This is a genomic window from Bittarella sp. HCP28S3_D9 (assembly GCF_052065655.1).
Lineage (GTDB): Bacteria > Bacillota > Clostridia > Oscillospirales > Ruminococcaceae > Bittarella > Bittarella massiliensis.
On the sequence record NZ_JBQHTP010000016.1, the window covers coordinates 1 to 55,866 of the forward strand.

51 protein-coding genes, 1 rRNA gene and 1 riboswitch are annotated in these 55,866 nt (G+C 62.8%); of the genes, 19 read left to right on the plus strand and 33 right to left on the minus strand.

The genetic code is table 11. The annotated features are described in order from the left end of the window. Positions 1-42 precede the first annotated feature (42 nt). The 6 genes from hemW to gpr all read right to left on the minus strand — a co-directional run bounded on the left by hemW (position 43) and on the right by gpr (position 5,963). Complete coding sequence (hemW, locus tag ACTNAU_RS09175) at positions 43-1,140, minus strand: radical SAM family heme chaperone HemW (RefSeq protein WP_441098231.1); 1,098 nt, start codon at positions 1,138-1,140, stop codon at positions 43-45. Between the two features lie 23 nt (positions 1,141-1,163). Then, positions 1,164-1,574 carry a DUF3795 domain-containing protein gene (locus tag ACTNAU_RS09180; protein WP_441098232.1) on the minus strand — a complete coding sequence of 137 codons (411 nt, stop codon included), beginning with the start codon at positions 1,572-1,574 and terminating at the stop codon, positions 1,164-1,166. 13 nt (positions 1,575-1,587) lie between these two features. Then, a complete protein-coding gene (lepA, locus tag ACTNAU_RS09185; protein ID WP_441098233.1) occupies positions 1,588-3,459 on the minus strand; it encodes a translation elongation factor 4 in 1,872 nt (623 codons plus the stop codon). A 196-nt stretch (positions 3,460-3,655) separates the two neighbouring features. Next, positions 3,656-3,883 carry a hypothetical protein gene (locus ACTNAU_RS09190; RefSeq protein WP_441098234.1) on the minus strand — a complete coding sequence of 76 codons (228 nt, stop codon included), beginning with the start codon at positions 3,881-3,883 and terminating at the stop codon, positions 3,656-3,658. A gap of 38 nt (positions 3,884-3,921) precedes the next feature. Further along, the gene (spoIIP, locus tag ACTNAU_RS09195) at positions 3,922-5,025 is read right to left on the minus strand and encodes a stage II sporulation protein P (protein ID WP_441098235.1); all 1,104 of its coding nucleotides are present in this window, start codon (positions 5,023-5,025) and stop codon (positions 3,922-3,924) included. Positions 5,026-5,108: 83 nt separating this feature from the next. After that, positions 5,109-5,963, minus strand: a complete 855-nt coding sequence (gene gpr / locus ACTNAU_RS09200) for a GPR endopeptidase (protein ID WP_059004525.1) — start codon at positions 5,961-5,963, stop codon at positions 5,109-5,111. A 134-nt stretch (positions 5,964-6,097) separates the two neighbouring features. Between gpr and rpsT the strand changes: the two genes are divergently transcribed. Further along, positions 6,098-6,358: a 30S ribosomal protein S20 gene (rpsT, locus tag ACTNAU_RS09205; RefSeq protein WP_021659505.1), complete on the plus strand. Its 261-nt coding sequence runs from the start codon at positions 6,098-6,100 to the stop codon at positions 6,356-6,358. A gap of 165 nt (positions 6,359-6,523) precedes the next feature. Here rpsT and spoVAE read toward each other — a convergent pair whose 3' ends face one another. The 3 genes from spoVAE to spoVAC are packed head-to-tail and all read right to left on the minus strand — an operon-like array spanning position 6,524 to position 8,409. Beyond that, complete coding sequence (spoVAE, locus tag ACTNAU_RS09210; protein ID WP_185915968.1) at positions 6,524-6,880, minus strand: stage V sporulation protein AE; 357 nt, start codon at positions 6,878-6,880, stop codon at positions 6,524-6,526. 1 nt (position 6,881) lies between these two features. Then, complete coding sequence (spoVAD, locus tag ACTNAU_RS09215) at positions 6,882-7,943, minus strand: stage V sporulation protein AD (protein WP_256136158.1); 1,062 nt, start codon at positions 7,941-7,943, stop codon at positions 6,882-6,884. 19 nt (positions 7,944-7,962) lie between these two features. Beyond that, positions 7,963-8,409, minus strand: a complete 447-nt coding sequence (spoVAC, locus tag ACTNAU_RS09220) for a stage V sporulation protein AC (protein WP_185915970.1) — start codon at positions 8,407-8,409, stop codon at positions 7,963-7,965. Between the two features lie 166 nt (positions 8,410-8,575). Here spoVAC and ACTNAU_RS09225 point away from each other — a divergent pair, with 166 nt between their 5' ends. Together ACTNAU_RS09225 and ACTNAU_RS09230 are read left to right on the plus strand one after the other, a co-directional pair. Continuing rightward, positions 8,576-9,166 (plus strand): hypothetical protein, encoded by a 591-nt coding sequence (locus ACTNAU_RS09225; RefSeq protein WP_441098236.1) that lies wholly within the window; start codon positions 8,576-8,578, stop codon positions 9,164-9,166. Positions 9,167-9,312: 146 nt separating this feature from the next. After that, positions 9,313-10,068: a M23 family metallopeptidase gene (locus tag ACTNAU_RS09230; RefSeq protein ID WP_185915972.1), complete on the plus strand. Its 756-nt coding sequence runs from the start codon at positions 9,313-9,315 to the stop codon at positions 10,066-10,068. A gap of 123 nt (positions 10,069-10,191) precedes the next feature. On the opposite strand, the gene spoIIID is transcribed toward ACTNAU_RS09230, so the two are convergent. Then, the gene (gene spoIIID / locus ACTNAU_RS09235) at positions 10,192-10,455 is read right to left on the minus strand and encodes a sporulation transcriptional regulator SpoIIID (protein WP_185915973.1); all 264 of its coding nucleotides are present in this window, start codon (positions 10,453-10,455) and stop codon (positions 10,192-10,194) included. 416 nt (positions 10,456-10,871) lie between these two features. Between spoIIID and ACTNAU_RS09240 the strand changes: the two genes are divergently transcribed. The 5 genes from ACTNAU_RS09240 (at position 10,872) to ACTNAU_RS09260 (ending at position 15,999) form a co-directional block, all read left to right on the plus strand. After that, on the plus strand, positions 10,872-11,519 hold the full coding sequence (locus ACTNAU_RS09240; RefSeq protein WP_441098238.1) for a sugar transferase: 648 nt from the start codon (positions 10,872-10,874) through the stop codon (positions 11,517-11,519). A gap of 280 nt (positions 11,520-11,799) precedes the next feature. Continuing rightward, positions 11,800-12,687: an extracellular solute-binding protein gene (locus tag ACTNAU_RS09245; RefSeq protein ID WP_441098239.1), complete on the plus strand. Its 888-nt coding sequence runs from the start codon at positions 11,800-11,802 to the stop codon at positions 12,685-12,687. A 27-nt stretch (positions 12,688-12,714) separates the two neighbouring features. After that, entirely contained in the window at positions 12,715-13,473 is a 759-nt protein-coding gene (locus ACTNAU_RS09250; RefSeq protein WP_185915976.1) for an ABC transporter ATP-binding protein, read from the plus strand. 4 nt (positions 13,474-13,477) lie between these two features. Next, positions 13,478-15,070 carry an ABC transporter permease subunit gene (locus ACTNAU_RS09255; RefSeq protein WP_185915977.1) on the plus strand — a complete coding sequence of 531 codons (1,593 nt, stop codon included), beginning with the start codon at positions 13,478-13,480 and terminating at the stop codon, positions 15,068-15,070. 20 nt (positions 15,071-15,090) lie between these two features. Next, complete coding sequence (locus ACTNAU_RS09260; RefSeq protein ID WP_185915978.1) at positions 15,091-15,999, plus strand: NTP transferase domain-containing protein; 909 nt, start codon at positions 15,091-15,093, stop codon at positions 15,997-15,999. Between the two features lie 58 nt (positions 16,000-16,057). Here ACTNAU_RS09260 and ACTNAU_RS09265 read toward each other — a convergent pair whose 3' ends face one another. The 6 genes from ACTNAU_RS09265 to fabD form a co-directional block, all read right to left on the minus strand. Beyond that, positions 16,058-17,560 (minus strand): DUF1846 domain-containing protein, encoded by a 1,503-nt coding sequence (locus tag ACTNAU_RS09265; RefSeq protein WP_185915979.1) that lies wholly within the window; start codon positions 17,558-17,560, stop codon positions 16,058-16,060. Positions 17,561-17,662: 102 nt separating this feature from the next. Beyond that, positions 17,663-18,619: an ROK family protein gene (locus ACTNAU_RS09270; protein ID WP_441098240.1), complete on the minus strand. Its 957-nt coding sequence runs from the start codon at positions 18,617-18,619 to the stop codon at positions 17,663-17,665. A 186-nt stretch (positions 18,620-18,805) separates the two neighbouring features. Continuing rightward, positions 18,806-19,522: an ATP-binding cassette domain-containing protein gene (locus ACTNAU_RS09275; protein WP_441098242.1), complete on the minus strand. Its 717-nt coding sequence runs from the start codon at positions 19,520-19,522 to the stop codon at positions 18,806-18,808. Continuing rightward, positions 19,522-19,935 (minus strand): hypothetical protein, encoded by a 414-nt coding sequence (locus tag ACTNAU_RS09280; protein ID WP_441098244.1) that lies wholly within the window; start codon positions 19,933-19,935, stop codon positions 19,522-19,524. The genes ACTNAU_RS09275 and ACTNAU_RS09280 overlap by 1 nt, the downstream gene beginning before the upstream one ends. Positions 19,936-20,326: 391 nt before the next feature. Then, positions 20,327-20,791: a MarR family winged helix-turn-helix transcriptional regulator gene (locus ACTNAU_RS09285; protein WP_185915982.1), complete on the minus strand. Its 465-nt coding sequence runs from the start codon at positions 20,789-20,791 to the stop codon at positions 20,327-20,329. A gap of 35 nt (positions 20,792-20,826) precedes the next feature. Continuing rightward, the gene (gene fabD / locus ACTNAU_RS09290) at positions 20,827-21,753 is read right to left on the minus strand and encodes an ACP S-malonyltransferase (RefSeq protein ID WP_441098245.1); all 927 of its coding nucleotides are present in this window, start codon (positions 21,751-21,753) and stop codon (positions 20,827-20,829) included. A gap of 379 nt (positions 21,754-22,132) precedes the next feature. Between fabD and fabG the strand changes: the two genes are divergently transcribed. The 8 genes from fabG to ACTNAU_RS09330 all read left to right on the plus strand — a co-directional run bounded on the left by fabG (position 22,133) and on the right by ACTNAU_RS09330 (position 31,089). Then, positions 22,133-22,894, plus strand: coding sequence for a 3-oxoacyl-[acyl-carrier-protein] reductase (gene fabG, locus ACTNAU_RS09295; protein ID WP_021658349.1), 762 nt, complete (start codon positions 22,133-22,135; stop codon positions 22,892-22,894). A gap of 33 nt (positions 22,895-22,927) precedes the next feature. Beyond that, a complete protein-coding gene (fabF, locus tag ACTNAU_RS09300) occupies positions 22,928-24,160 on the plus strand; it encodes a beta-ketoacyl-ACP synthase II (RefSeq protein ID WP_185915984.1) in 1,233 nt (410 codons plus the stop codon). A 103-nt stretch (positions 24,161-24,263) separates the two neighbouring features. Continuing rightward, positions 24,264-24,716, plus strand: coding sequence for an acetyl-CoA carboxylase biotin carboxyl carrier protein (gene accB, locus ACTNAU_RS09305; RefSeq protein WP_185915985.1), 453 nt, complete (start codon positions 24,264-24,266; stop codon positions 24,714-24,716). Between the two features lie 63 nt (positions 24,717-24,779). After that, the gene (fabZ, locus tag ACTNAU_RS09310) at positions 24,780-25,214 is read left to right on the plus strand and encodes a 3-hydroxyacyl-ACP dehydratase FabZ (protein ID WP_021658226.1); all 435 of its coding nucleotides are present in this window, start codon (positions 24,780-24,782) and stop codon (positions 25,212-25,214) included. A 53-nt stretch (positions 25,215-25,267) separates the two neighbouring features. Next, positions 25,268-26,641 (plus strand): acetyl-CoA carboxylase biotin carboxylase subunit, encoded by a 1,374-nt coding sequence (gene accC, locus ACTNAU_RS09315; RefSeq protein WP_441098247.1) that lies wholly within the window; start codon positions 25,268-25,270, stop codon positions 26,639-26,641. A gap of 3 nt (positions 26,642-26,644) precedes the next feature. After that, on the plus strand, positions 26,645-27,487 hold the full coding sequence (accD, locus tag ACTNAU_RS09320) for an acetyl-CoA carboxylase, carboxyltransferase subunit beta (RefSeq protein WP_256136168.1): 843 nt from the start codon (positions 26,645-26,647) through the stop codon (positions 27,485-27,487). A 12-nt stretch (positions 27,488-27,499) separates the two neighbouring features. Continuing rightward, complete coding sequence (locus ACTNAU_RS09325; RefSeq protein WP_216400932.1) at positions 27,500-28,303, plus strand: acetyl-CoA carboxylase carboxyltransferase subunit alpha; 804 nt, start codon at positions 27,500-27,502, stop codon at positions 28,301-28,303. Between the two features lie 145 nt (positions 28,304-28,448). Further along, positions 28,449-28,536: riboswitch (cyclic di-GMP riboswitch) on the plus strand. 63 nt (positions 28,537-28,599) lie between these two features. Then, positions 28,600-31,089 (plus strand): diguanylate cyclase domain-containing protein, encoded by a 2,490-nt coding sequence (locus ACTNAU_RS09330; protein ID WP_441098248.1) that lies wholly within the window; start codon positions 28,600-28,602, stop codon positions 31,087-31,089. Positions 31,090-31,164: 75 nt separating this feature from the next. On the opposite strand, the gene ACTNAU_RS09335 is transcribed toward ACTNAU_RS09330, so the two are convergent. The 6 genes from ACTNAU_RS09335 to ACTNAU_RS09360 form a co-directional block, all read right to left on the minus strand. Then, complete coding sequence (locus tag ACTNAU_RS09335; protein WP_216400930.1) at positions 31,165-31,896, minus strand: GntR family transcriptional regulator; 732 nt, start codon at positions 31,894-31,896, stop codon at positions 31,165-31,167. Between the two features lie 240 nt (positions 31,897-32,136). After that, complete coding sequence (locus tag ACTNAU_RS09340) at positions 32,137-32,547, minus strand: CD225/dispanin family protein (RefSeq protein ID WP_441098250.1); 411 nt, start codon at positions 32,545-32,547, stop codon at positions 32,137-32,139. A 172-nt stretch (positions 32,548-32,719) separates the two neighbouring features. Further along, positions 32,720-33,454: an amino acid ABC transporter ATP-binding protein gene (locus tag ACTNAU_RS09345; RefSeq protein ID WP_185915991.1), complete on the minus strand. Its 735-nt coding sequence runs from the start codon at positions 33,452-33,454 to the stop codon at positions 32,720-32,722. After that, on the minus strand, positions 33,447-34,127 hold the full coding sequence (locus ACTNAU_RS09350; RefSeq protein ID WP_185915992.1) for an amino acid ABC transporter permease: 681 nt from the start codon (positions 34,125-34,127) through the stop codon (positions 33,447-33,449). The genes ACTNAU_RS09345 and ACTNAU_RS09350 overlap by 8 nt, the downstream gene beginning before the upstream one ends. Positions 34,128-34,271: 144 nt before the next feature. Next, positions 34,272-35,072, minus strand: a complete 801-nt coding sequence (locus ACTNAU_RS09355) for a transporter substrate-binding domain-containing protein (RefSeq protein ID WP_441098251.1) — start codon at positions 35,070-35,072, stop codon at positions 34,272-34,274. A 70-nt stretch (positions 35,073-35,142) separates the two neighbouring features. Continuing rightward, positions 35,143-36,036, minus strand: coding sequence for an MBL fold metallo-hydrolase (locus tag ACTNAU_RS09360; RefSeq protein ID WP_185915994.1), 894 nt, complete (start codon positions 36,034-36,036; stop codon positions 35,143-35,145). Positions 36,037-36,350: 314 nt separating this feature from the next. On the opposite strand from ACTNAU_RS09360, the gene ACTNAU_RS09365 reads away from it, so the two are divergent. Next, positions 36,351-37,565, plus strand: coding sequence for a patatin-like phospholipase family protein (locus ACTNAU_RS09365; protein WP_441098252.1), 1,215 nt, complete (start codon positions 36,351-36,353; stop codon positions 37,563-37,565). Between the two features lie 52 nt (positions 37,566-37,617). On the opposite strand, the gene ACTNAU_RS09370 is transcribed toward ACTNAU_RS09365, so the two are convergent. From ACTNAU_RS09370 to rrf, 5 genes are all read right to left on the minus strand, one after another. Beyond that, positions 37,618-38,508, minus strand: coding sequence for a hypothetical protein (locus ACTNAU_RS09370; RefSeq protein ID WP_441098254.1), 891 nt, complete (start codon positions 38,506-38,508; stop codon positions 37,618-37,620). Next, positions 38,495-39,061 carry a hypothetical protein gene (locus ACTNAU_RS09375; protein WP_185915997.1) on the minus strand — a complete coding sequence of 189 codons (567 nt, stop codon included), beginning with the start codon at positions 39,059-39,061 and terminating at the stop codon, positions 38,495-38,497. Before ACTNAU_RS09375 ends, ACTNAU_RS09370 begins: the two co-directional genes overlap by 14 nt. Further along, positions 39,048-39,497, minus strand: coding sequence for a zf-HC2 domain-containing protein (locus ACTNAU_RS09380; protein ID WP_441098255.1), 450 nt, complete (start codon positions 39,495-39,497; stop codon positions 39,048-39,050). Before ACTNAU_RS09380 ends, ACTNAU_RS09375 begins: the two co-directional genes overlap by 14 nt. Then, positions 39,484-40,005: an RNA polymerase sigma factor gene (locus ACTNAU_RS09385; RefSeq protein WP_185915999.1), complete on the minus strand. Its 522-nt coding sequence runs from the start codon at positions 40,003-40,005 to the stop codon at positions 39,484-39,486. Before ACTNAU_RS09385 ends, ACTNAU_RS09380 begins: the two co-directional genes overlap by 14 nt. Before the next feature lie 1,142 nt (positions 40,006-41,147). After that, positions 41,148-41,264: ribosomal RNA gene (gene rrf / locus ACTNAU_RS09390) — 5S ribosomal RNA — on the minus strand. Positions 41,265-41,552: 288 nt separating this feature from the next. On the opposite strand from rrf, the gene malQ reads away from it, so the two are divergent. Together malQ and ACTNAU_RS09400 are read left to right on the plus strand one after the other, a co-directional pair. After that, on the plus strand, positions 41,553-43,049 hold the full coding sequence (gene malQ, locus ACTNAU_RS09395; protein ID WP_441098256.1) for a 4-alpha-glucanotransferase: 1,497 nt from the start codon (positions 41,553-41,555) through the stop codon (positions 43,047-43,049). A 43-nt stretch (positions 43,050-43,092) separates the two neighbouring features. Further along, a complete protein-coding gene (locus tag ACTNAU_RS09400; RefSeq protein ID WP_441098257.1) occupies positions 43,093-44,820 on the plus strand; it encodes a phospho-sugar mutase in 1,728 nt (575 codons plus the stop codon). Between the two features lie 420 nt (positions 44,821-45,240). On the opposite strand, the gene ACTNAU_RS09405 is transcribed toward ACTNAU_RS09400, so the two are convergent. From ACTNAU_RS09405 to glgB, 6 genes are all read right to left on the minus strand, one after another. After that, entirely contained in the window at positions 45,241-47,259 is a 2,019-nt protein-coding gene (locus ACTNAU_RS09405) for an alpha-amylase family glycosyl hydrolase (protein WP_441098258.1), read from the minus strand. 13 nt (positions 47,260-47,272) lie between these two features. After that, positions 47,273-49,714 carry a glycogen/starch/alpha-glucan phosphorylase gene (locus tag ACTNAU_RS09410; RefSeq protein WP_441098260.1) on the minus strand — a complete coding sequence of 814 codons (2,442 nt, stop codon included), beginning with the start codon at positions 49,712-49,714 and terminating at the stop codon, positions 47,273-47,275. A gap of 156 nt (positions 49,715-49,870) precedes the next feature. Next, entirely contained in the window at positions 49,871-51,316 is a 1,446-nt protein-coding gene (gene glgA / locus ACTNAU_RS09415) for a glycogen synthase GlgA (protein ID WP_256136179.1), read from the minus strand. Further along, on the minus strand, positions 51,317-52,444 hold the full coding sequence (gene glgD, locus ACTNAU_RS09420) for a glucose-1-phosphate adenylyltransferase subunit GlgD (protein WP_185916005.1): 1,128 nt from the start codon (positions 52,442-52,444) through the stop codon (positions 51,317-51,319). Between the two features lie 14 nt (positions 52,445-52,458). Beyond that, complete coding sequence (locus tag ACTNAU_RS09425; protein WP_185916006.1) at positions 52,459-53,649, minus strand: glucose-1-phosphate adenylyltransferase; 1,191 nt, start codon at positions 53,647-53,649, stop codon at positions 52,459-52,461. Between the two features lie 13 nt (positions 53,650-53,662). After that, the gene (glgB, locus tag ACTNAU_RS09430) at positions 53,663-55,582 is read right to left on the minus strand and encodes a 1,4-alpha-glucan branching protein GlgB (protein WP_441098261.1); all 1,920 of its coding nucleotides are present in this window, start codon (positions 55,580-55,582) and stop codon (positions 53,663-53,665) included. Positions 55,583-55,866 lie beyond the last annotated feature (284 nt).

The following is a 55,866-nucleotide window of genomic DNA, read 5'->3' on the forward strand; positions in this document are numbered from 1 at the left end:
CCCCCAAAGCGGGGCCCGGGCCTGTGGCCCGGCCCGCTCTTTTCAGCCGTACAAAATTTCAGCGATAAGGGGGGTGGAGACCAGAAACCCCTTGGGGGTCAGCCGGATGACCGGGCCGTCGATGTGCAACAGTCCTGGCTTTTCAAAGGGGCGGGCCCGCTCCAACAGCCCGTCCGGCAGCCCCGCGCGACCGGTGTCCAGCCCGGCGGCGGTGCGCAGCCGCAGCATGGCGTACTCCTCCCAGTCGGGCGTTCCCTCCCGCTGGAGCTGCTCCAGCCCCCCGCCCACAAAGGCCGCCCGGTCGGCCGGGTAGAAAAAGCGGGCGCCCCCCAACAGGGAGTGGGCCGCCGGGCCGATGCCAAGGTACTCCTCCAGGCTCCAGTACTTCTCGTTGTGGCGGCAAGCAAAGCCGGGCAGGGCAAAATTCGACACCTCGTACTGGCCGTAGCCCAGGGTGGAGAGGCGGGCCACACAGCTCTCGTACAGGTCGGCGGCGGTGTCGTCGTCGGGCAGCCGCAGCGCCTCCCCCATCTCCCCAAAGGGGGTGCCGGCCTCCACCTTTAAGATGTAGGCCGAGAGGTGCTGGGGCGCCGCCCGGCGGACAAAGTCCCCCATCCTTTCCAGGCTCTCCTCGCTCTGGCCGGGCAGGCCCAGCATAAAATCCAGCGAGAGGTTGGCAAACCCCACTTCCCGGGCGGCCTCTACACAGGCCATGGCCTCGGCGGCGGTGTGCAGCCGCCCCAGGGCCCGTAGCTCCCCCTCCACCGCCGACTGCACCCCCAGGGAGAGGCGGTTGAACCCCGCTTGGCGCAGGGCTCGCAGCTCCTCCCGCCCCACCGTGCCGGGGTTTACCTCCAGGGAGATCTCCGCCCCGGCGTCCAGCTGGAAACAGCGCCCCAGCTCTGCCAACACCCGCGGCAACTGCTGCCAGAGCAGGCTGGGGGTGCCGCCGCCGAAGTAGACGGTGTCCACCGCCCGCCGGCCCAGCCTCTCCCCCCAGAGGGAGATGTGGCGGCAGAGGGCGTCGGTGTACTCCTCCCATGCGGCCTCCCCGGCAGGGGCCGAGTAGAAGGCGCAGTAGTTGCACTTTCGCCTGCAAAAGGGGATGTGCAGGTACACCCCCAGCGGCCGGTCCTCCATCCTCGCTCCCCCTCTCGCCTCTCTCATCTCTTCTCCGCCCCGCAGTCGCTGCAGACCCTGTCGTGCAGGGAGACGACCCCGCCGCACCCGGGGCACCGCCAGCGGCGCGCCTCCTCTTGCAGCAGGGCGGCCGCCCCCTCCTCTGCCGCCGTCCGGCTGTTTTCAATCAAAGAGACCCGGTAGCGGGCGCGATAACTCCGATCCAGCCGCTTCACCTGCCGGCAGGGAAATAGGGGACAGGCCGCGCAGAGGCGCAGCCCCCGCCCTTCGGCGCAGGCCCGGATGGTGCAGCGGCGGCAGTGGGCGGGCATCCCTTCCCCGCCCTCCCGGCAGCCCCCGCAGGGCTGGGGGGAGAGGCAGTGCTTATAGCAGATCAGGCAGTTTGCCCCACAGGGTGCCAGCATCCCCTCGGGGATGGCAGTGGGCATCTTCATCTCGTTTCTCCCCTTACTGCCTGGGGCCCGCCCAACCAACCAGTGCGGGGCCCCGGGCAGACCACACGGCGCCTTTGGAGTCGCTGTCGAGCTTGAGCACCGCCATAAAGGCCTCCTGCGGGACCTCGACACTGCCCAGCTGGCGCATCCTCTTCTTACCCTCTTTCTGCTTTTCCAGCAGCTTTTTCTTGCGGGTGATGTCGCCGCCGTAGCACTTGGCGAGCACGTCCTTGCGCAGGGCCCGCACTGTCTCCCGGGCGATGATCTTCCCCCCCACCGCCGCCTGGATGGGCACCTCGAACATCTGGCGGGGGATGTGCTCCTTGAGTTTCTCGGTCATCCGCCGGGCGCGGGCATAGGCCTTGTCGGTGTGGACGATAAAGGAGAGGGCGTCCACCACCTCGCCGTTTAAGAGGATGTCCAACTTGACCAGCTTGGAGGGCTGGTAGCCCGACAGCTCGTAGTCCAGCGACGCGTAGCCCCGGGTGCGGGACTTGAGGGTGTCGAAAAAGTCGTAGATGATCTCGTTGAGGGGGAGCTCATAGCGGATGTCCACCCGGTTTTCGTCCACGTACTCCATGTTCTTAAAGACGCCCCGCTTCTCCTGGCACAGCTCCATGATGTTGCCCACGTACTCCGAGGGGGAGAAGATGCTGGCGTTGACAAAGGGCTCGTAGGCCTGGGCGATGGTGGCCGGGTCAGGGTAGTCCATGGGGTTGTCGATGACTTTGGCGGTGCCGTCGGTCAGCTCCACCTTGTAGACCACGCTGGGGGCGGTGGTGACCAGGTCCATATTGAACTCCCGCTCCAGCCGCTCCTGAATGACCTCCATGTGCAAAAGGCCCAAAAAGCCACAGCGAAAGCCAAAGCCCAGGGCGGCCGAGGTCTCCGCCTCAAAGGAGAGGGAGGCGTCGTTGAGCTTGAGCTTTTCCAGTGCGTCGCGCAGGTCGTTGTACTTGGCCCCATCGGCCGGGTAGAGGCCGGAAAAGACCATCGGCTGCACCTGTCGGTAGCCGTGCAGGGGTTCGGCTGCCCCGTTCTCGGCGGTGGTGACGGTGTCGCCCACCTGGGTGTCCTGCACATTTTTGATGCTGGCGGTGAGATAGCCCACCTCCCCGGCGCGCAGCCGGTCGCACTTCTCCATCTGGGTGGCCCGCAGGTAGCCCACCTCCACCACGTCGAACTCGGCGCCGGTGGCCATCATCCGGATGCGCTGGCCGGGGCGCACCTCCCCCTCCTTGACCCGGATGTAGACGATGACCCCCTTGTAGCTGTCGTAGAAGGAGTCGAAGATCAGCGCCTGCAGGGGGGCGCCCTCGTCCCCCTGGGGCGGGGGGATCAGCTTGACGATCTGGCGGAGCACCGCCTCGATGTTGGTCCCCATCTTGGCCGAGACCGCCGGCGCCTCGCTGGCATCGATGCCGATGAAGTTCTCGATCTCCTTCCCCACCCGCTCCACGTCGGCGGAGGGCAGGTCGATCTTGTTGATGACCGGCAGGATCTCCAGGTCGTGCTCCAGGGCCAGGTAGGTGTTGGCCAGGGTCTGGGCCTCGATGCCCTGGGTGGCGTCCACCACCAAAATGGCCCCCTCGCAGGCCGCCAGAGAGCGGGAGACCTCGTAGGTGAAGTCCACGTGCCCCGGAGTGTCGATGAGGTTGAGGGTGTAGACCTGCCCGTCCTCGGCCCGGTAGTCCAGCTTGACCGCCCGGGCCTTGATGGTGATGCCCCGCTCCCGCTCCAAATCCATGTTGTCCAGCAGCTGCTGGCTCATCTCCCGCTGGGCCACCGACTCGGTGGCTTCCAGCAGCCGGTCGGCAAGGGTGGACTTGCCGTGGTCGATGTGGGCGATGATGGAGAAGTTGCGGATGTTGTCGCGATAGCTCATGGATGTCCCCCTGTCCGTCGGCCGACCCCGGCCGACGCGTCAATGTCACTCAAATGACCGCCGCCCCACTTTTGGGTCAAAGGGCGAAGGCGGTGGTCGCAATGCGGTTATTATACCACGGCCGGGGGAGCCCAGGCAACGCCGCGCGGCCTTTTTTGCCAAAAAGGCGCCCCCCGGCAGAGCGGGGGGCGCGCACTCACAGCTGAAAGAGGGCGGCGACGAGCAGCCGCAGCCCCGAGGGGGCGACCTTCCAGAGGAGGGCCGCCCCTTCCTTTATATATGGGACCACGTCGATTTGGGGGATGGACACCGACCCGTGCACCATGCGGTAGGTGTTGAGATAGGCCACCCCCATGGCCAGGGTCACCATCAGCGCCGCCAGGGTGAGAACAAAGGCGGCCGCGTACTTTCTGGTTGCGCTCACAGCAGATGCTCCTTTTTCTTTTTCGTCCGCCCCGGCGCTCACGCCAAGGTCTTGAGGTATTCGGCCATCCCCTTGCCGATGAGCTGGCCCGAGTAGACCGCCTCCCCCAGGCTGTTGCCGTGCCCCCCCACCTCGATGAGGATACAGGCCGGGGCCAGGTCCTGGTTGTAAAAGCGGTAGTCAAAGAGGATGGGGCGCATGAAGTCGTTGTAGCTCTGGGCGAGGCTGGACTGCAAGTTGGCGGCAAAGCGCAGATTTTTTTCATAGTTGGGGATGGGGGTCTTGTCGCTGTTGCAGCCCACGATGAACATCACCTGGGCGGCCTTCTTCCCGTCGACGACAGTGGTGGGCTTGGCCCGGGTGCCGTCGGAATACTGAATGGCGTCCCGGTGCACGTCCAGCACCACCTGGATGCTGGGGTACTTTTTGAGGTAGCTCTGTATGGTCTCCCGGGAGCGGTCGTAGGCCCCGGTGTACTGGGGGTAGTCGTGCTGGGTTTTGTCCTGCACCGTCTTGATGCCGGCGGCGTTGAGCTGGCGGGCGATCTCCTCCCCCACCCGGGTGACGTTCTGGGCGTTGTCGGTGTTGCGGGAGCTGGCGTCCGGGTCGTAGTAGCCCAGGTCGTAGGGCTCGTAGCTCTCGGTGGCGTGGGTGTGGACGATCAGCACCTGGGGCTGGTCGCTGCCCAGCTGGATCTTGGCCCCGGGCCCGGTGCCCAGCAGCTCGGCGATCTGCCCGTCCGAGAGGCTGGTCTTGTTTTTGATGTAGGCCGACTGGTAGTTGACGCCGCTCTGGACCGCCAGGTCCACCGCCTCGGTGGGCATGGCCCCCTCGGGCTTTTGGGCGCCCTCCGGCGGGGTGTCCGCGGGGGCGGTGGTCTGGGGCAGCAGGGCGGAAAAGTCGGTCCAGCTCTCCCCCTTTTCCAGCACCGCGCCGCCCTCGCCGCTCTCCTCCGAGGGGACACCCCCCTCCAGCGACTGGACGATGGCCCGATTTTGGGCGGTCAGCCCCTGCCAGAGGGAGAGGATCTTGCCCAAATTGGCATAGCAGACGGCCAGCACCACCGTGCAGGCCGCCAGCACCATCTTCCACTTTTTCGGTCCCCGCCTTTTGGGAGGAGTTCTTGTCCTACTGCGCGCCATGCTGCACCTCCTACACGTCTGTTGGTACAGTATATGGCGCCCCCTTCACCAGTATGACCGGCCGGGAAACCGCCTATTCGCCCCTAGTCGGTGAGCAGGGCGATGTCCTCGGCCGAGAGGTGGGGTTGCAGCGCCCGGTTGACCGCCAGGGCCAGCACCTTGGAGATGCGGGCGATGATCTGGTCGATCTCCTTGCTGGTGACCATCATCCGGGAGCGCTCCTCCTCGATGTTCTCCTGGGTGTACTCCCGCACCAGGGTGCCCACGTCCACCACCGTCGGCACCCCCATGGCGACGACCGGGATGCCCAGGGTGTTCTGGGAGAGCTCGCTGCGGGCGTTGCCCACCCCCGAGCCGGGCACGATCCCCGCATCCGAGAGCTGTACGGTCCGCCCCAGCCGCTGGGTCGCCTTGGCCGCCAGGGCGTCGATCACCACCAGGGCCGCCGGGGCGGTGTCCCGCACCAGGGCGCGGGCGATCTCCTGCACCTCGACCCCGGTCTGCCCCAACACCCCCGGCGCCAGGGCGGACACCGGCCGAAAGGAGATGCCCATGGCCTTTTCCAGGGCCGGGCCGATGTGCCGCGTCGCCATCACCCCCTCCACCGCGCGGGGACCCACCGCGTCGGGGGTGATGGACGGGTTTCCCAGCCCCAGGACCAGCACGCCCCCCTTCTCGGGCAGGAGGCGCTTCAGGTGCTCCCCCAGCAGCTCTGCCAGGGCGGTGTTCTGCGCGGCGTCGTGGAGGAGGTTTGAAAAGCTGGCGGTGAGGTACTGCCCCACCGGCTTGCCGATGCGCTCGGCCGCCGCCTGGGTGCGGATGCGGGTGGTGGAGAGGGTGATCCCCCCCTCGACGGTCTCCTCCTGCTGCCAGTCGTCGGGGCCGAGGCCGGCGGCCATGTCCAGCCACTCGATGGCCAGGTCGGTGCGAATATCCATCTGCTGATCACTCCTTTTTGGCGGGGACTTGCCCCATACGGCGCGAAATCGAGATTTTTTCAAAAAAATCCTTGCAATCCCGCGGCAAAAATGCTAAGATAACTTGTACGATTCCATGCGAAGGAGGTGCGATTATGCCTAACATCAAGTCAGCTAAGAAGAGAGTCAAAGTCAACGAGGCCAAGAACCTGCGCAACAAGATGATCAAGTCCGCTCTGCGTTCCAGCATCAAGTCTGCCGAGATTGCCTTGGAGAAGAACAGCGAGAACAAAGCGGAGGTCGTTGGCAACGCCATCAAGAAGATCGATATGGCCGTGACCAAGGGCATTCTTCACAAGAACTGCGCTGCCAGGAAAAAATCCAGCCTCGCTCGCAAACTGAACGCCAGCGCGTAATGGTCTCTTTTTAGTGTGTGACGCAAAAGCAGTCCTCTTGGGGGGTCTGCTTTTTTATTGCCCTTTTTTCAAAGCGCCCCGCCCTCGCCCTCTCAAAGAGCGCCGGTCCCCCTCTCCCCCTGTGCAAGGGCGGAGGAAAGGGGGGCCGGCGCTCTCGGCGCAAAATCAGGCCTTGTCCTTGGGCTTGAAGATGAGGGCCACCAACAGGCCGAAGAACATGGCGGCAGTGATCCCCGCCGCCCCGGCCGTCAAGGGGCCGGTGAGCGCTCCCAGCAGGCCCTGGCTGTCCACGGCCTCTTTGGTGCCCTTGACCAGCAGGTTGCCAAAGCCCGACAGGGGGACAGTGGCCCCGGCCCCGGCGAAATCGGCCAGGGGCTGGTAGAGGCCCAGGGCCCCCAGCACCACGCCGGCGACCACAAACCCCACCAGGATGCGGGCGGGAGTCAATTTGGTCTTGTCCACCAAAATCTGGCCGATGACGCAGAGCAGACCGCCGACCACAAAGGCTTTCAGGTACTCCATCCTACTTCCCCCCTTTCCGGGCAGCGGGTTTGCCGGTGGGCTGGTCCCTGTCCGCCGAGATGTGCACCAGGTGGGCGATGCCGGGGACGCTCTCCCCCTGGGCGGAGCTGGTGGTGGAGAGGAGGGCGCCGGTGGCGATGAAGAGGATGTTGTCCAGCTCTCCCCGGGCAAACTTGCCCAGGATGAGGGAGCAGAGGACCGAGGCCGAACAGCCGCAGCCCGAGCCGCCGGCCTTGACGTCCTGGCTCTGCCGGTCGTAGATCAGCAGCCCGCAGTCGTTGTGCACCGGGGCGATGTCGATCTGGTCCAGCGCCAGCAGGTCGTAGAGGATGGAGCTGCCCACCTGCCCCAGGTCGCCGGTCAAAATCAGCTGGTAGTCGGTGGGGGCGGTGCCGGTGTCCTCCAAATAGGTCTTGATGGTGTCGGCCGCCGCGGGGGCCATGGCGGCGCCCATGTTGTTGGCGTCGGTGACCCCCAGGTCGACGATCTTGCCGATGGTCACGTGCCGGACCCGGGGGCCGCTGCCCTGGCCCGGGGCCGCCACCACCACGCAGCCGCCGGCGGTGGCGGTCCACTGGGCAGTGGGGGTGCGCTGGCCGCCGTATTCCAGCGGCAGGCGAAACTGCCGCTCGGCGGTGCAGAAGTGGGACGAGGCCACGGCCGCACAGCGGTCGGCGCAGCCGCTGGCGGCAAAGATGCTGGCCAGCGACAGGCTCTCGGCCATGGTGGAACAGGCCCCGTAGAGGCCAATGAGGGGGATGCCGAACTCCCGCAGACCGAAGCTGGAGGCAATGCACTGGTTGAGCAGGTCCCCGGCAAAGACGTAGTCGATGTCGCTGTTTTGCAGCCCCGCCTTTTCCAGCGCCAGGGCGACCGCCTTTTTCTGGATGGCGCTCTCCGCCTTCTCCCAGGTCTTTTCGCCGAAGCTGGTGTCCCCGGTCACAAAGTCGAACTCCTGTGAGAGGGGGCCCTCCATTTCCCGTTTGCCCGCCACCGACGCCCACTGGATCAGGGCTGGGGCGGATTCCAAGGCCAGGGTCCTCTGGCCGATTTTTTTGATCATCTTATCTCCTCCAAACGCATCAGGCAACCAGGCCCATCAGGTAGTAGATCACTCCGTAGATCACCGCCGCCGAGACCCCGTAGACGATGACCGGCCCCGAGATGACAAAGAGCTTGGCCCCCAGGCCCAGCACCATCCCCTCGCTCTTGAACTCCAGGGCGGGGCTGACCACGGCGTTGGCAAAGCCGGTGATGGGCACCAGGGTGCCGGCGCCGGCGCGGTTGGCGATCTTGTCGTAGAGGCTAAGGCCGGTGAGCAGGGCACTCAAAAAGACCAGGCTCACCGAGGTGAGGGTGGCGGCGGTGAGCTTGTCCGCCCCCCAGTACCCGTAGAGGCCGATGAGCGCCTGGCCCAGGGTGCAGATGGCCCCGCCCACCACAAACGCCCAGACGCAGTCTTTGAAGAGGCTGCTGTTGGGCGAATATTTTTTGACCATTTTATCGTATTCCATATTGGACAGTTGCATTTGGCATTCCTCCCTTTGCGATAGTGTTTCTTGCCGCTTGGAGATTTATGCCGCTTGTTTTTGTGGCAAAATATGCTACAATGTAACAATAGCAGCGGGCAAGCAAGCCCGCCGTGCCGCCGGCAAGGCGGCTCTCTGGATGTCTTACAAGGGGGAAACGGGTTCCATGAAAAAATACCTTCGCGCCCGCCTGGGCCGATTCGCCGCCATCGCGGCGGTTGCACTCTGCGCCCTGGGGCTGCTCACCGGCTGCGGCGACACCTATTACGACTACGACGGCAGCGGCTACTTCACCAGCGCCGACGGCTATATGCGCGTGGCCTATCAGGAGCACTTTCAGCAGCTCTCCAGCGTGGACAAAAACGCCATCGGCCTGGACTGGGTCGACGAAAAGGTCAATCTGCAGATCGTCCGCTACCGCAAGGACGACGAGATGTTCACCGAGCGCAGCGTCAAGACTCTGGACCAGTTCATCGAGCTGTACTACGCCAACGGGCTGGAATACCTGCACAAGTATTCGACCTTCGGCGACCTGCAGGAGTTCACCTTTGAACATTTTGACGCCGCCAAAGGCTATGACGTCGACACCGAAAAGGACGGCAAAAAGGTGGCCAGCCGCATCTACTATTTAGAGGATGCAAAAAACTTCTACGTCCTCTACCTCAATGGCGACCCCGAGCACTACAGGGCGCACTTCGAGGTGCTCGACGCCATCTGCCACACCCTGGAAGTGGTTCCCCGCGACCAGGTGAAATAGCGAACCGGCGCCCATTCCGCCCCTCTTCTCTGCAAGAGGGGCGGTTTTTTGCGCGCATTTTTGAGCGGGCGGCGGGCGCGAAACAACCCGCGGCGGGCGCATATCTCACCAGTTGGCTGTCAAGACTACTGTCGGAGGTGAAAAACATGCAAAACCCACGCTACAACCAGCCCCGCCTGAAAAAATGGCTTCGGGGCAAGGGGTTCTACGTCGCTCTGGCGGTCTGTCTGCTGGGGGCCGGGCTGGCCTCCTGGGCGCTGATTCAAAACGCCGTTCAGAGCGGCGACCCCCAAAGTCAAATCAACCAGGAGGTGCCCTCATGGGACTCATCCGATACAGAGGTGGTGGAAAAGCCGGTGACCTCTCAACCCAAGTCGTCCTCCGCCGCGTCGAACTCGCAAAGTACCTCGTCCTCGCAGGGGCAGGGATCCTCTTCTTCGCCCGCTTCTGCCGGGCAGCAAAGCGAACCCGCGTCGCAGCAGACTGCGTCCAGTGGGGTCTTTGTCTCGCCCATCTCTGGCGAGACCGTTAACCCCTTTTCTGACGGCAAGGTGATCAAGGACCAGACCCTGGGCGACTGGCGCACCCACAACGGCATCGACATCAAGGCCGAGGCCGGGGCCCAGGTCAAAGCCTGCCAAAACGGCAAGGTGACCTCGGTGCGGGACGACGACATCTGGGGCACCGTGGTGGAGATCCAGTTTGAGGGCGGCGCCACCGGCATCTACAAGTCCCTGTCCCAAAAGGTCACCGTCAAAGAGGGGCAGACCCTCAAGAGCGGCGACGTCATCGGCACGGTGGCCCAGTCCATCCCCGGGGAGAGCAAGCTCGGCACCCACCTGCACTTTGAGCTCAAAAAAGACGGCGCTTACGTGGACCCCGCAGCTTATTTCTCCAAATAACTCCGGCTGTCCCCCCGCTATTTTTTGTGCACAGAAAACAGCGAATCATACTGCCCTTTTTAAAAAGAGAGGCCTGTCAGCTGACAGGCCTCTCTTTTTTGTCGCAGTGTGGAGGGAGGGGGGTCACTCCTCCTCTTCCTTTAGCACCTGGTATTTGTGTCGGGTGGCAAGGCCCCCCCGGATATGCCGCTCCTGCTTGTTGATCTCCAACACCTTTTTGACCTCTCGACAGAGGGCGGGGTTGAGCTTTTTCAACCGGTCGGACACATCCTTGTGCACCGTGGACTTGCTCACCCCAAAGGCCTTGGCCGCATGCCGCACCGTCGTCTTGTTCTCCACAATAAAGTTGCCCAGCGAGATGGCCCGCTCTTCCACATTCCCCTTCACGCACTCACCCTCTCACGGCTCTCGTTGGCCGTCGCGTCAATATTGGTACATCTCTATGCCCAGAGGGATACAATCATTCCCGAAGCCGCCGGATTCTCCCATTTGACGAAAAAAAGCCTTTACGGTATAATATTAAAAGAAAAGATCGTATGCGTTTTCGTTCAAAAAAAAGCACCCTTTAATCGGCACAAAAAAAGCCAGTTTGGCCAAAAACCGAGTGGCTTTTTGTGCCTTTTTTACAGAACTTTTTTGCGAACGAAAAACCATAATTTGTAAATCAGTTTAGCTTTTATTTTGTTGGGGGTTTTCATATGGACAACACTGAAAATCTCGCGCAGGGGACCGATTCGCAGAGGCTCTCGCCCGCGCCTGCGTTTTCGGCTGCACGATCCCCTCGCCTCACCCCCACTCAGCGCGTGTATGCGGCATTCAAGCGCCTGTTGGACATCCTCCTCTCAGCTGTGGCCCTGATCCTCCTTTGTCCGCTGCTGCTTCTCACCGCACTGGCGGTCAGGCTCGACTCCAGGGGACCCGCCATCTTCCGCCAGAAGCGGGTGGGAAAGGACGGGAAGGTCTTTTGCGTCTACAAATTCCGCTCCATGAGCACCGAAGCGCCCAAAAATGTGGCCACGGCAGAGCTGAAAAATGCCACCGAGTACATCACCCGGGTGGGCAAGGTGCTGCGGCGCACCAGTCTTGACGAGCTGCCCCAGCTGTGGAACGTGCTGCGGGGCGACATGAGTTTGGTCGGCCCCCGCCCCCTGGTGGTGACCGAGTCCTACACCCATCAACTGCGCCACAGCTTCGGGGTCTACCAGCTGCGCCCGGGGATCACCGGCCTTGCCCAGACCAACGGCCGCGACCTGGTGGACGACGACAAAAAGGTGGCCATGGACTGTGAGTACCTGCGCCACTTCTCCCTCTGGCAGGACTTAAAGATCCTCTTTATGACCGTCTATGTGGTTTTCACCCGCAAAAACTACGCCGAGGGGGACGAGGTATCCGCCCCCACCACCGCTGTCCCCGCACAGGAGGAGTCTGTCTCCCAGAAACGGGTCTCTTGATTCGTTTGCCGCTTTGGCGAAAAATGTCGAATGAGCTTTCATTGACTTGTCCAATTTGTCACATGTTTTATAAAAAATTGAACAAATTTGCAAATCCCCTTGAATCGTTCATATCTGCGTAGTATTATGTAGAAACTGAACGATTTAGGGGGATTTTATTTTGCGTTTGCTTAAACGAGTGGGTATTTTGTGCTGTGCGCTCTCCCTCTGTCTACTTCCGCTGACAGGGTGTGGGCGTTCAAATACATCTCCAAAATCAGGTGTTGTCATCTACTCCTCTATGGAGGATTACCGCAACATCGAGTTGGAAAAACAGCTCAAAGAGAAGTTCCCCGACTTAAAGGTCACTGTGCAGCAGATCGCGACCGGGAACAGCGCCGCCAAAATCAAGGCGGAGGGCACCAACACCGAGGCCGACATCGTCCTGGGGATGGAGACCGCCTCGATCGAGCAGATCTGTGACTCCCTGGCGGACTTGAGCACCATTGACGTCTCCACCGACCGGTACCTGCCCGGGGTCAATGGCGCCGACTCCCGCTACCTCATCTGGGAAAAATTCGAGGGTGCCTTTATTGTCAACACCGATGTTTTGGCGGAAAAGGGACTTCCCGAACCCCACAGCTATGAAGACCTCTGCAACCCCATCTACAAAAATCAGATCATCATGCCCAATCCCAAAACCTCCAGCACCGGCTATATGTTCTTAAATCAGTGGTACAACGATATGGGACCCCAAGAAGCCATGTCCTATGTGGGCCGGATGCAGGTCAATATTCGCCAATTTACCCAATCGGGGTCAGGGCCCATCAAGGTGCTCAATCAGGGAGAGGCCGCCATCGGCCTGGGCATGGTCTTCCAGGCAGCCGAACAGATCACCAAGGGGGCGCCCTTAAAAATCATCGCCCCCGCAGAGGGAACGCCCTACAACACCACCAGTTTCGGCATCATCAAGGGGCGCGAGACAAATCCCGACGTACAGGCGGTCTTCCGCTTTCTCAACGAGGAATTTTCTCCCTATGACAAGGCCTATTTCAGTCCCGGCAAGATCCTCAAAGACCAGGAGCTGAAACTGCCCAACTACCCCGCCGACCTCCCCTCCGGCAACATGTCCACCATCGCCGACTCGGCCCTCAAGATGGAGCTGCTGGACGGGTGGTATTACTCGTAAACAAAGAGAAGAAAAAGAGGAATTGCTATGGGAACCAAACTGTCCATCGAACACCTGTCCAAGTCATTCGGCGGCAAGCCGGTGCTGGAAGACGTCAGCTTCGCCGTCAACGACGGCGAGTTTCTCTCCATCCTAGGGGCCTCTGGCTGCGGAAAGACCACCCTGCTGCGCATCCTCATCGGCATCGAGGGATTTGACGGGGGAAGCATCTACAAGGACGGAAGGGATATCTCTTCGGCCCACCCGTCCGATCGGGGGATGGGGATTGTCTTCCAAAACTATGCCCTATTCCCCAACATGACCGTCCTGCAAAATGTCATGTACGCCCTGAAATTCGACCCAGCCAGACGGGAACAGGCCCGCGACATTGCCCTGGACATCATCGAGAAGGTGGGCCTCAGCGAACAGCTGAACAAAAAGCCGCACAAGCTCTCGGGCGGGCAGCAGCAGCGGGTGGCCATCGCCCGCACCCTGGCCCTCAGCCCCGACATCGTCCTCTTCGACGAGCCCATGTCGGCCCTGGACGCCGCCAACCGCCTCACCCTGCGGCGGGAGATCAAAGACATTCAAGCCAAATTCGGGATCACCATGATCTACGTCACCCACGACCAGGAGGAGGCCTTCTCCATGTCCGACCGCATCATGGTGATGGAGGGCGGCAAAATCCTGCAGCTGGACACCCCGAAAGAGGTCTACCACCACCCCGCCAACGATTTTGTTCACAGCTTTGTGACCGTCCACCTGGAGGAGAAGATCCGCTCCATCCAGGAGAGCGCCGGGGTGTAGGGATATGGCAAAAAGTCGCATGTTTTCCAAATCCGTCAAATTCCTTCTGATTGCTTTTTTCGCCATCACCGTCTTTCTCCCCCTGGCCGCCATGTTCAGCAAGGTCAAGCTCAGCGCCATCGGCGGCATCCTCAAAAATCCTCAGTTTGGAAAGACCGTCCTCAACTCCCTGTCGGTCACCCTGGCGGCCACCGTTCTTTCGGTGCTGATCGCCTATCTGCTGGCCCTGGCGGTCAACCGCAGCCGCATCCCCTGCAAACGGCTCATCACCGTTTTGGCCACCCTGCCCATGCTCATCCCCTCCATCTCCCACGGCCTGGGGCTCACCAACCTCTTTGGCTACAATGGCCTCTTCACCAAGCTGTTGGGGGTGGAGAGCGGCCTCTACGGGTTCACCGGCATCCTTCTGGGGTCCATCCTCTACTCCTTCCCTGTGGCCTTTTTGATGCTTTCGGACGCCATGAAATACGTGGACGCCACCCCTTATGAGGCGGCAGAGGTGCTGGGTGTCCCCCCTGTCAACCGCTTCTTCACCGTCACCATGTACTACATGAAACGCCCCCTCGTCTCCGCCGTCTTTGCGGTCTTCACCATGGTCTTTACCGACTACGGCGTCCCCCTGGCGGTGGGCGGCCGCTTCATGACCCTGCCGGTCTACCTCTACACCGAGGTCATCGGCCTGCTCAACTTCTCCAAGGGCGCCTTTATCGGCTTTATCCTCCTCCTACCCGCAGTCATCACCTTTTTGCTGGATCTGCGCAAGAAGGAGAGCGAGGGGCTGGGGTTTGCCACCAAGCGGCTGCACGTCAAGAAAAACCGGTTGCGGGATACCCTTTTGGGGGTCTTCTGCATTCTGGTCATTGGCTTTGTGCTGCTGGTCATCGGCTCGTTCGCCGTCATGACTGTTCTCACCAAATACCCCTATGACTTGACCTTCACCTGGTCGCACGTCCAGACGGTCTTTTCCCGGGGAATGGGGGGTTACTTCCGCAACTCCCTCATCATCTCCCTGCTGGTGGCAGCCATCGGCACGGTGGTGGGCTACGTCACCGCCTACACCACCGCCCGCACCAAAAACGCCCTCGTCTCCAAGGTGCTCCACTTGACCGCCATCGCCTCCCTGGCCATTCCCGGCATCGTCTTGGGTCTGGGATATGTCATCTGCTTCAGCAACAGCTTTTTAAAGGGTACCCTGCTCATTTTGGTGTTTGTCAACATCATCCACTTCTTCTCTTCCCCCTATATGATGGCCCACAACGCCATGAAAAAGCTCAACCCCAACTTTGAGGACGTGGGCAAAACCCTGGGGATCGGTCGGGTGCGGCTGCTCTGGAACGTCTTTGTCCCCTGCACTCTGGACACCATCGCCGAGATGTTCGGCTACTTCTTTGTCAACTCGATGATCACCATCTCCGCCGTGGCCTTCCTGTACAGCTCCCAGACCATGCCCCTCTCCCTGATGATCAACCAGATGGAGAGCAGCATGATGTTTGAGGCCGCCGCCTTTATCTCCCTGGTCATCCTCCTGTCGAATGTTGTTGCAAAAGGGGTCATCTCTCTGGTAAAATCGTACTGCAAGCGCCAATACGCCAAGTAAAGAATAAAGGAACGCTGTTCATGAACATCAAAAAAAACGAGTTTGAAATCCTCTCCTACATCGAGCGGGAGGGGGGTAAAAAGCTGCCCCAGCGAAAAATCGCAGACGACACTATGCTCTCCCTGGGGATGGTCAACAAATCCCTGGCCGAGCTGGGGGAGATGGGCCTGATCCGCCAGACCGATAAAAAGGAGCTGCAGATCACCAAACTGGGGATGGAGGCGCTGGAGCCCTACCGGGTCAAGCGCGCCGTCATCATCGCCGCCGGCTTTGGCTCGCGGATGGTCCCCATCACCCTCAACACCCCCAAACCCCTGGTCCGTGTTCACGGGAAGATGATCATTGAAACCCTTCTGGACGCCATTGTCGAGGCGGGCATCCCCGAAATCGTGGTGGTGAGAGGCTATCTGTGGGAGCAATTTGACAGCCTTCTTCACAAATACCCCCAGATCCGCTTTGTCTACAACCCCCTCTTCAACGAGTCCAACAACATCTCCTCGGCCTACCTGGCCAAAGACCTGCTGCAAAACGCCTATGTCTGCGAGGCCGACCTGCTGCTGAGCAACCCCCGGCTGATCCGCAAGTACGAGTACTCCTCCAACTACCTGGGGATGTTCAAGGAGTACACCGACGACTGGTGCTTTGAAGTCAAGCGGGGCAAGATCCGCCAGCTGATGGTGGGGGGCCGCAACTGCTACCACATGTACGGCATCTCCTACTGGGACCAAAAAGACGGCGCCCAGCTCTGCCACGACCTGGAAGAGACCTTTCAGATGCCCGGCGGCAAGGAGAAATACTGGGATGAGGTCGCCCTGCGCGTCTTCTCCAAAAACTACGCGGTCGACGTCCGCCCCTGCTTTGAAGGGGACATCGTCGAAATCGACACCTTCAACGAGCTCAAGCAAATCGACCCGGTCTACAACATGTAACCCTACCTGCAAAAGCCCCCGGCAGACAGCTGTCTGCCGGGGGCTTTTTCGTTCACGCTCACATGTAATAGAGATTTTCCGAGGGGAACTCGGGGTCGCTGGTCACGTCCATCCCCAACTTCTTGTAGACCTGTTCATCGCTCTGGCTCAAGATGGCGGTGGTGTGGGCCTGGCACCCCTGCAGGAGGGAGAGCTTGTCCAGCGCCGCCTGGGCCACCGGGTTGGTGGCGGCGCAGACGCTCAGGGCCATGAGGATCTCCTCGCAGCTGAGGGCGGTGCGCCGGCTGTGCAGGGTCCCCCTCTTGAGGTTGATGATGGGCTGCAGGATCATGGGGGAGAGGAGGTGGATCTCGTCTGCCAGATGGGCCAGGTACTTGATGGCGTTGAGGACGGCCGCCGCCGACCCGCTCATCATCTCGCTGGACTTGCCGGTGATGATCTTGCCGTCAGCCAGTTCGATGGCGGCCACCGAGCAGCTCTCCCCCTCGGGCAGATCGGCATTTTTCAGGGCCCCGTACTTGCGGGCCCCCACCACTACCGTGCGGTCCTCCGGCTTGAGGTTGGCCGCCTTCATGATGGCGTCCATCCGGTGGAAGGTCTCCTGATCGAGGGTCCCCTTCTTGTACTCGCAGGCGGTCTTGAAGTAGCGGCGGATGATCTCCTGACGGGAGGCCTCCTTCACCACCTCGTCGTCGGTGATGCCAAAGCCCACCCGGTTGACCCCCATGTCAGTGGGGGAGCGGTAGAGCTGGCTGCCGGTGATCTTTTCGATGATCCGGCTGATGACCGGGAACATCTCCATATCCCGGTTGTAGTTGACCGCCAGCACGCCGTAGGCGTCGTAGTGGAAGGAGTCGATCATGTTGACGTCCTTCAAATCCACAGTGGCGGCCTCGTAGGCCACGTTGAGGGGGTGTTTCAGGGGGACGTTCCAGACGGGGAAGGTCTCGAATTTGGAGTAGCTGGCGGGCTGCCCCCGGCGGTAGTCGTGGTAAAGCTGGGAGAGACAGGTGGCCAGCTTGCCGCTGCCCGGCCCGGGGCCGGTGACCACCACAATGGGCTTTTGGGTCTCGATATAGGGGTTGGCGCCGTACCCCTCGTCGCTGACGATGGTGTCCACATCGGTGGGGTAGCCCTTGGTGGCCCGGTGGATATAGGTCTTGATCCCCCGACGGTTGAGCTTGTTCATGAACTGGGTGGCCGCAGGCTGCTGCTCGTAGCGGGTGATGACCACGCTGTTGATGTCCAGCTGGTAGGAGCGCAGGTCGTCGATGAGGCGGAACACCTCCATGTCGTAGGTGATGTTGAAATCCGCCCGCACCTTGTTGCGCTCGATGTCGCCGGCGTAGACGCAGATGACCACCTCTACCTGGTCCTTCATCTTCTCCAGCAGCTTCAGCTTGGCGTTGGGGTCGTACCCCGGCAGCACCCGCTTGGCGTGCATGTCCTCCATCAACTTGCCGCCGAACTCCAAATAGAGTTTCTCACAGCTGTTGACCCGCTCCAAAATGAATTCTGACTGTTCCCGCAGGTATTTCTCGTGGTCAAACCCCTGTTTCATAGCCCGTCTCCCCTCCATCATTTTTGCAATCACGTTGTCTATTCTATCATCGGCCCACACAAAAGTAAAGGCGGTATCGCCGAGTCGAAACCGCCTTTTTTCCTATTGTCCCTCCCTGCCCAGGAAGGCCGCGCCGATGATCCCGGCGTCGTTCCCCAAGGCCGCGGGGAGGACGCGAGTGTTCTGGGGGGAGTGGCGGGACATCACCACCCGCAGCGCCCGCTCCCGGATGGGGCCCACCAGCCGCTCCCCCTCCCGGGAGATGCCGCCGCCGATGGCGATCACCTCGGGCTGAAGGAGGTTGATGACATTGGCCACCCCGCAGGCAAAGTCGTCTATATAGCGCTCGAGCACCGCCTGGGCCGCCGCGTCGCCCCGGTCGGCCGCCTGAAAGGCCGTCCGCCCCGAGACCCTGTCCAGCCCGCCACAAAGCTGCCAGAGGAGGGAATCCGGCGCCCCCTCCATGGCTTCGCGGGTGGTCTGGATGAGGCCGGTGGCGGAGCAGTAGGCCTCCATGCAGCCCTCTCTGCCGCAGGTGCAACGCCTCCCCCCGACGCGGATGACCATGTGCCCCAGCTCGGCCCCACCGTAGCGAAAGCCCGACCAGATCTTCCCGCCCAGGATGATCCCCCCGCCGATGCCGGTGCCGATGGTGATCATCACCAGGCTGTCGGCATCCCGGCCCACCCCGGCCAAAAACTCGCCGTAGGCGGCGGCGTTGGCGTCGTTGTCCACGTAGACCGGTTTGCCGGTGAGCGCCTGCAGCAGTTGCCGCACCGGCACCCCCTGAAAGCCCAGATTGGCCGCCAGCTCCACCTGGCCGGCCGCCTTGTCGATCACCCCGGGGGAGCCCACGCCGATCCAGTCGATCGCCCCCTCCGCGAGGCCGGCCGCCGCCACCGCCTGGCGGTAGACGGCCGCCATGTCGGCGCAGATCTCCTCCGCCGGGCGAGGCGCCCTCGTCTTGGTCTCCGCCTTGGCGAGGATTTGGTAGTGCTCATCCACCACCCCCGCCACAATGTTGGTCCCTCCCAGATCGATCCCCACATAGTAGGCCATGTCGCTTCCGTCCTTTCCCCGGGGCCGTCGTCGACCCCGCTCTCTCCCCTTCCCCCTGCCCGACGGCAGAGAAAGGGCGCGCCGCAGAGGATTCCCGCGACGCCTCTTTTCCCTCTATTATAGAGAAAAACGCGCCCCGCCACAACCGGCTGTCGGCGCGTTTTTCATAAACTGCCAGCCCGGCAGTCAGATTTTCTTGATGAGGGCCATATAGCCGTCCTCTACAGTGGGCTCAGCCGGCCGCCCCTCTTTTACTGGGGTGGGGGCCAAAACCCGGAGCAGGGTCCCCTCCTCCCCTTCCAGCCGCTTTTCCACAAAGCTGCCCGCCGGCAGCTGCGCCGCCTCGGGGAGTAAAAACACCTTCCCGCGGGCCTTTTCCCGCACCTCGGCGTCGGTGCCGGAGGCGATGATTTCACCGCCGTCCATCACCAGGATGTGGTCGCACACAGCCTCCACGTCCTCCACAATGTGGGTGGAAATCAGGATGGTCCGCCCGTCCTTGATGGAGGAGACGATATTTTTGAAGCGCATCCGCTCCTCCGGGTCGAGACCGGCAGTGGGTTCGTCAAAGAGGATCACATCTGGCTCCCCCAACACCGCCTGGGCAATTCCCAACCGTCGGATCATCCCGCCCGAAAGGGCCCCCACCCGGTCCCCTGCCCGCTCGGTGAGGTTGACCACCTCCAGGCTCTTTTCAATGGCCGCCCGCTGCCCCTCTCGGGGGATATTTTTGAGGGTGGCGAAATACTCCAGCATGTTGTAGACCTTCAGCTCTTTGAAGAGGCCGAACTTCTGGGGCAGATAGCCGATGCGACCGGCAATGCCACCGTCCTTTGCCACATCTTTGCCGTCAAAGAGGATCTGCCCGCCCTGCAGGCCGTAGAGGCCGACAACACAGCGCATCAGGGTGGTTTTCCCGCGCCGTTGGGGCCCAAGAGGCCGTAAACCCCCTCGCCGATCTCGCAGGAGACCTCCCGCAAAACCTGTCTTTTTCGGAAATTTTTGCAGACGCCGCACAGCTGCAGCATATCTATCCCCCCTAAAAGGTGATTGGAGCGGGCGACAAGTCTCACAAGTGCCTTTCCTTTGGCTTTATCATACCACTTCAGCGGGCAGGCGGGCGGCGAACAGCCCCAATTCTCCCATTTGACGGTTTTGATGGGAAGCGATTGGCGCTTTTTCCCAAGAAAAAGGGAGCAAGAGAGAGCGCCTGGGGCATTTCTGTCCCAGGCGCTCTCTCTTGCAGTCTTATACCAAACCGCGGCGTCTCTACTGAAAGCGCGATCGGTCTGGAACTCCAGTATAGCCTTCTCCATTCATTTCTGTCAATCATTTTTCATAAAAAACAGGGAAAAATGAAAATTTTGACCAAAAACGGTTAGACAGTCTCACATTTTGACCCTTTTCCAATGTCTTTTTGCCCTAGTTCACACCATTTTAACAAAATGCGGTCGCTGGGATCACACGGGGCGTCGACCGGCGTTCACAGGCCAATTGGGTTAAAAAGGGAAGCTTTTGCCGCACAGACCGGCAGCGGACGACAGCAAAAGGGCCGTCGGCACCTCGCCCCCCGGCACTGCAACACGCAAACACGGCGACGCAGCGACCGCACTCGCAGCCACTGTGTCGCCGTGTTTCACTGTGCCTATGTCGGCAATGAGGTAGGGCCGAACAGAGCAAATGGTCTGGGAGACCGGGGAGGGCCCGTCAGCTGAGGAGGGCGCCCCCCTCGGCAGACAGCTCCTCAAAAAAGCCGTTGACCTGCTCCAGCAGCCGGGTAAAGGCAGGCAGGTCGCTGGGTTCCAACCCCTGGGTGACCCGCGCCACCAGCCGCTGGTGAAACTCGCTGTGCAGCCGGCAGACCTCCCTCCCGGCGTCGGTGAGGGAGATATTGACCACCCGCCGGTCGACGCCGTCGCGCGCTTTGACCGCCAGCCCCTTGCGGCAGAGCCGCTCCGCCGAGGCGGTGAGGGTGGGGAGGGTGACCCCCAGGCTCTCGGCCACGTCCCCCATCCGCCGCGACCCCTCGGGCCCGATCTGGTCGAGGATGTGGATCTCGGTGATGGTCACCCGCCGGTCCTTGAGGGCGCTGTGGACAAACCCCTCCTCCACCGAGAGGATATTTTGAAAGATGGCGGTCAAAAAGTGGTTGATCTGCTGGGAACAGGGCACCCGCTCCCCTCCTCTCTCTGTTGGGTGTGGCCGTTTTAGGCCTGCTCGTCGAGAAACTTCTGCACGTCGGCCGCAGTCTGCAGATTTTTCACCTTCATCTCCCGGCTGATGCGGCGGCCGTTGCCGGTGAGCACCTTGCCGGGGCCGCACTCGGCCCCCAGCAGGTGGCCGTCGCGCACCAGGTTCTCCACCGTCTTGACCCACTGCACCGGGCCCTTCATCTGCTGGGCCAGATGGGCGCGCAGGTCAGCGCCGGCGGGGATGGGCTCCCCGGTGCCGTTGGCGTAGACCGGCAGGGCCGGGTCGGTGAAGGCAAACCCCTCCAGCTCGGCGTAGAGGGCGTCGGAGGCGGGCTCCATGTACCGGGTGTGGAAGGCCCCGCTGACCTTGAGGGGCACCGTGCGGGAGGCCCCCGCCTCGGCACAGCGGGCGCAGGCCGCCTCCACCGCCGCCGGGTCGCCGGCAATCACTGTCTGCGCCGGGGAGTTGAAGTTCACCGGCAGCACATACCCCTCGATCTGCCGGCAGCAGTCGGCGATCTGTTCGGGGGTCAGCCCCATGACAGCGACCATGGCGCCGCCCTGGGCGGCAGCCGCCTCCCCCATCAGGCGGCCGCGGGCGGCCACCAGGGCAAAGCCCTGTTCCAGGGTGCAGGCCCCGGCGGCGCAGAGGGCGCTGCACTCGCCCAGGGAGAAGCCGGCCGCCGCCTCAAAGGCGACCCCTCTCGCCCGCAGCACCTCGGTCACCGCCATCGAGTGGGCGAAGATGGCGAGCTGGGCGTTCTCGGTCTTGGCCAGGGTGGCCTCGTTCCCCTCGAAGCAGAGGGCGGCCAGGTCGCGGCCGGTGACCTGGCTGCCCAGGTCAAAGACCGCCTTTGCCTCGGGGTAGGCCTGGCAGAGGTCCTGCCCCATGCCAGTGAATTGGGCGCCCTGTCCGGGGAACAGCAGGGTGATTTGACTCATCGTTCATTCCTCCTATTATAAAAGGGGAGCCGGCGCTGCGACCGGCCGGCCCGCCTTTCCCCACAGCCCCCTGCAGAGGGCGGCAACAAGGCCCTTTTGGCAGCGGGGATCGGGAAAAAGTTGACAAACACTGTGGCCCCCATTATAATGAAAAACAATTAGTTTGTCAATCGAAGCATTTTTCGCGCCGCCGCGGTTGCCGGGAAATGTAAATTTTTTTTGCATCTTTTCGCGCAACCGGTACTGCCTCTGCCAATTTTATGGTAGAATGAAAAGAGGTTTTGCCGCCGGGAATCGCCCGGGGCGGCCCCGTTTCCCACCGCCAGTCGGCGGGGCGGGTGGACAAACCGATCATCCAGAAGAAACGAGGGTTTTGAGAATGGAACACGAGAATAAGCGCCCCCTGGCGCTGGTCACCGGCGGCTCCCGCGGAATCGGCGCCGCCATCTGCAAGCGGCTGGCGAAAGAGGGGTTTGACCTCATCATCAACAGCATCTCCCAGGAGGAGCTGGACCTGCCGGTCTCCCGGGAGACCATTGAGGCCTGCGAGGCGGCGGGCGCAAAGGTCGTCGCCAAGCCCTGGGACGTCTCCGACTACGGCGCCTGTGAGCAGGCGGTGGAGGAGATCACCGCCGAGCACGGGCCGGTGGCGGTGCTGGTCAACAACGCCGGCATCACCAAGGACGGGCTGCTGCTGCGGATGAAGCCGGAGCAGTTCTCGGCCGTCCTCAACGTCAACCTCTACTCGGCCTTTTACATGAGCAAACTCTGCGCCAAGGGGATGACCCGGGCCCGCCGGGGGAAGATCGTCAACATCTCCTCGGTGGCCGGGGTGTACGGCAACGCCGGCCAGGCCAACTACGCCTCCTCCAAGGCGGGGCTCATCGGCCTGACCAAGACCATCTCCAAGGAGCTGGGCAGCCGGAACATCACCTGCAACGCGGTGGCCCCTGGCTTCATCGAGACCGCCATGACCCAGACCCTGCCCGAAAAGGTGGTGGAGGGGGCCAAAGCCTCCATCTCCCTGGGGCGCTTTGGCACCGTGGAGGACATTGCCGGGGCGGTGGCCTTTCTCTGCTCCCCCTCGGCCGACTACATCACCGGCCAGGTTCTCATCGTAGACGGCGGGCTGGCCATGTAGCCCCCATCCAGACAGAAAAGACGGAGGATTTGTATGAACCGCGTAGTGATCACCGGCATGGGGGCCATCACCCCCATCGGCAACGACATCGAGACCTTTTGGAAAAACCTGATTGCCGGCAAAAACGGCATCGGCAAGATCACCCATTTTGACACCGAGGGGTTCAAGGCCACCCTGGCCGCCGAGGTCAAGGATTTTGAGCCCACCGACTACATCGAGAAAAAAGAGGCCCGGAAGATGGACCGGTTCTGCCAGTTCGCGCTGGCAGCCGCCTGCCAGGCCATGGAGCAGAGCGGCATCACCCCCGAGAACACCGACCCCTACCGCTTCGGCACCATCGTGGGCTCGGGCATCGGCGGGATGGAGACCTTCTGCGAGGAGTTCGAGAAGTACTTTACCAAGGGCCCCGGCCGGGTCTCCCCCTTCTTCATCCCCACCATGATCTCCAACATGGCGGCGGCCCGCATCTCCATGCGCTTTGGGGCCAAGGGCGACAGCTACTGCCCGGTGACCGCCTGTTCCAGCGGGGCCCACGCCATCGGCGAGGCCTTCCGCCTGATCCGCCACGGCTACGCCGACTGCATGGTGGCCGGCGGGGCCGAGGCCTGCATCGTCCCCCTGGCCATCGCCGGGTTCTCCAACATGCACGCCCTCAACACCTCCGAGGACCCCGACGCCGCCTCGGTCCCCTTTGACGCCCGCCGCGCCGGGTTCGTCATGGGCGAGGGAGCCGGCATCCTGGTGCTGGAGAGCGAGGAGCACGCCAAGGCCCGGGGTGCCGAGATCCTCGGGGAGCTGGCCGGCTACGGCGCCTCTTCCGACGCCTACCACATCACTAGCCCCGACCCCTCGGGCGAGGCGGCCTGCCGCGCCATGCAGCTGGCCATGGCGGACGCCGGGGTCACCCCCGAGCAGGTGGACTACCTCAACGCCCACGGCACCGCCACCCCCATCAACGACGCCTTTGAGACAAACGCCGTCAAGCTGGCCTTCGGCGAGGCGGCGAAGGGGCTGCACATCTCCTCGACCAAGTCGATGACCGGCCACCTGCTGGGGGCCGCCGGCGGGGTGGAGGCTCTGGTCTGCGCCCTGGCGGTGCGCGACGGGGTGATCCCCCCCACCATCAACTACCGGGAGCCCGACCCCGAATGCGACCTGGACTACACCCCCAACGAGGCCCTGCACACCCCGGTGGAGGTGGCCCTGACCAACTCGCTGGGCTTTGGCGGCCACAACGCCACCATCGTCGTCCGGGCCTACCGGTAAAATTGTACCCCTAAAAAAGAGCGGGGCTGTCCCGCAGAGTTCGGCGCGGGGAAGCGTCTGGCCTCCCCCCTCGCGCGCCCCTTTTGGAAAGGTTGGAAACGCCATGGATATTCGCGAAGCGCAAAGCGCAGCCAGCGAGCTGCTTTCTCAGGCCAAGGCCCAGGGGGCCACGGCCGTAGAACTGCACCTGGGAGAGTTCTCCTTCAAGGCGGAGTTTGCCCCGCCGGTCTTTGCCGTCCCCGCGGCGGCCGCTGCCCCCGCCCCTCTGGCGGCCCCGCAACCCGCCCCCGCAGCCGAGGAACCCGCTGCCCCTGCCATTGAGGGGACGCCGGTCCCCTCCCCCATCGTGGGCACCTATTACAGCTCCCCCTCCCCCGAAGACGAGCCCTTCGTCACCGTGGGGCAGGAGGTGAAAAAGGGCGATGTCCTCTGCATCGTCGAGGCCATGAAGATGCTCAACGAGATCCAGAGCCCCTGCGACGGCAAGGTGGCCCGCATCTACCTGCAAAACGGCGAGCTGGTGGAGTACGGCCAGACGGTGATGGTCATTCAGTAAGACCTGGCAAATTTTCGCGGGGCCCCGGCGGGGGCCCCGCCTTGAGGAGAGGAAGCGGACAATATGAGCGATGTGTTGCTGACAAAAGAGCAGATCCAGGAGATCATCCCCCACCGGAACACCATGCTGCTGATCGACGAGATCACCGAGCTCGAGCCCGGGGTGCGGGCCGTCGGGCGGATGCACCTGAGCGGCGACGAGGTGTTCTTTGACGGGCACTTCCCCGGCTATCCCATCCTGCCCGGGGTCTTTACCATGGAGGCGCTGGCCCAGACCGGGGCGGTGGCCATCCTCTCCCTGCCCGAGTACAAGGGGAAGATCGGCCTCTTCGGCGGGCTGGACAAGGTGCGCTTTAAGGAGCCGGTCCGCCCCGGGGACACCCTGGAGCTGTCGGTGGAGATCATCAAGCGCCGGGGGCCCATCGGCATCGGCAAAGGGGTGGCCTACGTCAACGGCAAAAAGGCCGCCTCGGGCGAATTGACCTTTGCCATCCAGTAGCAAAAACGCCTTCGCCAAGCCATTTGATTCGAGCGCAATGGAGGTCTCTCGTTATGTTTTCTAAAATTCTCATCGCCAACCGGGGCGAAATTGCGGTGCGGATCATCCGCGCCTGCCGGGACATGGGCATCACCAGCGTGGCGGTCTACTCCACCGCCGACCGGGAAGCCCTGCACACCCAGCTGGCCGACGAGGCCATCTGCATCGGCGGGCCGCTGGCCAAGGACAGCTATCTCAACATCCGCAACCTGCTGGGGGCGGCCGAGGCCAGCGGGGCCGAGGCCATCCACCCCGGGTTCGGCTTCCTCTCGGAAAACCCCGACTTCGCCAAGGCCTGCGAGGACTGCGGCATCGCCTTTATCGGCCCCTCCAGCAAGACCATCTCCCTGCTGGGGGACAAGGTGGCCGCCCGCCAGACTGCCCGGGAGGCCGGGGTCCCGGTGACCCCCGGCTCCGACGGGGCGGTGGGCGAATACCGGGAGGTGGAGAGGATCGCCCGGGAAATCGGCTTCCCGGTGATGCTCAAAGCCGCCTCCGGCGGGGGCGGCAAGGGCATCCGCAAGGTGGATGAGCCGGAGGAGCTGAAAAACGCCTTTATGGAGGCCGCCGCCGAGGCCGCCGCCAGCTTTGGCGACGGACGGGTCTACATCGAGAAGTTCGTGGCCGACCCCCGGCACATCGAGTTTCAGATCTTGGCCGATGCGTTCGGCAACACGGTGCACCTCTTTGAGCGGGAGTGCTCGATCCAGCGCCGCCACCAGAAGCTGGTGGAGGAGGCCCCCTCCTCCCTGCTGACCCCCGAAAAGCGCGCTGAGATGGGCGCCGCCGCCGTGGCGGTGGCCAAGCAGGCGGGGTACCGGGGGGCCGGCACGGTGGAGTTTTTGGTGGACGGGCAGGGGGATTACTACTTCTGCGAGATGAACGCCCGCATCCAGGTGGAGCACCCGGTCACCGAGCTGGTCTGCAGCCTCGACCTCATCGAGCAGCAGATCCGCATCGCCGCCGGGGAGGCGCTGGGCTTTGCCCAAAAAGACCTCACCCTGCACGGCCACGCCATCGAGTGCCGCATCAACGCCGAGGACCCCTACCACAACTTCGCCCCCCGCCCCGGCACGGTGGAGGGGCTGCACGTCCCCGGCGGGCCGGGGGTGCGGGTGGACTCGGCCATCTACCAGGGCTACACCATCCCCCCCTACTACGACAGCATGCTCTCCAAGCTGATCGTCTGGGGGGAGAGCCGGGAGCAGGCCCTGGCGCGGATGAAGCGCGCCCTGGCTGAATACCTCTTTGACGGGGTCATCACCAACATCGACCTCTCCATGGCCATCATCAGTTCCGAGGCCTTTACCACCGGCAACTTCGACACCAACTTTTTGGAAAAGAGCGACCTCCTGGCCCAGTTTTCGCGCCAGGGAGAGGGGGAATAGACCGTGATCCTGGACATGTTCAAAAAGACCCGCACCGTCTCGCAGTTCCTCAAACCGCAAAAGGACGAGGGCGACCCCAAAGAGGTGGTGGTCTGCAAGCGCTGCAAAAAAGAAGTGCTGCGGCAAAATTACGCCAAGAATCTGTTTGTCTGCCCCCTCTGCGGCCACTGCAGCCGGGTCTCGGCCTACGACCGCATCGCCATGACCTGCGACGAGGGCAGCTTTCGCGAACTCGACCGCAAGCTGCGCAGCGGCAACCCCCTCAAGTTCAAGGGCTATCCCGAAAAGCTGGAAAACCTGCGCAGCGCCACCGGCCTGCAGGAGGCGGTAGTCACCGGGGTGGGGAAGATCGGCGGCCACCCCGCTGCCGTCGGGGTGATGGACAGCCATTTTCTCATGGCCTCCATGGGCAGCGTGGTGGGGGAGAAGCTGGCCCGCCTCTTTGAGTACGCGGCCCGAAAAAAGCTGCCGGTCGTCCTCTTCACCGCCTCCGGCGGGGCGCGGATGCACGAGGGCATCTACTCCCTGATGCAGATGGCCAAGGTCAGCGCCGCCGTGGGCCGCCACTCCCAGGAGGGACTGCTCTACGTGACCGTCCTCACCGACCCCACCACCGGCGGGGTCACCGCCAGCTTTGCCATGCAGGGCGACATCATCCTCGCCGAGCCCCGGGCCACCATCGGCTTTGCCGGGCGCCGGGTCATCGAGGGGACCATCGGCGAAAAGCTGCCCAGCGGCTTTCAGTCGGCAGAGTTTCTCTGCGAACACGGCTTTGTGGACCGGATCGTCCCCCGCCCTGAGATGCGGGAGACCCTGCAAAAGATCCTGGCCATTCACAGCAAGTAAGGAGGGCGCGCCATGGCACCGAAAACCGCCTACGAGCGGATGCAGCTCATCAAAAATATCCACCGCCCCAGCGTGGAGCAGTACGTCTCCGCCCTGGTGGAGGACTTTATCGAGTTTCACGGCGACCGCGCCTTTGGCGACGACGCGGCCATCTACGGCGGCATCGGCCTGCTGGACGGCCGGGCCGTGACGGTGGTGGGCCACCGCAAGGGCCACTCCACCGAGGAGAACATCCGCTACAACTTTGGGATGGCCCACCCCGAGGGGTACCGCAAGGCCATGCGGCTGTTTGACCAGGCCGAGAAGTTCGGGCGGCCGGTCCTCCTCTTCGTCGACACCCCTGGCGCCTTCTGCGGGGTCGGGGCCGAGGAGCGGGGCCAGGGCGAGGCCATCGCCCGCTCGATCCAAAAGCTGATGTTCCTCAAGGTGCCGGTCCTCACCGTCATCACCGGCGAGGGGGGCAGCGGCGGGGCCCTGGGTCTGGCGGTGGCCGACCGGGTCTACATGCTGGAGAACGCCGTCTACTCGGTCATTTCCCCCCGGGGGTTCGCCTCCATCCTCTGGAAGGACCCCTCCAGGGAGGAGCAGGCCGCCGAGCTGCTGAAGATGACCGCCCCCGACCTGCTGGGCTTCGGCATCATCGACGGCATCATCCCCGAGCCAAAGGGCGGGGCCCACACCGACCCGGCCAAGACCTGCATCGCCGTCAAGGAGGTGCTGGTGCGGGAGCTGGAGGCCCTCTGCACCCAGAACACCCGCACCCTGCTGGACAACCGGTACCAGAAGTACCGCAGCATGGGGGTCTACGGCGGCTGACAGGTGAAAAGCGATTCCCTTTTCGGGCGGCGGATCGAGTTCCGCCGCCTTTTTTCACAATTTGTGAAAAGCCGACTATTTTTGGATAATATCCGTTGTTTCGCAGCGCCAAACTTGCTATAATACAGACATATCGATTTTCAACTGAACAGATGGGCAAACCGGGCGAAAGGCCGGGACGCAAAGCCACGGGCCTACCTCCCCCACAGGGGACAGGGCAGCCGGCTGCACCTCCCCCCCTTCCGTTTCGCACTGCGCCCATTGGGCGGACCAGTCAAAACAGGAGGGGATTTTTGATGTTTCGACACGGCAAGCGGGGGATCGCCCTCCTCTGCGCCCTTTTCTGTGCACTGCTCTGCCTGAGCGGGCCCGGCGCGGCCCTGGCGGCACAGCCCCAGGCCACCGCCACCGTGCGGGTGGGCTTCCCCATCCTGCCCGGTTTTTCCGAGAAGACCGCGGACGGGGAGTACACCGGCTACACCTACGAGTACTTACAGGAAATCGCCAAATACACCGGCTGGGAGTACGAGTTTGTCGAGGTCGAGGGGGATATCGACACCTCCCTCACCAAGCTGCTCGACATGTTGGCAGCCGGCGAGATCGACTTGATGGGGGGAATGCTCCGCAGCGAGCAGACCGAGGCGCTCTACGACTTTCCCGAGTACAGCGCCGGCACCTCCTTTGCGGTGCTGACGGTGCGCGCCGACGACAGCCGCTTCAGCGAGAGCGACTACTCGGCCCTCTCCAATATCCGGGTGGGGGCCCAGGCTACCGCCAAGCGGCGCATCCAGCACTTTAAGAGCTTTTGCGCGGCCAACAGCATCGACGCCCAGGTGGTCACCTACCAGGGGGAAGAGACCTGGCTGCGGGCGCTGGAGAGCGGCGAGGTGGACGCCCTGTTGGAGGGGGACACCGCGGTGGACTCGGGGCGGCGGATCATCGCCCGTTTTGCCGAGAGCCCCCACTACTTTGCCACCACCAAGGGGAACACCGCCATCATCAGCGGCCTCAACACCGGCCTCGCCAAGATCCGCGAGGTGGACTTTCACTACGACACCCAGCTCTACGAGAAGTACTTTGGCGACAATGACGATCCGACCCTCTTTTTGAGCCAGGAGGAGCGGGACTACATCGCCTCCTGCGGCACCCTGCGGGCGGTCTACCCCGCCGGATGGGACCCCCTGCACCACCAGGAAAAGGGGGTGTTCACCGGGGTGAGCGCCACCCTGCTGGAACAGATCTGCCGCGAGACCGGCCTCTCCCTGGACTACCGCGAGGTGGGCAGCTACCAGGAGGGGGTGGAGATGGTCCAGTCGGGGGAGGCCGACATCCTCATCGGGGCGCCCCCAAACGCGGAGGCGGCCACCGAGGCCGGCCTCACCCTGACCCAGTCCTACCTGCCCCTGCAGCGCATTTTGGTGCGCGGCAACGCCACTGACCCCGGCAAGGAGAACCGGGCCGCCTGTCTGCGGGGCTACCCGGTGACCGACGAGCTGGCCGGACAGGAGCTGGTCTGGTACGACACCCCCGGGGCCTGCCTGCAGGCGGTGGAGCGGGGGGATGTCGACTCCTTTGTCACCAACTCCTACCTGTTGCAGCAGTACCTGCAAAACCGATCCTACAGAAACCTCGTTTACTCCCCCCTGGACGACTCCAGCGCCGGGCTCTGCCTGGCGCTGCGCCGCCCGGCGGACACCACCCTGCTCACCGTGCTCAGCAAGGCCATCGGCAGCATTTCCGAGCGGGAGCGGCAGGACGCCGTCTTTCAAAACACCCTCACCACCCAGCCGAAGATCAGCCTGATGGGGCTGCTCTACGCCTACCCCCTGCAATCGGTGCTGGCGGTCGTCGTCCTCTTCGCCGTGGTGCTGGGGCTGGTCATCTTCTTTGTGCGCACCAAAATCCGCCACCAGCAGCGGCTGGTGCTGGACGGACAGCGCTACCGCACCATCGCCGAGCTCAGCGACGAATTCCTCTTTGAATACGACGTGCGGGCCGACGCCCTCACCGTCTCCGACAAGTTCGCCAAGGCCTTTGGCTGCGACCTCGTCATCCCCCACTACCGGGAGCGGGCGAAGGAGCTCTTCCCCGAATTGGTGGGGTGGGATGAACAGGTGGCCAAACAGGCATTCGACCTCAACCAAAAATCGGTGCAGGCGGAGATCCGCTGCCCCCTGGCCGACGGCTCTTCCGCCTGGTTTTCCCTGCTGCGCATCTGCCTCTACGACGAGGAGGGACACCCCCTCTACTGCATCGGCAAGCTGCGCAACATCGAAAAGGAGCGGGCCGAGCGGGATTTCCTCCTCCACCGCTCCCAGACCGACGGACTCACCGGCCTCTACAACCGCAGCACCTGTGAAAGGGAGGTGCTGCGGCTGCTGGACGCCCTGCAGCCCGGCGAGACGGCGGCCTTTTTCCTGCTGGATCTGGACCGCTTCAAGTCGGTCAACGACCGATTTGGCCACCAGATGGGGGACGACATCCTCGTTGAGCTGGCCCGCTGCATGGAATCGTCCTTTGCCGGCGGGGTGCTGGGCCGGCTGGGGGGCGACGAGTTCATCGCCTGCCTGCCCGGGCAAAGCGCCGCCGCGGCCGCCCAGCTGGCCGAAGCCTTCTGCCGCCGGCTGGTAGAGCGCTGCGAAGACCGCCACGCGGGCATCAGCGCCAGCGTGGGCATTGCCATCGCCCGGCCGGGCGACACCTTTGAAGAGCTGTACCACCGCTCGGACAAGGCCCTCTACCAGGCCAAGGCGGAGGGGGGCAACACCTTCTCGCTGGACAGCTGATATCCCCCCTGTTCTAGACAACGAAGAAAAGAGCGCCACTCCCCCATCGGGAATGGCGCTCTTTTTTTGTACGCTCTATCGGCCGGGGTCCTCCTGGTCGAGAACCACCGAGAACTGAAAGAGGTCGGCCCGGTAGAGGGACTTGACCACCTCCAGCGGCTGGCCGGTGTTGTCGGAGGTGACCGACTTCACCAAAAAAGCGGGGGCCCCCACCTTCTGTTCCAGGAGCACCGCCTCCTCCGGGCCCAGAAGGGCGATCTCCAGCACCTCTTCCGAGTGGACGGGGTAGATGTTTTTCAGCTTTTTCAGATAGCCGTAGGAAAAGACGGTGGCGGGGTCGCACTCCATCTGTCCCTCAAACCGGCTGAAGCTGCGAAAGGTCTCGTTGAGGACAGCGGGGGTGTCGTCGGCATAGCGCACCCGGTAGAGGCGGATGGCCTTCTCCCCCTCCCCCAGGTGCAGGTTCTCCCGCACCCGGGCCGGGGGCTCGTCCACCACCTCGTAGGCGAGCACCTTGGTGGAGGGGTTTTTGTTGTTGCGCTCGAACATGTCGGTAAAGCTCTGGATCCCCTGCAGCCGGTTGTCGATTTTCTGGTTGTAGACAAAGGTGCCCTTGCCCTGGCGGCGGCGGGCATACCCCTCCTCCACCAGGTCGTTGAGGACTCGGCTGGCCGTGTTGCGGCTGACGCCGTACTCCTCCACCAGCTGGGCCTCGCTGGGGAGCTTGTCGCCATTTTTGTAGATGTCTGCATCGATCTTGTGGATGATGTCCTGTTTGATCTGGTTGTATAAAAAGCTCTTGGCCACCCGCTCTGCTCCTCTCCTGTCATCAGCGCCGCAGCGCACTACTCTATGCTATTTATTATACTCCATCTCTGCAACCGGTTGCCAGTCGTGTTTTCCCCATAGTTGACGGCAAAAGTTTGGCGCAATTGCCAGGGGCAAAAAAGCGGGCCGCCCCCCAAAAACGGTGCGGCCCCCCCCCCCCCCCCCCCCCCCCCCCCCCCCCCCCCCCCCCCCCCCCCCGCCGGATGCACACGGACGTCGCTACCAGAACAGCCAGCCGAAGATGCTGCCAAAGCCCGCCAAAAGGCCAAAGAGCACCGCGGTCAGCGGCGAGGCGGCGGCGAGGATGGTGAAGATCAGCGATCGGCTGGCCGCCGTGCGGGCCCCCGCCAGATCGCCCCGGCCCAGGGCGCCCTCGATTTGGGAGGCGTAGACGATCCCCCCAATGCCGATGAGGCCAAAGGGGAAACAGAAAAAGCAGCCCAGCAGGGTGGCAAGGATGGAGAACACCAGGTAGGTGGTGCCCGACGGCGCGCCGGGGTAGACCGGCCGCGGGGGTGGCACCGGAGCGGCGCCATAGGGCGGCGGAGGCGGCGGCAAGGGGGCGCCGCACCGCTGGCAAAAACAGCAGTCGTCCTCCCAATGGGTGCCGCAGTGGGGACAAATCTTCATCGCAGATCCCTCCTGTTTCACAGGGGGCCAAATCGCCCCCTTCTACCCCTTCAGGATACCGCAAAGCCGGTCGGGGCGCAACCGGCAAAAGGGCGCTAAAATGCGCACAAATTTCTTACAATTGCAAAGAGGGCCGCCGGGACGGCTTGTCTCGGCGGCCCTCCTTCACGTCTCAGAGGACCTTGCTCAAAAACTCCTTGGTGCGGGGATGTTTGGGCGCCTTGAAAATCTCTTCGGGGGTCGCCTCTTCGAGGATCTGCCCCTCGTCCAGGAAGATGACCCGGGTGGCCACCTCTCTGGCAAAGCCCATCTCGTGGGTGACCACCATCATGGTCATCCCCGATGTGGCCAGTTCCTTCATGACGTCCAGCACCTCGCCCACCATCTCGGGGTCGAGGGCGGAGGTGGGCTCGTCAAAGAGCATGATCTGCGGCTCCATGGCCAGGCTGCGGGCGATGGCCACCCGCTGCTTCTGCCCGCCGGAGAGGGAGTTGGGGTAGCTGTCGGCCTTGTCGGCCAGCCCGACGCGCTCCAGCAGCTCCCGCCCCTTGGCCTCGGCCTCCTCCTGGGTGCGACCCAGCACCTGCACCGGGGCCAGGGTGAGGTTTTTGAGGACGGTCATGTGGGGGAAGAGGTTGAAGTGCTGAAAGACAAAGCCCATCTTGGCGCGCTGTTTCTGCAGCTCTTTGGCACCCTTTTTGTCGCCGGTGTTGAGCACCTGGCCGTCGATGGTGATGGTGCCGCTCTCGGGCACCTCCAGCCCGTTGATGCACCGCAGCAAGGTCGATTTGCCGGAGCCCGAAGGGCCGATCAGGCAGATGATCTCCCCCTTCTCCACGTTCAGGTTGGCGTCTTTCACCGCCTGCAGGGAGCCAAAGCTCTTGTTGATGTGTTCGAGTTTAATCACTTTCAGCCAACTTCCTTTCAATCTTCTTGCCAAAGTGGGAGATGGTCAGGGTCAAAGTCAGGTAGACCACACAGGCCAGCGCCAGGGGGAGGATGAAGTTGTAGTACCGGGCGCCCAGCACCTTGGCGCTCTGGGTCAACTCCACCGCGCCGATGGTGGAAATCAGGGAGGAGTCCTTGATGAGGGTGACAAACTCGCTGACCAGGGGCGGCACGATCCGCTTAAAGGCCTGGGGGAGGATGATGTGGCGCATCATCCCGGTGTAGCTCAGCCCCAGGGCCTGGGCGGCCTCCCACTGGCCCCGGTCGACGGCCATGATGGCCGAGCGGATGAGCTCACAGGAGTAGGCGCCGCTGTTGATGCCCATGGCGATGATGCCGATGGCGTAGGGATCGATGTTCACGGCCGAGCCGGTGATCGCCTTGCAGACGACGGGGAAACCCAAGAACCAGAAGAGGATCTGCACCAGCATGGGGGTGCCGCGGATGAATTCCACATAGACCGTGGAGATGGCCCGCAGGATCTTGCTCTTGGAGATGCGGGCCGCCGCCGCCAGAATTCCCAGCACCGTGCCGGCCAGCAGGGCGCAGACGGCGATGATGATGGACCAGCCGGCGGAGCGGGCCATAAACAGCAGATTGTCTGCCGTAAAAATCTTTTGGACAATATCCATAATCAGAACAATCCTTTACTCAAGTAGTCGGCGGCGGACGCCCCGAGACGGCGAGAGGACAGGCCCGGGGGCCTGCCTCCACTGTTCGCCGGGGGACACGGGGCCCTCCCGCTTTAAAAGTTCACTTCTCGCGGGGCGGGGCGCTTAGCCCTCGATCTCCCACTTGTCTTTGAGCTGCTGGGGCGCATCGGAAGCCAGGAACTGGGCGATGGCGCTGTTGATCTCTTTGAGCAGCTCGTTGTTGCCGTTTTTGACGATGATCTGGTTCTCCTCTTTCACCAGGGGGTCGCCGAGGATCTCCAAGTTGCTGTTGGCAGCCACATAGTTCTTGGCCACCTGGCCGTCGCAGACCACCGCGTCCAGGGCGCCGGTCTTCAGGGCCTCAAACATGACGGTGTAGTCGCCAGGGCTGGAGACTTTGGCGTCTTTGATGTTCTCCTCGGCGGCCTTGGCGCCGGTGGTCTCGGTGCCGGCGCCGATCTTCTTGCCGGTCAGGTCTTCCAGGTTCTTGTAGCCGGACTCCTTGCTGACCACCACCAGCTGCTCGCTGGTCAGGTAGGTGTCGCTGAAGAGGCAGTCGCGCTCGGGGTCGTAGGTGAAGGCGGAGATACCCACGTCGATCTGCCCGGCCTGCAGGGCGGTGATGATGCTGTGGAAGTCCATGTTCTTGAACTCCAGCTCGATGGGCTGGCCGTCTTTGCCCATGTACTTGGCCAGTTCGTTTGCCATGTCCACGTCAAAGCCCTCGACCTTGCCGTCGTTGCCCAGGGACTCGTAGGGCGGGTAGTCGGCGGAGATGCCCACCACCAGTTTGCCGGGGGTCATGACCTCTTTGTCGTAGGCTTTGCCGGTGCCCTCGGTCTTTTTGCCGCCGCAGCCGGCCAGGGACAGGGCGCCGATGCTCAGCGCCAGGGTGGTCGCCAGAACTTTCTTGATTGCGTTCATCTTTTGTTTCTCCTCTCAATGTGCGCCGGGCTTTTCTCTCCCCGGCTCTTTACAGAAATGGGATCGCGGCTTACAGGGTGACGATGCAGAAGCCGTCAAAGGTGTACTTTTTCAGGTGGTTTTCATCCTCCTGGTAGGGCAGGTCGCCGGTCTCGATGGCGGCAAAGGCGTCGGCCACCTGGCCGAGGGTCTTGCCCTCTCTCATGGGCTCGTTGTGGGAGCAGATGAGGGTGTAGTCGCCGTACTTGGCAGCCACCTCCTCCATGGTCTTTTTATAGGTGTCGATGACCGATTTGAGCCCGTCGTGGGAATCCAGGTGAGCGTAGAGGGTGGCGGGGTAGAAGGTGTCGCCGGTGAAGAGCAGCTTGTTTGCGTCGTCGGCGAGCATGATGCTGTCGGGCGAGTGCCCGGGGGTGTTGAAGGCGGTGAGCACCCGGCCGCCCAGGTCAAACTGGTGCCCGTTCTCGATGGGCACGTAGTTGCAGGGCTTGATGGCGTACTCCTCGGGGACGAAGTCGGCGGGGTAGGGGATCCAGTTGGAACCGGGTTTCAAGTTGTCCTCCACCTCCTGGTGGGTGAGCCCCTCTTTCATCCGTCTGATGGCGCCGGGGTGGTTGTAGATGTGCACCTTTTCAAACATCCAGTTGCAGCCGATGTGGTCGAAGTGGCTGTGGGTGTTGACCACCACCAGCGGCTTGTCGGTGAGGAAGTCCACCACCTTTTTGATGTTGCCCATCCCCATGCCGGTATCGATGAGGAGGGCTTTCTCACCGCCCAGGACCAGGTAGGAGATGACCTCCTGGAAGTGGCCCGGCTCGTAGATGGCGTAGACGTCGTGAGGCAATCTGTAGACCGAGAACCAGGGGTCGGGCTGCTCGACTGCTTCCAGGGTCGCGTACTGGGGTCTGGGCAGCGCCTCGTACCAGGCATCTGGCTGAACGGCGTCGGCAATCTTTTCGGGCATGAGAAATTCCTCCTTGTGTGTTTTGGGGTGCTGCCCCCCTGTTCGGGGGAGTGCATGTATAATTATACGCAAGCATTGCCCGTTTGTCTACCCCTTTTTCCCTCCTTTCCCGCCCATTATTCGCAATTAAATGCCTGTTGTTTTGTGCGAAACGGCAAAAATATAAATTCATACAGCATAATATTCATTTTTAATGCATTCTCTGTATATTTTCGCCCCCGCAAAAAGGGCGGCCAATCGGGGCAGACTTGTGGTAGAATAAAGTCAAACAGCCCACTCTGCAGAGTCGGGCGGCTACAGAGGAGGGCGACGGCATGCGGGGACTGGTGCTGTCCGGCGGCGGGGCCAGGGGGGCCTATGAGATCGGGGTATACCGGGCCCTGGCCGAGGAAGGGGAGCTCACCTTCGGGGTGGTGACTGGCACCTCGGTGGGGGCGCTCAATGCCGCCCTCATCGCCCAGGGCGACCTGGACCGAGCGGAGGCCCTCTGGCGGCAGATCACCACCGAGGCGGTGCTGCAGTTGGACGCGGCGTCCCTGGGCGCCCTTCCGCCTGCCGAGGCGGTGACCACCGCGGTGGGGTTTGTCAGCCAATACCTGCAAAACGGCGGCGTCGACACCTCTCCCCTCAAGACCCTGCTGGAGGGCTGCATCGACGAGGGGCGGGTGCGCCGCTCCCCCACCGAGCTGGGGCTGGTGACGGTGGAGTACCCCACCCTCAAGCCCTGCACCCTGCTCTGCCGCGATATCCCCGCGGGCAGGCTCATCGACTACCTAATGGCGTCCAGCTCCCTCTTCCCCGCCCTGCAGCGGTGGGAAATCGACGGCAAATTCTACATGGACGGGGGCTACTACGACAACCTGCCGGTGGAGCTGGCCAGCCGCTGCGGGGCCGACGAGATCTGGGCGGTGGACCTGCACGCCCCCGGCGTCAAGCGGCCGGGCAGTCTCAAGCGCGCCCGGGTCATCGACTGCTACTGGGACCTGGGGCCGGTGCTCGACTTCTCCCCACGGCAGGCCCGCCACAACCTGGCGGTGGGGGCCCAGGACGGGCGGAAGGCCCTGGGGCTGCGCGACGGGTTTGCCTACACCTTTGCCCGGGGGGAGGGGGACGCCCTCCTCCCCCTGCTGCGCATCACCCGGGCCGAGTTGGAGGCGCTGCTGGGCGGCCTCTCCCCCCTGACCCGCATCGGCCTGCAGCGCGCGGTACGCACCCTCTTTCGCCCCTACGGCTACCGGTTGCGCAGCTACGAGGACATGGCCCTGCGCTGCGCCGAGGTGGCGGGGGAGCTCTTCTCCGTCCCCCACACCCCCACCTACACCGCCGCCGGCTTTCTGCACTCCCTGCGGGCGCGCAGGGCGGTCTGGACCAGGCGGAAAAAGCGCTCCCTCTCCCAGGAGGCGGCGCTGCGGATGGCGGGGGAGCTGCGCAACCCCCTGGACATCGCCAAGCTGGGGACAGTGATCCCCAAGGAGGCCATTGCCGCCGCCTTTCTCTACGTTCTCGACCGGGCGGACCAGCAGAGATGAGCACCAAAAAGCCCTCTGCCGATCGGCAGAGGGCTTTTCTCTATAAATGTCGCTAGTCGACTTCGCCGACGGGATCGCCGTGGACGACGACCTGTTTTTCCAGCAAGTCGGTGCGCATGTGCAGCTGGAACTGATCCTGCACCTGTAAGCTGTAGGCGACCCGATTTCCCTCGGCGGTAAAGGAGATCCGGTCCATCCGCACCCCCAGCGCGTCCAGTTGGTCCAGTATCCCCCGCACGGCGGTGGCAAAGGCCAGCTTGTCGGCAAACTCGCCCTGCAATCTCAGGTCCAGGTGCACGCTGTCCAGGTCGCCCAGATCGCCGGCGGAAAACTCCTCCCCCACCTGGGGGTCGCGGATGTCCACCCAGACGCTCATCCCGGCAATCTGCGTGTCGCCCTTCAACTGCTCGTACAGCTGGTCTTCCAGCTGGCGCTCCACCCGCCGCTCGGCCATCGCCCGCTGGGGGGTGTAGTAATCCAGCAGGGGGGTGGCGGCCGCCGCCCCCACCCCTGCCAATGTCAGCATGAGGCAGAGAAAGCCGCTGAGAAAGTCGTACTTGAACCGCTCTCCCCGCAAAATCACGTGGGAGGCGATGATTTCCAGCCCCAGGGCCACCAGCAGCAGCGGCGCCCAGCGCAGGGCGCTCAACAGCTGGAAATTGGGGATCACCAGGTTGAGGATGGCCAGGGCGCCGGCGTAGATAAGGGCCAGCCCCAGGCTGAAGGTGCCCACCCGGCGCCGCTTGTCGCGGGGTGGGACCGGGTAGACCGGCACCTGTCCCACAGGCGCGCCCGGGCCCTGCCAGGGGCCGCCATTGGGAGGCGGGGTCTGGCCGCCGGGCACAGGGCCCGACTGGGGATCGCCGGCCCCCTCCTGCCGGGGAGCGCCCGCGGCAAAGGGCCCCTCTCTGCGCTCGTCGCGGGGGGTGTTACTCTCCGTCATGCTCGCTCTCCTCCTCTCCTTGGTAGGGGACAAAGGGGATCTCCTTCTCCCGCTTGTTCCGGCCGATCACCAGATAGAACCCCAAGGCGATGACCGCCAGCGCCACCACCAGGGTGGGCAGGCTGTTGACAACGTCCCAGAACAGCCCCGAGTGGGCCAGGACCCGCCGCAGGTAGGGCATCAGCAGATTGTCCAGCAGCACATACAGCCCCAAGGCGATGCAGCCCAGGCCGACCCAAATCTGGGTCTTGCCGCCCAGCCGCTTTTTCAACCCCTCCATGTCGCTGGGCTTCCAGAGGAAGTCGTCGCAGGCGCGGCGGTACTGCAGGGCGTCGTAGGGAAGGCTGCCCAGATTCATGGCGTCGAAGAAGGCGTAGAACCAAATCACCGGGATGGCAAAGAGGAAGAGCCCGATGTTCAGCCACCCCGCAACGGCGATGGCTCCAAAGAAGAGGGCCATCAGCGAGACGCCGCGGCGCATCAGCCCCAGATACATCTGTCCCGCGCCGGGGAGGAGGGACCAGAAGAAGGTCAAAAATTTACTCTTTCTCATTTTGAAATACCTCTCTCAAATCAAATCGGTTCATCAGGTCGCCGGTCTTCTGGCTCACCTGATCCACAAAGGCCGCGGTCTGCCGGGCCAGGGAGGGGGTGTCCTCCCCCTCGGTGCGGGACCAAAAGCTGCCGGTAAAGACCCCCGACACCCAAAAGACAATGGCCAGACAGGCGGCCACTGCCATGGTGCCCCACTGGCGCAGCCGGAGGCGGCGCTCCCGCCGGCGCAGGGCCTCCATCACCCGGGGGGCGACCGGCTCCCGCGGGGTCAGCAGCACGTCGGGGGAGAGCAGCGCACTGTAGGCGGCCACACAGCGGTCGCAGCTGGCCAGGTGCTCGGCCACTTCAAGGCGGCTCTCTTCAGACAGGCCGCCGGCCTGCAAGGCCGCAAGGGCCTGGCCGGTCAGGTGTCCATCTCGGTCAAACAGCGTCATCTTCCCTCTCCCCTTCCAGTTGTTTTTTCAGCCGTTCTCGCCCTCTGGCCAGCTGGGTCTGCACCGTTTTGAGGGGGCGGCCCAGGGTGACGGCGATCTCGGTGGCGGTCCTCTCCTCTAGTAGGGAGAGGGCCAGCACGCTGCGGTAGGGCTCTTTCAGCCCCTCGATGGCGGCAGCCACCCGCTCCCGCGACTCCTGCTCTATGTACTGCTGATCCGGCGGCGGGGATGGGTCGGCCACCGCCGCGGCCAGCGCCCCCTCGCCGTCGAGCTGGGTGCGGCGGCGGTAGCTGCTCTTTAAAAAGTCCTTGGCCTTGTTGGCCGCCACCCGGCAGAGCCAGGGGCGGATATGTTTGCCCTCGCAGTTGTCGACAAAGCGATAGGCCGCCAAAAAGGTCTCCTGGGTCAGGTTCTGCGCTTCCTGGTAATCCTCCACCAGCTGGTAGCAGACGGTGAATACCAGGTTTTGGTATTGCTTCATCAGCTCTTCAAACTCGCTCTCCCGCATCCCTGGCATTCCCTCCTTTCAGGCGGCTCTGTCTATAAAACGATCGAGGGCCGCCCCTGTCTTCAACTTTCGCAAAATTTTTTTATTTTTTGTGCGCGGATCCCTAAAAATGGGCTTCTGTCGGATGGCAGCGCGCCGCCGCGGGTCCTCCCGCTTTGACAAGCGTTCCCCCGCCCTCCCTTCCCGGAGCGGCAATTGGAGGACCGGTCGGAAAGGGGGAGAAGCTAGCCGGGGGGGAAACGAGAGGGGACGGCAATTGGGAAAACAAGGCTCTAGTGGGAAGAGCTGGTGGCCAAAAACCACCAGGAAAGACAAATCCCACAGCCGGAGAAATAAAAACTCAACCGAAGATGCACGAGTGTTGACCGAAAAGGGAAAAAGCCGATTGGGGGAAGCGAATCCCTGCCAGAGAGGGTAAACTTTAAATAGGAAGGGTGAACGCCCAGACAGGGGGCGAAGCCTGGCCAGAGGGGACGGATCCCAGCCGAGATGGGCGAAGCCCAGCTGGAAAAGGCGATCCCTCTAGCTGGGGAAACGAGCGTTCAACCGAAGAGGTAAGAGGTTTGACCGAGGAGAGCAAAGGCCGACTGGGGAATATGAGGTCCTGCCGGAGAAGAGAGACCTCAACCAGAAAGGGCCAAAGTTCAAATGAGAGAACGAGGCCCGGTCGAAAAGTGCCCAAACCTGGCTGGGAGAATGGGGTCCAATCCGAGATAAACAGTGGTCCAGACAAAAGCCGAAATCTAGCCAGAAAGGGCCAGGCCCAATCAAAAAGGGGAGAAGGCCCTGTCCGGGGAGAACAGCGCTCTTTTCCCCACTCAAAGCCCCGACAGACGGGTTTGCCGTATCTCCCTCGCTCTTCCAGCAGCCGCCCCCCTTTTGAAGCTCTCCCGCCGGGCGGACACAGCGCCACAGATGGGCAGGGCGAACAGCGAACGGCGAACGGCGCCCCCACCACCAAAATCGCTCAACCCGCACAATTGCGTTTGGCGACGGCACTTCCCTCGCACTCTGCAATCCTGCGCCTGACAGATGAGGCCGCGGCCCCCAGCGCGCGCTGGGGACAATACAGGTACAGGAAGGGGAAAAGGGAAAGAGGGAGAAAAACAAAAAAAGCGGCCTGCTTTCACAGGCCGCTTTTGTGTCGGCATCGCCCTATTTTCCCAGGCAGCTTCCCGCCAAGTATCTTCAGCGCTGCGTAGCTTAACTTCCGTGTTCGGGATGGGAACGGGTGGATCCTACGCGCCATCAACACCGACTGTCTTTGACGGTATTTACTATACCACATCTCCCCCTACTTTGTCAACCACATCTCCCCTTTTTTGGTCGCTCCTTCCCCCCGCCCTTAGCGCCCCCGAAAATGCCTCCCAGATATTGACTTGCAGGGGAAAAAGCCGTAGAATAAAATAAACAAATTAACGGTTCTCGCCTTTTGTGTTTTCATGTAACACGTACAAATATATTCCAAGTTTTTTGGCATATTCCTATATGAGCGGGGTTTTCTCTGCTCTTTTTGCAATTGGCGGCGCCTTTTGAGGAGCGTATTCATGGAACGAAGCAGCGGCATTTTGTGCCCTGTCACCAGCCTTCCCTCGCCCCACGGCATCGGCACCCTGGGGCGGGCGGCCCGGGATTGGGTCGACTTTTTGCACCGCAGCGGGCAGCGGTGGTGGCAGGTACTGCCCATCGGCCCCACCAGCTACGGGGACTCCCCCTACCAGCCCTTTTCGGCCTTTGCCGGCAACCCCTATTTCATCGACCTGGACACCCTGGCGGAGGAGGGTCTCCTCCGCCCAGAAGAGGCGGCGGCCCCCGACTGGGGAGACGACCCCCAGCAGGTGGACTACGGCCGCATCTACCAGCACCGGGAGGGGGTGCTGCGCGCCGCCTACCAGCGGGCCAAAAAGCAGACCGATCAGTCGGGCTTCCTCGCCTTTTGCCGCAAACACATCCACTGGCTGGGGGACTACGCCCTCTTCATGGCCCTCAAGGGCCATTTCGACGGCCGCCCCTGGCAGGAGTGGGAGGAGGACATCCGCCAGCGGGAGCCCGCCGCCCTGCGCCGCTACCGCACCCTTTTAAAGGATGACATCGCCTACCACAAATACCTGCAATACCTCTTTTTCAAGCAGTGGGCCGCCCTCAAGGAGTACGCCGCCGCCCAGGGGGTGGGCATCATCGGCGACATCCCCCTCTACGTGTCCATGGACTCAGCCGACGTCTGGTCCAATCCCCAGCTCTTCTGGCTGGACGAGGAGCGGCAGCCCCGCTTTGTGGCCGGCTGCCCGCCCGACTACTTCTCCCCCACCGGCCAGCTCTGGGGCAACCCCCTCTACGACTGGGAGCGGATGAAGCGCTCGGGCTACCGCTGGTGGATCCAGCGGCTGGGACTGCAGCTTCAGTGCTGTGACCTGGTGCGCATCGACCACTTCCGGGGCTTTTCCAGCTTTTGGGCCATCCCCTTTGGGGACGAGACCGCCCAGGGCGGCCACTGGGAGACCGGGCCGGGCCTCCCCTTCTTTCAGGCGCTGAAAAAGGCGCTGGGCGACGACCTGCCCCTGATTGCCGAGGATCTGGGCTACCTGACCCCTGACGTCCACAAGCTGCTGGAGGCATCCGGCTTCCCAGGGATGAAGGTGCTGCAATTCGCCTTTGACGGGGGGAGCGACAACGCCTATCTCCCCCACAATCACCGGGCAAACAGCGTGGTCTACATCGGCACCCACGACAACGACACCCTGGCCGGCTGGTTTGAAAAGGCGGGGGAACACACCCGCCGGTACGCCGCCGACTACCTAGGCTTTTCGCTGGAAGAGGGGTGCAGCGCCCCCTTTCTGCGGGCCGCCCTCGCCAGCGTCTGCGATCTCTGCATCTTTCAGGTGCAGGATCTGCTGGAACTGGGGAGCGAGGCGCGGATGAACACCCCCTCCACCACCGGCGGCAACTGGTGCTGGCGGCTGACCCCCGGGGCCCTGGGCCCCGAACTGGCAGAGTCACTTTGTCAAAAGACAGCGGCGTATGGGCGGTTGCCCGCCGGCCGCTGAGGGAATACACCTCTCTTTTGAGACCAAATGGGAAAGGAAGGAAATGACCATGAGCTACAAGGACACCTATGCGGCCTGGAGCGCCGCCCTGAAGGGCACCGAATACGAGGGGGAGCTGGCCCAGATCGGCGCTGACGACGCCCTCTGCGAGGACAGCTTCTACAAGCCGCTGGAATTTGGCACCGCCGGCATGCGGGGCACCATCGGTCTTGGCACCAACCGGATGAACATCTTCACCGTCCGCCAGGCCACCAAGGGGCTGGCCGACTACATCAACGAGATCGGCGGGGCCGACCGGGGGGTTGCCATCGCCTATGACTCCCGGCTGTACAGCGACCGCTTTGCCCTGGAGACCGCCCTGGTCCTCTGCCAAAACGGCGTCAAGGTCTACCTCTACGAGTGCCTGCACTCGGTTCCCCAGCTCTCCTACGCGGTGCTGAAGCTGGGCTGCATCGCCGGGGTGGTCATCACCGCTAGCCACAACCCGCCCCAGTACAACGGCTACAAGGTCTACGGGGAGGACGGCGGCCAGCTGGCCGTGGAGGACGCGGCCACCGTCACCGGCTACATTGAAAAGATCACCGACATCTTCTCGGTCGCCCCCATGGAGCAGAAGGCCGCCGAGGAGGCGGGGCTGCTGCACTTCATCGGCAAGGAGATCGACGAGCAGTACTACCAGGATGTGCTCTCGGTCTGCATCAACCGCTCGGCCATCGACGCCCAGAAGGATTCCCTCAACATCGTCTACACCCCGCTGCACGGCACCGGCAACATCCCGGTGCGCACTGTGCTGGGGCGGCTGGGCTTTCAGCACCTCTACGTGGTGAAGGAGCAGGAGCTGCCCGACCCCAAATTCCCCACCGTGAGCGCCCCCAACCCCGAGGACCCCGCCGCCTTTGTGCTGGCCACCGAGTTGGCCAACCAGGTGGGGGCCGACATGCTGCTGGCCACCGACCCCGACTGCGACCGCCTGGGGGTGGCCGTGCGGCAGAAGGACGGCTCCTTCCAGGTGCTCACCGGCAACCAGATCGGGGTGCTGCTGCTGGACTACATCCTCTCCCAGAAAACCGGCGACCGCAAGGGCGACGAGTTCGTGGTCAAGTCCATCGTCTCCACCGAGATGGCCGATGTCATCGCCGCCCGCTACGGGGTGGAGCTGCGCCGGGTGCTCACCGGCTTCAAGTTTATCGCCGAGCAGATCAAGCTCAGCGAGCGCACCGGCAAGGGGACCTTCCTCTTTGGCTTTGAAGAGAGCTTCGGCTATCTCAGCGGCACCTTTGTGCGGGACAAGGACGCCTGCATCGCCGCCACCCTCACCACCGAGATGGCCTGCTACTACGCCGAGAAGGGGATGAACCTCTACGACGCCCTCTGCGCCCTCTACGAAAAGTACGGCTATTTTGACGAGAAGGTCCTCTCCAAGACCTTGGCCGGCAAAGAGGGGATCGCCAAGATCCAGGGAGCGGTCAAAACCGTGCGCGCCAATGCCCCCAAGGAGATCGCCGGTTACCCCATCACCGCCTACGCCGACTACCTGCTGCAAAAACAGGTGAACTGCGCCACCGGCGAGGAGAGCGCCATCACCCTGCCCCAATCGGACGTGCTCAGCTACCAGATCGACGGGGGCAGCTTCATCCTCCGCCCCTCGGGCACCGAGCCCAAGCTGAAGGCCTATCTCTCGGCCAGCGGCAAGACCCAGGCCGAGGCGGACGAGAAGTTTGACAAGCTGGTCACAGCTGTCAGCGCCCTGATGGATGAGCTGACCAAATAGCCCCTTGCTATCGACTGCCTTTGCGGGGAGGGCGCGCGGCTAAAACCTGCGCGCCCTCCCCTTTTGCGCCGTATTGGAAGCCCGTTCTCCCCGCGGGGGAGGACCAGCCCGGCAGAAGGCAAACCCGGTTAAAAATCTTTTCTATTTTTTTCGTTTTTTCTGTTTTGTGACCAAATCTGTGACCGAGAGCTGATAGGATGGTGCCAGTGAGAAGAGAACAGCGTTCTCACCCCCAATCAATTTTTGGCAGTCCTATCCCCCCAACCCGGCTCTGCCGGCGCGGGGAATAAAGAGGGCCCGGCGCAATCACAGCGCCGGGCCCTCCCCCTTTTTCACAGCCTGTTTTCCTCCCCAAACAAAGAGCGAGCGGGAACAGCCCTGCAGGGCTGTTCCCGCTCGTTTATCCCTCACTGACTTTCTCTAGCGCACCCGGTAGACGGCAAAATCCTCTGCCGGCAGGGTCAGGGTGACCTTCCCCTCTTCCACCGGGAAGATGACGCCGCTCCAGACGTTTTCCGCCACCGCGTAGGGCTCGTCGCGCAGCCGCGCCAAAACCGGCTCGTCCAGCCCGGGGAAGGGCTGGCGCAGGTCGACGGTCAGCTCCTGGTCCACCTCGTCCCGGTTGCAGAGGACCAGGTAGGTGCCGTCCTCGGCCGCCTCGCCAAAAGCGTCCTGCCCGTCCAGGCAGAAGCGCAACACCCCAATGACCTCGTGGGCGGGGGCGAAGAAGGCCGCGTGGCCGGTCTGCAGGGCGGGGGTGGCGGCCCGCAGGGAGCCCAACCGCTGCACCACCTGGTGCAGCTCCTCCTCCCCTTTGGGGCAGAAGGGGGCCCGGTTGAAGGGGTCTTTGAGACCCTGCATCCCCCACTCGTCGCCGTAATAGGTGCTGGGGATGCCGGGGACGGCAAACTGCAGCGCCATGGCCAGACGGGTGCGCCCTTTGCCCTGGGCTGCCTCGTAGTCGCCGATGCCCTGCAGGAACGCGGCCTGGTCGGGCCGCTCCATCCCCTCCCCGTCGATCTCGGTGCCCAGCACCGTGCGGATGCGGGCCACGTCGTGGGAGGAGAGCAGGTTCATCAGGCTGTAGTACATGGGTTTGGGGTAGTTGCCCTGCTGGGCACAGAGGAAGTCCCGCAGCTCAAAGGCGGTGGATTTTTCCAGCAGGTAGTCGATGACCGCCCCCCGAAAGGGGTAGTTCATCACGCTGTCAAGCCCCCGGCCCAGGGCGTATTGGCGCTTGTGGCCGTAGCTCTCCTTGATGGTGGCGTCTTCCCAGACCTCGCCCAGCAGCAGGTTGTCCTCGCTGCGGGACTTGACCTTTTTGCGCATCAGGGAAATGACCTCGTCGGGCAGCTCGTCGGCCACATCCAGCCGGAAACCAGAGGCCCCCAGCCGCAGCCAGCAGTCAAAGACGCTGCCTTTGCCGGTGATCACGTACTCCTGCCAGCTGGGTTCGCTCTCGTTGACCTCGGGTAGAGTGTCAAACCCCCACCAGCTGCGGTAGTGTTCCCGGTCGCCGAAAAAGTGGAACCACCGGTAGTAGGGGGACTGCTCCCCCTGGTAGGCGCCCAGATTGTTGTAGTTTTGCAGCTTGTTGAAGTAGATGCTGTCGCTGCCGGTGTGGGAGAACACCCCGTCGCAGAGGACGCGGATGCCGCACTCCTTGGCCTTGAGACAGAGGCTGGCGAAGGCGGCGTTGCTCCCCAACAGGGGGTCCACCTTCTTGTAGTCGCCGGTGTTGTAGCGGTGGTTGGAGTCGGCCTCCACAATGGGGTTTAGGTAGAGGACGGTCACCCCCATCTCCTTGAGGTAGGGCAGGGACTCCTCGATCCCCTTCAGGTCGCCCCCGAAGTAGTCGCAGGGGGTGTAGAACTCCTCCCCCTCGGCAGGCAGGTAGTCGGGCAGCTCGTCCCAGCTCTCGTGCAGCCGCACCGTCCGCCCCATCTTCTCGTGGTAGCGGCGACCCTTGCTGGCGTTGCGGGGGTCCCCCTGTTTGAAGCGGTCGGGAAAAATCTGGTACATGACCCCCTTCTTCACCCAGTCCGGGGTCGCAAAGTCCCGGTCGTAGACGGTCAGCTGAAAGCTGGCCGGCGGCTCGGTGTAGACAGAGCCGGTCCCCGCCATCTGCCCAAAGGGCAGCCCGCAATAGAGGTGCCGCCCCCCCGGCAGGGTGAGCACGAACTGGTACCAGAGCACGCAGGGCTTCTCCCCCACCGCCAATTCGGTGGCGTAGCGGCCGTCCTTCTCCCGAGCCATGGGGAGGTCCTGGGGCGAATCGTCCCGGTAGACGCGGAGGGAGACCTCCTCCACCTGGCCCTCGGTGATCTCCAGCCAGAGCTGCACCGTCCCCCCGGTGGGCATGGCCCCCAGAGGGCTGCGGTAGCGGCTGTCCAGGCTCAGGTGCCGGGCAGCCACCCCCGGCTTCAAAGGGATACTCATATCTGTCCCGCCTTTACTTCAGTTTTTCCAGCTTCCAAATCTTGTCGTTGTACTCGGTGATGGTGCGGTCGCTGCTGAACACCCCCGACTTGGCGGTGTTGATAGCGGCCATCTTCTGCCAGCCTTTGGGGTCGGTACAGTACTTTTTGTAGGCCCGCGCGAACTTGCCGATGTAGGAGGGCAGGTCGTGGAGGACAAAGTACTTGTCGGCCCCGTCGAAGTCGCCGAAGAGCAGCGACTGGTAGAGGTCGGAGAAGCGGTGGGCCGAGACCCCCGGCAGGGTGCCGTCGATGAGGCGGTCCAGGGCGGCGCGCACGTCGAGGTTTTTCTCAAAGTACTCGCCGGGGCGGTAGGTCTTGTAGGTCTGCATGGTCTTGATCTCTTTGACGTTGGCCCCGAAGATGTAGATGTTCTCCGGCCCCACCTGGTCGTAGATCTCCACGTTGGCCCCGTCCATGGTGCCGATGGTCACGGCGCCGTTCATCATGAACTTCATGTTGCCGGTGCCCGACGCCTCCAACCCGGCGGTGGAGAGCTGTTCGCTGATGTCGGTGGCGGGGATCAGCACCTCGGCCGAGGAGACCTCGTAGTTTTCGATGAACACCACCTGCAGCTTGCCCTTGGTGGCCGGGTCGTTATTCACCAGTTCGCCGATGGTGTTGATCAGGCGGATGATGCTCTTGGCCCGGGCGTACCCGGGGGCGGCCTTGGCGGCAAAGAAGAAGGTGATGGGGGTGGTCACCGCGTCGGGGTTTTGCTGCAGGGAGTTGTAGAGGTAAAGGATGTGCAGGCACTTGAGCAGCTGCCGCTTGTACTCGTGCAGCCGCTTGGCCTGCACGTCGAAGATCGAATTGACGTTGACTTCGATCCCCTGCTTTTTCAAGAGGTAGTCGGCCAGCCGCTGTTTGTTTTGCTGCTTGACGGCGGCGAACTTCTCCAAAAAGGCCTCGTCCTCGGTGTATTCCATCAGCTTGTCAAACTGGCGGTAGTCCTTGATGAAGCCGTCGCCGATGGTCTCGGTCATCAGCTGGGTCAGGGCCGGGTTGGCCACGGCCAGCCAGCGCCGGTGGGTGATGCCGTTGGTGATGGCCAGATACTTCTGGGGGTAGATTTTGTAGGAGTCGGCAAAGAGGTCGTTTTTGAGGATGGCCCCGTGCAGCTGGGACACCCCGTTGACCCGGCGGGCGACGGCCACACAGAGGTTGGCCATCCGGATCTGGCCGTAGGCCACAATGGCCATGTCGCTGATGCGGTCCATGTCCCCGGGGTAGTAGCGGTTCAGCTTTTCGCAGTAGCGCTGGTTGAGCTCCTGCACGATGGAGTAGATGCGGGGCAGCAGGGCCTTGAACATCCCCTCCTCCCAGCACTCCAGGGCCTCCGCCATGATGGTGTGGTTGGTGTAGTTGAACATCCGGGAGACGATGTTGTAGGCCTCCTCCCAGGTGTAGTTCTCCTCGTCCATCAGGATGCGCATCAGTTCCGGCATGGCCAGAGTGGGGTGGGTGTCGTTGATCTGCACCGCCACGTAGTTGGGCAGGCTGTGCAGGTCGCCGTGGCGCTCCTTGTGGGTGCGCACCAGGTTCTGCATGGTGGCGGAGGTCATGAAGTAAAACTGTTTGAGGCGCAGCTGTTTGCCCTGCTCGTGGCTGTCGTCGGGGTAGAGCACCTTGCTGATGACCTCGGCCGCCTCCCTCTCCTGCATGGCCTGCATGTAGTCGCCCGAGTTGAAGCTCTTGAGGTCAAAGCGGTCTTTGGCCCGGGCGCTCCAGAGCCGCAGGGTGGCCGGGCACTTGCTCTTGTAGCCCACCACCGGCATGTCGTAGGGCACCGCCATCACGGTGTAGTAGTTTTTGTGTTCGGCCTTCATCTTGTGGTCGGTCCAGGTCTCGACGATCTCGCCGCCAAAGTGGACCTCCACCTCTTCGTCGGGGCGCTCGATCTCCCAGACACAGCCGTCTTCCAGCCAGTTGTCCTCCATCTCCACCTGCTCGCCGTCGATGATGCGCTGCTTGAACAGCCCGTACTCGTAGCGGATGCCGCAGCCCATGGCCGGCAGGTCAAGGGTGGCCAGCGATTCCAGGAAACAGGCGGCCAGGCGGCCCAGGCCGCCGTTGCCGAGGCCGGCGTCCCGCTCCTGCGAGGCGACCTCCTCGATGTCCAGCCCCAGGCTCTCAAAGGCGGTCTTGTACCGCTCCAACAGCCCCAGGTTGACAAGGTTGTTGATGTAGGCCCGTCCCATCAGGAATTCGGCGGACATATAGTAGACCTTTTTCAGGCCCTTTTTCTCCACTGCGGCGTTGGCGGCGGTCCACTTGTCCACCACCTCGTCGCGGATGCACATGGCGCTGGCCTTGTACAGCTCCTCTCTGGTGGCGTTCTCCAGGGTCTTGCCGAAATGCCGTTTGAGCTTGCCCGCGATGGCCTTCACCTCGGGCGTCTGTTTGGTCGATTTCATCTCGTACCTCCCGCAAAAGTTACTGCGTTTCAGGCATCGCCCCGATAAGCAGGGCAAGCTGCGCGGGCGAGGCAGGAGAGCCTCACCCGCGCAGCCTTCTATGGTAGATGGTAGTAAAATTCAGTATTGCGTCTCATGTTCCACATGTATGCGATCTTACCTTAAAACGTCCATAAACATAGTATAGTATTTTTCCGCCGAAACTGCAAAGGAATTGTCGCAATCCAGCGCGTGATTTACCAATTCCCGGTGCGCGCCCTCGTCGGCGAGCACCGACAGGGCATAGCGGATGACGTAAAGCATGTCGTGGGCGTTAAAGTTCGCAAAGGAGAAACCGTTGCCCTGGCCGTTTTGCTCGTCGTAGGGGAAGACGGTGTCCCGCAGGCCGCCGGTCTCCCGCACCACCGGCAGGGTGCCGTAGCGCATGGCGATCATCTGCGAGATGCCGCAGGGCTCAAATTTGGAGGGCATGAGGAATAGGTCGCTGGCCGCGTAGACCCGGTGTGCCACCGCGTTGCTGTAGGCCAGATAGGAGCAGACCCTGCCCTTGTACTTGCGCTCCATCTCCCAGAAGAAGTGCTCGTACTTGTAGTCGCCGGTCCCCACCAGGACAATGGCCACGTCATCCTCCATGATCTCGTCGAAGACCCGCATCACCAAATCAAAACCCTTTTGTTCGGTCATCCGCGAGACCATCCCGATGAGGGGGGTGTCCACCGGCACGGTGAGCCCCAGCTCCCGGTAGAGGGCCTCTTTGTTCTGGCGCTTGCCGGTGAGGTCGCTCTTGTCAAAGTGGTAGGGGGTGTGGGGGTCGGTGGCGGGATCCCACTCGTTTATGTCGATGCCGTTGACAATGCCCACCAGGTCGCCCGCGCGCTTGTTGAGCATCCCCTCCAGGTTGCAGGCGTAGTAGGGGGTCTTGATCTCCTCGGCGTAGGAGGGGGAGACGGTGGAGAGCTTGTCGGCAAACACCAGGGCCGACTTGACGAAGTTGGCGCAGCCGTTGAGCTCCATGTAGTCGGGGTGGTAGTAGCGGCTGTCGATGTTCAGCCAATCCTGCACCGTGCCAAAGCTGAAGACGCCCTGGTACATCAGGTTGTGCATGGTGTAGACTGTCTTGATCTTCCCCTGGGGACGGCCCTCGTACTGGGTCTTGATGAGCATGGGGATAACGGCGGTGTGCCAGTCGTTGCACTGGAGCAAGTCGGGCATAAAGCCGATCTTGTCCAGGCACTCCAAAACTGCCCGGCTGAAGAAGGCGTACTGCTCGCCCTCCTCCATGCCGCCCTTGTAGACCGGGCCGGAGAAGTAGTCGTTGGAGTCGATGAAGTAGTAGGTCACCTTGTCCTTGACCAGCTTTTCGACCCCCACGTACTTGTCCTTGCGCCAGCCCAGGTCGATGTGAAAGTCCGCCACGTGCTCGGTCTTCTCGGCGTACTTGGCCTTGATCTGGCTGTGGAAGGGCAGGATGACCCGCGCGTCCATCCCCAGCCGGATGAGTTCCTGCGGCAGGGTGCCCAGCACGTCGGCCAGCCCGCCGATCTTGGCGAAGGGGGCGCATTCCGCCCCGGCCAGCAATACTTTGACCCGCTTTTCCGCCATCTAGACCACCGCTCCTTTCGGGATGATCAGGGGGTACTCCTGGCTGCCCACCAGGTTGGAGTACGGCCGCACGTTGACCCGCTTATCCACGATCACCTGATCCAGCGAGGTGTTCTCGTAGATCCGGCTGTCCTGCATGACAATGCTGTTTTTGATTTTTGCGCCCTTGCCCACATAGACCCCGCGGAAGAGGACCGAATTCTCCACCTCGCCCTCGATGATGCAGCCCGAGCCGATGAGGCTGTTTTTCACCTGGGCCTCGCTGCCGTATTTGGCCGGCGCCCCGTCCTTGACCTTGGTGTAGATCGGCCGCTCTTTGCAGAAGAGGTCGTCCTGCACCTCGGGTTTGAGAAAGTCCATGTTCAGCTGCTGGTAGGAGGCGGCCGAGCTCAGGCGGGAGACATAGCCGCTGTGCTTGTAGCCGTAGATTTTCAGGTGTTTGAGGTTTTTGATGAGCACGTCGGTGACGAAGTTGTACTTGCCGTGGGCCATGGCGTCGTCCACCAGGTACTCCAACAGGTCCTTGCGGACCAGGTAGACGTCCATCCCCACCTTTTTCTGGCTGGATTTCTCCGAGCGGTACTGCATGTCGGTGATCCGGCCGTCGTCGTTCATGGTCAGCCGCAGGTCCTTGAAGTGGGCCCCCTTCTCGGCGCAGGTGGGCTCTTCGTTGTAGAGCATGGTGATGTCGGCCCCGGTGTCCATGTGGCGCTCGAACATCCCGTAGTAGTCGCAGTTGAAGAGGGTGAAGGAGCCGGTGAGCAGGCAGTACTTCTGGGGGGCCCGGCGGATGTAGGCCGACGCGCCCTTGAGGGTGTCCACCAGCCCGTTGTAGCTGCCGGTGTTTTCAAAGGTGTCGTAGGGGGGCAGGATGAACAGCCCGTCGGTCTTGCGGTCCAGGTTCCAGTCCTTGCCCGAACCCACGTGGTCGATGAGGGACTGGTAGTTTTTCTTGGGGATGATGCCGATGTTGCGGATGCCCGAATTGACCATGTTCGAGAGGGTGAAGTCGATGACCCGGTACCGCCCGCCCACCGGCAGGGCCGAGACCGAGCGCAGGTTGACCAGCTCTCTCAAGTTGATGTTTTCCTCGCCTGCGTACACCAGGCCGAATACGTCTTTGCGCATTGTTTTGTCCTCCCCTAATCCTGTTTGAGAACCCGGTTGGGCTCGATCATGTCGCCCTCCGAGATGATGGCGCCCTTGGTGGCGTACACCCCGGTGCCCACCACCGTGATCTTCTGCTCGCCGCCGATGTAGACGTTGTCCTCCAGGGTCACTTCCTCGTCGAGGATCGACTTGTTCACCGTGCAGCTCTTGCCGATCTCGGTCTCCTTCATGATGATGCTGTCCCGGACCACGCTGCCCCGGCCGATGACCACGCCCGGGGAGATGACCGAGTTGACCACCTCGCCGTAGATCTTACAGCCGTCGCCGATGATGGAGTTGACCACCTTGCCGCTCTCGCCCACGTAGTGGGGGGGCAGGGCGTAGTTGCGGCTGAAAATCTTGAACCAGTCGGCGTGCAGGTCCAGCTGGGGGCTGTCGTCGAGCAGTTCCATGTTCGACTCCCAGAGGCTGTCGATGGTCCCCACGTCCTTCCAGTAGCCCTTGAAGACGTAGGCGTAAAGCTTCTCCCCCGCGGCCAGCATGGCGGGGATGATGTTCTTGCCGAAGTCGTTGTCCGAGTGGGGGTCGTCGTTGTCCTGCATCAGGTAGCTGCGGATGGTCTTCCAGTTGAAGATGTAGATGCCCATGGAGGCGGTGTTGGACTTGGGCACCGGGGGCTTCTCCTCGAACTCGACGATCTTGCCCTCCTCGTCGGTGTTCATGATGCCGAAGCGGGAGGCCTCCTCCATCGGCACCTCGATGACGGCGATGGTGGCGTCGGCGCCCTTCTTGCGGTGGAAGTCCAGCATGTCCGAGTAGTCCATCTTGTAGATGTGGTCGCCCGAGAGCACCAGTATGTAGTCGGGGTCGTAGCGCTCGATAAAGGGGATGTTCTGGTAGATGGCGTTGGCGGTGCCGGAGTACCACTCCCCCTTCTGGCCGGACACGTAGGGCGGCAGCACCAGGGCGCCGCCGGTGGTCACGTCCAGGTCCCAGGGGGCCCCGGTGCCGATGTACTCGTTGAGCTCCAGCGGCTCGTACTGGGTCAACACCCCCACCGTGTCAATGCCGGAATTGACACAGTTGGAGAGGGGGAAGTCGATGATTTTGTACTTGCCTCCGTAGGGGACGGCAGGTTTGGCCCGCTTTTTGGTCAGGGCGCCCAGACGGCTCCCCTGCCCGCCGGCCAGCAACATTGCCACACACTGTTTTTTCACAACCATCTCTCAATGCCTCCTAAATATCTTTGTTTTCCTCGTCCGGTATAAACTCAAAATATGCGGCGCCCAGGGGCGGCAAGGTGATCTCCGCCGAGGCCGCGAAATCCCCGCAGGGAATAAACATGGTGTGGATCTCCTCCCGGTTTCGCACGTCGCTGCCGCCGTACCGCCGGTCGTCGCTGGAGAGGATCTCCCGCAAAACGCCCTGGCAGGGCATTCCCAGCCGGTACTCGCTGCGCACCACCGGGGTGAAGTTGAAGGCGCACAGAACCTGCTGCACCTTTCCCCTCCAGGGCTTGGAGCGCCGCAGGAAGGCCAGACAACTCCGCTGGTTGTCGTTCACGCTCAGCCACTGGAACCCCTCCCAGCTGTCGTCGATCTCGTAGAGGGCGCGGTATTTCTGGTAGACCCGGCCCAGCCGGGAGACAAAGCGGGCCATCCCGCTGTGGGAGTCGTACTCGTGCAAAAACCAGTCCAGCTCCTTGCCGTAGTCCCACTCGATGAACTGGGCAAACTCGTCCCCCATGAAGAGCAGCTTTTTGCCCGGGTGGGCGTACTGAAAGGCGTAGAGGGCGCGCAGGGTGGCGAATTTCTGCCAGTAGTCGCCAAAGCACTTGTCGATCATCGAGCGCTTGCCGTGCACCACCTCGTCGTGGGAGTAGGGCAGCAGGTAATTTTCTGAAAAGGCGTAGGTCATGGAGAAGGTCATCTCCCCGTGGTGGTCTCTGCGAAAGAGGGGGTCCATCTCCACATAGTCCAGGGTGTCGTGCATAAAGCCCATGTTCCACTTGAAGGTAAATCCCAGCCCCCCTTCCTCCGGGGACCCGGTCACCCGGGGGAAGGCGGTGGACTCCTCGGCAATGGTCATCGCGTCCGGGTGCAGGGCGAGGAGGGTGCGGTTGAGCGCCTGCAAAAAAGCGACCGCCTCGTAGTTGACATTCCCCCCGTCCCTGTTGGGGACGAACTGGCCCGGCTGTTTGCCAAAGTCCAAATAGAGCATCGAGCTGACCGCGTCGATGCGCAGGCCGTCGATGTGGTACTCCTCCAAGAAGAAGTTCGCCGAGGAGATGAGGAAGCTCTGCACCTCCGGCCGGCCGTAGTTGTAGAGGAGGGTGCCCCACTGGGGCTGCTCGCCCTGCAGGGGGTTTTGGTGCTCGTAGAGGCAGGTGCCGTCAAACCGGGCCAGGCCGTGGGCGTCCTTGGGGAAGTGGGCGGGCACCCAGTCGAGGATCACCCCGATGCCCTCCTGGTGCATCCGGTCCACCAGGTACATCAGGTCCTGGGGGGTGCCGTAGCGGGAGGTGGGGCTGAAATACCCCGTCACCTGGTAGCCCCACGACTCGTCCAGCGGGTACTCGGTGATGGGCATCAGCTCCAGGTGGGTAAAGCCCATGGACTTGAGGTAGGGGGCCAGCTGGTCGGCCACCTCCCGGTAGTTGGGAAAGCCGCCGCCCTCCCCCCGCCGCCAGGAGCCCAGGTGCACTTCGTACACAGCCATGGGCTGGCGAAGCGGGTCTCTGCGGCGGCGCTTTTTCAGATAGGTGCCGTCGCGCCAGCTGTACCCCGCCAAACTCCAGACCTTGGAGGCGTTGCCCGGTCGCAGCTCGCTGTAAAAGGCAAAGGGATCGGCCTTGTACCGCTTGACCCCGTCGCACCCCTCCACCAGGTACTTGTAGTTGTCTCCGTTCTTGGCGCCCTGCACAAAGGCGGTGTAGACGCCGCCCTCCCCCCGCTGCATGGGGTGGCTGGTCTCGTCCCAGCCGTTGAAGTCCCCCACCACCGAAACACTGGCGGCGCCAGGGGCCCACACGCAGAAGCGGTGGCAGCCCTTTTCCGGCAGATGGTGGCAGCCAAAGGCCAAATAGGCCTTCTGCGCCTTTCCCGTGTTGAAGAGATAGAGGTCGTCCACTGGGACCAATCCGCCCTTTTCCTCCATGGCTGTTAACCCCCTTTCAGCCGTCCGCCCCTCTCGGGAGGCGGGCGGCGCCCATCTCACTATACGACAACCGCCCTGCTAAAAATCAGGCAGTTTGTCAACTCCTCAAAAAAGCAAAACAGCGCGGCCCGACCACACCCGAAACACGCCGGTGGGAAGGCACACGCCATGGCCCGCTCTGTCTCCATCTTCATTTTCTTCATTCGATGTCTGTAAAAGCCGCTGTTGCTGCGTTTTTTTGCTCTCATGGTGGCACGCCCTTATTTTTATATCTTTCTGTCAAT

Bases quoted from the DNA above. Each gene is read 5' to 3' on its own strand.
- ACTNAU_RS09410 (WP_441098260.1), bottom strand. From the start codon at position 49,714: ATGAAATCGACCAAACAGACGCCCGAGGTGAAGGCCATCGCGGGCAAG.
- spoVAE (WP_185915968.1), bottom strand. From the start codon at position 6,880: ATGGAGTACCTGAAAGCCTTTGTGGTCGGCGGTCTGCTCTGCGTCATC.
- accC (WP_441098247.1), top strand. From the start codon at position 25,268: ATGTTTTCTAAAATTCTCATCGCCAACCGGGGCGAAATTGCGGTGCGG.
- ACTNAU_RS09255 (WP_185915977.1), top strand. From the start codon at position 13,478: ATGGCAAAAAGTCGCATGTTTTCCAAATCCGTCAAATTCCTTCTGATT.
- spoIIP (WP_441098235.1), bottom strand. From the start codon at position 5,025: ATGGCGCGCAGTAGGACAAGAACTCCTCCCAAAAGGCGGGGACCGAAA.
- malQ (WP_441098256.1), top strand. From the start codon at position 41,553: ATGGAACGAAGCAGCGGCATTTTGTGCCCTGTCACCAGCCTTCCCTCG.
- ACTNAU_RS09340 (WP_441098250.1), bottom strand. From the start codon at position 32,547: ATGAAGATTTGTCCCCACTGCGGCACCCATTGGGAGGACGACTGCTGT.
- ACTNAU_RS09265 (WP_185915979.1), bottom strand. From the start codon at position 17,560: ATGAAACAGGGGTTTGACCACGAGAAATACCTGCGGGAACAGTCAGAA.
- ACTNAU_RS09370 (WP_441098254.1), bottom strand. From the start codon at position 38,508: ATGACGGAGAGTAACACCCCCCGCGACGAGCGCAGAGAGGGGCCCTTT.
- glgA (WP_256136179.1), bottom strand. From the start codon at position 51,316: ATGGCGGAAAAGCGGGTCAAAGTATTGCTGGCCGGGGCGGAATGCGCC.
- spoVAD (WP_256136158.1), bottom strand. From the start codon at position 7,943: ATGATCAAAAAAATCGGCCAGAGGACCCTGGCCTTGGAATCCGCCCCA.
- fabD (WP_441098245.1), bottom strand. From the start codon at position 21,753: ATGAGTCAAATCACCCTGCTGTTCCCCGGACAGGGCGCCCAATTCACT.
- ACTNAU_RS09375 (WP_185915997.1), bottom strand. From the start codon at position 39,061: ATGAGAAAGAGTAAATTTTTGACCTTCTTCTGGTCCCTCCTCCCCGGC.
- ACTNAU_RS09350 (WP_185915992.1), bottom strand. From the start codon at position 34,127: ATGGATATTGTCCAAAAGATTTTTACGGCAGACAATCTGCTGTTTATG.
- ACTNAU_RS09355 (WP_441098251.1), bottom strand. From the start codon at position 35,072: ATGAACGCAATCAAGAAAGTTCTGGCGACCACCCTGGCGCTGAGCATC.
- fabG (WP_021658349.1), top strand. From the start codon at position 22,133: ATGGAACACGAGAATAAGCGCCCCCTGGCGCTGGTCACCGGCGGCTCC.
- accB (WP_185915985.1), top strand. From the start codon at position 24,264: ATGGATATTCGCGAAGCGCAAAGCGCAGCCAGCGAGCTGCTTTCTCAG.
- ACTNAU_RS09250 (WP_185915976.1), top strand. From the start codon at position 12,715: ATGGGAACCAAACTGTCCATCGAACACCTGTCCAAGTCATTCGGCGGC.
- ACTNAU_RS09225 (WP_441098236.1), top strand. From the start codon at position 8,576: ATGAAAAAATACCTTCGCGCCCGCCTGGGCCGATTCGCCGCCATCGCG.
- glgB (WP_441098261.1), bottom strand. From the start codon at position 55,582: ATGGAGGAAAAGGGCGGATTGGTCCCAGTGGACGACCTCTATCTCTTC.
- ACTNAU_RS09230 (WP_185915972.1), top strand. From the start codon at position 9,313: ATGCAAAACCCACGCTACAACCAGCCCCGCCTGAAAAAATGGCTTCGG.
- ACTNAU_RS09405 (WP_441098258.1), bottom strand. From the start codon at position 47,259: ATGAGTATCCCTTTGAAGCCGGGGGTGGCTGCCCGGCACCTGAGCCTG.
- ACTNAU_RS09425 (WP_185916006.1), bottom strand. From the start codon at position 53,649: ATGGTTGTGAAAAAACAGTGTGTGGCAATGTTGCTGGCCGGCGGGCAG.
- ACTNAU_RS09400 (WP_441098257.1), top strand. From the start codon at position 43,093: ATGACCATGAGCTACAAGGACACCTATGCGGCCTGGAGCGCCGCCCTG.
- ACTNAU_RS09275 (WP_441098242.1), bottom strand. From the start codon at position 19,522: ATGCGCTGTGTTGTCGGCCTCTACGGCCTGCAGGGCGGGCAGATCCTC.
- ACTNAU_RS09260 (WP_185915978.1), top strand. From the start codon at position 15,091: ATGAACATCAAAAAAAACGAGTTTGAAATCCTCTCCTACATCGAGCGG.
- ACTNAU_RS09280 (WP_441098244.1), bottom strand. From the start codon at position 19,935: ATGGAGAAGGCTATACTGGAGTTCCAGACCGATCGCGCTTTCAGTAGA.
- lepA (WP_441098233.1), bottom strand. From the start codon at position 3,459: ATGAGCTATCGCGACAACATCCGCAACTTCTCCATCATCGCCCACATC.
- ACTNAU_RS09330 (WP_441098248.1), top strand. From the start codon at position 28,600: ATGTTTCGACACGGCAAGCGGGGGATCGCCCTCCTCTGCGCCCTTTTC.
- spoVAC (WP_185915970.1), bottom strand. From the start codon at position 8,409: ATGCAACTGTCCAATATGGAATACGATAAAATGGTCAAAAAATATTCG.
- fabF (WP_185915984.1), top strand. From the start codon at position 22,928: ATGAACCGCGTAGTGATCACCGGCATGGGGGCCATCACCCCCATCGGC.
- rpsT (WP_021659505.1), top strand. From the start codon at position 6,098: ATGCCTAACATCAAGTCAGCTAAGAAGAGAGTCAAAGTCAACGAGGCC.
- hemW (WP_441098231.1), bottom strand. From the start codon at position 1,140: ATGGAGGACCGGCCGCTGGGGGTGTACCTGCACATCCCCTTTTGCAGG.
- gpr (WP_059004525.1), bottom strand. From the start codon at position 5,963: ATGGATATTCGCACCGACCTGGCCATCGAGTGGCTGGACATGGCCGCC.
- fabZ (WP_021658226.1), top strand. From the start codon at position 24,780: ATGAGCGATGTGTTGCTGACAAAAGAGCAGATCCAGGAGATCATCCCC.
- ACTNAU_RS09180 (WP_441098232.1), bottom strand. From the start codon at position 1,574: ATGAAGATGCCCACTGCCATCCCCGAGGGGATGCTGGCACCCTGTGGG.
- ACTNAU_RS09245 (WP_441098239.1), top strand. From the start codon at position 11,800: ATGGAGGATTACCGCAACATCGAGTTGGAAAAACAGCTCAAAGAGAAG.
- ACTNAU_RS09380 (WP_441098255.1), bottom strand. From the start codon at position 39,497: ATGACGCTGTTTGACCGAGATGGACACCTGACCGGCCAGGCCCTTGCG.
- ACTNAU_RS09360 (WP_185915994.1), bottom strand. From the start codon at position 36,036: ATGCCCGAAAAGATTGCCGACGCCGTTCAGCCAGATGCCTGGTACGAG.
- ACTNAU_RS09385 (WP_185915999.1), bottom strand. From the start codon at position 40,005: ATGCGGGAGAGCGAGTTTGAAGAGCTGATGAAGCAATACCAAAACCTG.
- ACTNAU_RS09325 (WP_216400932.1), top strand. From the start codon at position 27,500: ATGGCACCGAAAACCGCCTACGAGCGGATGCAGCTCATCAAAAATATC.
- ACTNAU_RS09365 (WP_441098252.1), top strand. From the start codon at position 36,351: ATGCGGGGACTGGTGCTGTCCGGCGGCGGGGCCAGGGGGGCCTATGAG.
- glgD (WP_185916005.1), bottom strand. From the start codon at position 52,444: ATGCGCAAAGACGTATTCGGCCTGGTGTACGCAGGCGAGGAAAACATC.
- ACTNAU_RS09270 (WP_441098240.1), bottom strand. From the start codon at position 18,619: ATGGCCTACTATGTGGGGATCGATCTGGGAGGGACCAACATTGTGGCG.